We start from the raw sequence: 57671 nt of genomic DNA on the forward strand, positions 1-57671 counted from the left end.
TTGCTGTTTCTATGTTATAAATCAATTGGTACTTTTACAGATAACTTAAAGGTAACTTTTTGGTATCCTCCACTTTTATTAAGGGATTCTCAACTTAACTCCGTTGCCTTGTTTTCATCACCTTTTTGTTGTTTATTTTCAATTGATAGGAGCACACCCATCGGTAGATACGTAATAAAAAATACAATCAATGCAGCGATTTCAAGATTAATGTAATACATAATCCCGCTGCCGAAAAAGGTTAGTATCGTTTTAGCTTCCGTTGGACTCGCTAAATAGAAAAAGTTCGTGCCAAGTAAAAGATTTAAGAAATAGATTGGGACAGCGATAAGATTGACTGTTACGAAGCTAAAGAAAATCGCATGCTTGGGAACCCTATACCCTTCATAAAGGATAAAGTAAAAGGAGGCTAATGGAATAACAGAATGGTGAAGGAAATATTCGATAAAGCGAAAATGAGGGAATGTGTAGGCCATTTCTGGTGTAACCATTGCTAAAATGGGAGGAAGAATACCGATAAAATATAACAAATAAAACACCTTGTTATTCTTTTTCAGGAATAAAAGCATCGCCAAAAAAGAACTGAGTGAACAAAGTTGTAAAGGAAGATTACTCGCCTCCCATTGTTTGGTTAGGATTAACCATAACTGGAGGGAGATCTCACATGCCGGCAGAAGGAGGAACAGAGTCCATTTAAGGGTCCGTTGGTATTTCTCTCGGTTTTTTCTTAATAACACGAGTACAAAACATGCAGCAAAGAATAGCACTAGCCATCCTATATGGGCTGTAGAAAACAACTCGAAATTCTGCATTCCTGTAACAGAAAACATGATGTATCACCACCTCTCGCTGTACATTGAAATGCCGCTATTCTTAATTGTATTCAACTCCAAAAAAATCTGACACGATATATTAAGTTATCCAACATCACCTTTTATCGACCATAGTACTTCAATATAAAAAATAAACCTGCCTCAAATGAAGCAGGGAGGATCAAATTATTGTTTTTATCGGTCTAATCATCATCAGCCATAATTATTTTAAGTAAGTTTTTTTGACATTTTATCATGATAAATTTAAAAGGGGGTTTATTATTCATATTCTTATGCGGCTCTACAATTTCTGAAGATTCTACCAGTCCGTATTTTCCAAATTCTTGGTTAATCGAGTCAGTATCATAAAAGAACATTTTCATTCCTTCCATGATCTCGAAATAGTCTTTACCCAGTTGTTTGCCTTTTCCAAACATGGGGGCTTCTTTAGAAATAGTGGTAAAAATCATATATCCGTTTGGCTTTAACTGATGAAAGCAATCTTTGATAAACTTATCTCTTTCACGTTGATTCAATAAATGAATCAGTGCATAACAAAATATACCATCATAAAGCTTATTATCAAAAGGCATAACGGTGACTGAACCATGAAATATATCCATATTCAACCCATTTTGCCTTGCCAAGCCAATCGCTGTTTTTGAAATCTCAATACCTGTAACATTCATTCCGTTGTCAATAAAAACCTTTGCATTTCTACCATATCCAATACCAGGAATCAATAAATCCTTAACTTTCTTTTCAAGGAAAAAGTCTTTTGCCAAGATGGCAGAGTCTGAAGGTTCAAATCCCCACATCATTTGATTTTCGATAAAACTTGATTCCCATATTTCTGTCATACCTTAAGTCTCCTTACAAATATTAGCTCTATTCATTTCTTATGAAAGATGCTTCATTTTTTCTTGAATCGGTGTTCTTTCTTTCGGTTGATTGATTTCTGCTGGATACCCAATCCCAAATACGCCGATTACGTCATAGCCATCTGGAACACCTAATATTTCACGGTTTTTTGGAGCACCTCCCATTGATGACCAGAAGGTGCCAACTCCCTCAGCCCAAGCAGCTAAATTCATATTTTGCACAAAGCAAGCAGTCGCAAGTGCGTTTTCGGTCGTTTCAATTTCTGTAGCGCCATGTTTGGATAAAATAGCAAGGACAACAGGAGCTTGACAGAAGTTCGTTTTGTGGTTTAGCTTTGCTCTTGTTTCCGCACCAACTACATACACTTCCCATGGTTGAGTCAATCGATGATTAGGAGCCATTGTTCCAGCTTGCAGCCATTTAGTGATTTGCTCCAGACTGACCGGATCAGCTTTGAATTTTTTAATATTACGTCGAGAATAAATGACCTCTAAAATTTCCATAATTGTTCCTCCTACAATTCGATAATTTTCCATAGCCTATTCTATTTCAAGTAGTCGCAAAAAATTTCCTAATTTTTTAGTCGTTTGAAAGGTTTTGCTGCTTCTGGTTTGACCACTGAACAAGCTGATCCCTTCCACTTTTAATGATTTCGACTAATTCCAGTGCAAGTGATGGATCATGCAAGACCGTATTTACAGCGTATTGAAACTCTAATTGGAATTGATCCATCTCTTCCCGCAGTAACAAAGCTTCCTTCGATTGCTTCCACGTTAAATGAAGCCGCCATTCCCTCCAAAAGACCTCATCCTCGTCATGAACTTTCTCCTTCAGAAATGCAAAGCCGTTAGGTGTTAACGTGTATACTTTTTTATCCGATTGTTCATCAATGGAAATCAATCCTCGTTCTAATAAATCCTGCAAAGCTGGATAGATCGTTCCAGAACTTGGAGAATAGACCCCCTCACTCCGCTCTTCCAACAGCTTCATCACTTCATAGCCATGCCGGGGCTCTTCTTTCAGCAGCTGAATGACGGCAATTTGGATTAGCCCCCTCCGTTTCGCCGGCTTCTTTTTCCCATCCTTCCGATGATGGGCTTTTTTATCGAAAGTCAATATAAACCCTCCTTTCTACTTATTACGATAAATTTTAATCGATATAATAGATCAAAGCAATAGATATATCGATTATTTTTTTCGATATAAAAATACTCTCCAAAAAACAAGCTACAGAACCATAATCCAACCCAATAGACATGAAAAAAGTCCCTATGCGTATTTACAAAAGGACTTTAAATATATTTATTAGTGATTTTACTTAAACACTGTAACTCCCACATAAACTCCAGCTAAGAAAATGGTGGATATAACTATTATATGAAACACAATCCAAGCCCATTTACCATATCTAAAAAATTCGCCATTTATAGGTTTTCTTAAATGTTCGGGAACAATTTTTCCCCCTAACAGTTCAAATAACAAATAGTTCAGCCACCATAATGTGTAACTGTCCCACAAATCCCATTCAGGCTCAAAAGTAAAAACCGTTGTGCTTTTTAATATCACTTCGCCCAATACTCCTAAATGAACAATCGCCCAATAAAAAGGGATTTTCCATATCCATTGTTTAGGACTATATCGAATCCCGAATAATGTTATAAACGGAAAAAGAGTTGAAACTAATTTATAAGGAATCAAAAAATGGTTATGTAATATTTTATCCGGAAATGAGTAAAATCCAATAAAAGTAAATATATAACATACTACATTTGATGAAAAGGCACTGATTATATATAATGCACCGTACCGTTTCCAATCCAATCGAATGAAGTATAAACATCCTAATCCTGTGAAAATAATAATTATTAATATGCTAATTTCTATATAGTTCATTGGCCTCATCATTTCTATTTCTTCTTTAGCAGTGGTCAACCTTTGATTGAACATTATTGATAGTATTTATTTATGGAAGCAATATCATTCCTAACTTTATATGAAAAAAACCAACGGCAAACTTATGTTTTGACTGTTGGTTTTTTTCTAATTAGCTTTCGTTACTTTTGCAAATTTAATCTCTAATTGACAAAGATACTCATTCCTTAATTCACTTCATTTCAAAATAGTCTGAGGTTACTTTATCCAATAATAATCGAGCCGGGGAATCCCCATATAAATACAATCGATGCATCGGTCTAGTCATCGCCACATACAACAATTTAATATCTACTTCTTCTTCCGAATACGTTTCTTCTAATGTAACAATTAGAACAGCGTCAAACTCCAATCCTTTTGAAAGATAAGACGGCAAGATGACCACACTGCCCTTTTGCATATCCTGCTTTTCTTCTAATAGCTGAATTGGCAGATTGCTATTTTCTAGCATTTGATGAATTCTAATGCACTCACTATCGGTTCTCCCAATGATCGCAATCGAATTCAATTCATCTTTTTTGAGTGAGTGGATATCTCGTTCAATCACATTTCTTACTTCAGCTAAATTTGCCGGATCAATTTTCGTATACGCTGGTTTGTCACCATGGCGAATGACAGGTTGTACTTTTGGCATGTCTTTATTCATAATTGAAAGGATCTCATTGGCTAAATGCATAATTTCGACCGTTGTTCGATAGCTCTTTTGCAGCGTTTTGTAATTCGCATCAGGGAAAATATCGTGAACCAATGGAGCCCAGCTGTTTAATCCTCGATAAGAATGAATTCCTTGGGCTAAATCGCCCACAATCGTAAACAAATCGGTTTCGAACCCTGCTTTTAGGGAGGCAAATTGAAAATAGCTAAAGTCTTGGGCCTCATCAATGAAAACACTTTTCATTTTATAAGGTTCTTCGATTCCCTCTAGCTTGGCCTTCATATAGAATAACGGGGCAAAATCCTCAAGTTCGAGCGCATTTTTAGCAAAAATCCTCTGACTATAGGCACTTAACTTTTGACACTCCATTTCTGATAAGGCAGGTGCATACCGCTGGAGAAGTTCAGTAGATGTCATCAGTTCCTTATATAGCGTAAAAATATCTTTTTTAACAAAGGCATCCATATATTTTTTGACAGCTGCCTTCGACTCTTTTTCTACATTAAGTAGTCTTTCTTCTTTCGTATCCATAAACGAGACCACTTTTTCTCTTCGTTTTTCTGGATCCATTTTGCTTTTAAACAAGGCTTTTTCCAAGGCTTCTTCATACTTACTGTTAATTTTCGTTAGAATAATGGATTTTTTAATTCTTAAGTCATTGGCTAAGATATTTTTAATCTTTTCCAATCGTTTATAAATCGGTAAGTATTGAAATTCCCTTAAATACAGCCTTTTGATTTTTTTCCCCTTCATCAACAGGTATTTTTCCACGTTAAAATCCTCTGAAGGGGCCAAAGTTAATTCAATTTCCTTTAAATATCCATCGATTAACTCCTTAAAATCGAGGGAGCCTTTATAACTCGAGATCCACTGGATCCATCTGGTTTTCACTTCCCCTTTAATTAGGGCCATTAATTTCGAATTCGGAGAGATTAATTTAATTTTCTTCCCTAAGCACTCTCTCATAAAATCAATATAGGTCGTTTGTTTGATTTTATTGACGCCTAAATCAGGCAGTACCGCGGAAATATAATCGATGAACAATCGATTGGGTGCGAGAATCATTAATTTTTCGGGTGGGAATCGATAGCCGGATGAGTAAAGAAAATAAGAAATGCGATGGAGCGCAATCGTTGTTTTTCCACTTCCGGCCGCTCCTTGAACGATGATGGGGTGTTTAAGAGAAGCTCTGATCACTTCATTTTGCTCATTTTGAATGGTCGCGACAATTTCGGTTAAGCGATTATCCGCTTTTCCTGCTAAGGATTTTTGCAATAATTCATCATGCGTGGTTAAATCAATATCTCTAATCTCTTTTAAGATTCCGTCCTCTATCTCATACTGTCTCTTTAGAGATAAGTAGCCGCTTTGCGTTTCACCATAGGCTTCGTAAGTAACATCACCCAAACGACCATCATAATACACATTTGCAATCGGCGAGCGCCAATCGACAATAATCGGAATCTGATTCACACGGTCAAACAAGGAGGCCTTCCCGATATATAAAATCTCTTCCTCGCTTTCCCCGCTGCTGGTGAAGTTAATTCTCGAAAAATACGGTTTACCGATGATGCTCGTTAACCTCTCTAGTTCCGTTTCAGCTAGTTCTAAGTATTGAGCATTGGTGAGCAGGGTCATATAGCTTAAACTACTATCTGACGTATCAAGGTCCGCAAAGGCTTCTTTCAGATTCTCAACAAATTGTTCTTTATTTCCCTCTGAAATTTCCAAGACGCTTTTAATATATTCCTTCGTAAACTCTAAGCGTTCCACTTCTGCTTGATAATCCTTATGATAAAGAACTGATTTTCCTTTTTTCTGGCTCATTCTCTTAATCAGTCTCCTCTCAAACTGCCTCATAACCTTTTAAACAGGCTTCAAAAACGTATTAGAAAATTCCAGACAAAAAGAAACATCTACAAATTCATGCAGATGCTTTCTTTCACAATGAAGTTATATTTTACCATCTGATAAATGAGAATACAATACTTGGTGTCAGTAATATAGATGGCGACAGAACGATCTTGAACGGAAGAACCAATGATAGTTAAATTAGTGAAAACGTTCACAAATTAGTTATAGAAATCGCTTACATTTTCCTATATAATTATATTAAAATTACAACTTGAGAGGTGAAGCAGCATGAAAGAATATATTTTTATCTTAGAAGAACCGGTAGGTACAAGAGAAATTAAGATTATCGCATCAGGAATGATGGAAGCGTTCAAGAAAGCAAAAGAATTTCGAAAAAATATTGTCAAAGATACAAAGGTTAAGGTTGATATGATCTTAAAGGGTGTTAGATATACTGATTAACTTAGATAGAATATGATGAAAGGAAAATCCTAACTTTTATGTTCTTAATGAGATTAATAGTAGACAAATAAAGGAGAACACATTCGCTGGTTATCGAAATGTGTTCTCCTTTATTTTTTTTACTAAAAAGAATGTAGCCATTTATCCCCCACTGTGATTCCCAGGGACTAATTAAAAAGTTCTAATCATATTCTTATAAAAACAAAAACATAAGAACGGGGTGTAAAGTTAATTGAAAAAAGTTAAGGTCAGTTTACGGCCGATTGTAAATAGGATCAATTTACCCACTGTTTTGAAAACCACGATCCTTCCAGGTGACTCCATTGAACGATTATTTATTGCAACCCAGATGGGAGAGATCTTTTACATAGGAAATGGAGCTATAAGGAACTTTTTAGATATTCGCCACCGAATCATCAAACTAGGTGGTTCTGGTGGTGGATATGATGAACGGGGATTGCTAGGGCTCGCGTTTCATCCCAAATTTTATTACAACGGTTTATTTTACCTTCATTATTCACTTGCAGGAACACAAGGACCAGGTGGCCTTTCTGAAGGTTTTCAACCTAACCCATGTGATCCCAAAACCTTAAACCTAAGGTGGATAAATAGAGAGGCTCAATTTGACCACATTGATACAGTTGAAGAATGGATTTTACAATCGAATGGTCAACCCCAGAAACGGCGGACATTACTTAACATAAGAAGGCCATTTATGAATCATAATGGTATCAATAGCCTTAACTTTTCACCTGAAACAGGTAAACTTGTTTTAACCACCGGAGATGGCGGATCAGGCTATGATCCCTTTAATTTAAGCCAGGATAATATGGAAATAGCCGGTAAAATCATTGAAATTGACGTAGATAAGAATACCTTTATCGCTAGTCCACCCGTAGTCACACGATTTAATGAACTTCCCGCACCACTTCAGGAATCACTTACGGTAATAGCCAAAGGCGTTCGCAATATACCAGGTATTTCATTTCAAAGGGTTAATAATCAGTTTATTAAATATGTGGGATTTGTTGGTCAAGACCTCATCGAGTCCATTTTTTCATTCGTTCGATTTAAGCCACTACCAGTTACGCAGCTTGTTCAAGACTTCTTAATAAAAACTGTACATGACCAAGAAGGGATAATAAATTTTGGTTGGCGAGGCTGGGAAGGTCCCTTTCCTACTTCGATTGTAAGGGCCTGCTCTAATAATCCCCAATTGGATGAGAAGACAATTGCTTATTTCGATGAAGCGGTCAACACGTCTGTAATGCGTATCCAGCCGATAACAAGTTATTATCATAAAGATCAAAGACCCGGTAAGTTTGAAGGAACAGCTCTGACAGGAGTCCAGACATATATGGGGAATGGGATTCCCGATTTAACTGGGAGCATTTTGTTTACCGATCTTGCCCGAAAAGAAGAATCGCAACTTGTTCGAGGAGTGCTAGCTTATACCAGGGTAAGAACAGATAGTAAACTAAATGATTATAGTGTGATTCAAACGGATAATCATTTTGGAGCCCAAAACGCCTATTATGTTGGTTTGGGAACGAATCTGGATCAAACGAGAGTATATTTAGGGAGTTATAGCTCAATGAAAGTGACTGATTATCACCAAGGTACGGTTTTTGAAATAGTTCCATGATGAAGCAGGGCCAAAATCACCCTGCTTCTTATTTAACGATTAGTTTTCCAACCATTCCTTCTTGGAAATGGTAACGACATATGAATTCATATGTACCGGGTCTATCCGGCTTCACGGTAATGGTCTTCTCTTGTCCAGGCTGGACTTCAGCATCAATTCTAAGCTTTTCCACTGTGAACGTGTGCTTTTTCTTACCTGTGTTTTTCAAAATCAACGTGGTCGTTTTTCCATTTGGAATAGTGATTTCTTTTGGATTAAAGGAATCATCGTACATCTTGACCTCGACAGCAGACCCATTAGTCTGTGTGTCGACACCAGATTCAGCAAATACACTGAGTGGGCTTAGAGCTATCACAACTAAGGTACTTGCAAGTATAATCTTCAATCCATTGAACCAATTTTTCATAGACATTTGTACTCCCTCCTTCCTAAGCTACTATTTTGCCCTGTTCAGCAAGTATTATTACGAAAAATTAATAGCTGGTAATGGACAACTGAATTCATTAATGAGTGATTAAATTTTTATTTCCATGGCATAAAAAAGAAGCAGTTATCGGAAACTGCTTCATTCGAATAAATCCCTATTCTATTTATCATAAGAATACCGACGAAAAACGACTTTATGGATCATCTTAAAAGCATGGATACTCAATTTCAGCCAGATCCAACTGTACAAGAAGGAAAAGGCAAAAATGCTTAAGATGACAAAAATGCTAAAATGAGAGGATACAGATGGCCCTAGAATCGGGAATTTTAATCCATATAATAGCAAGCAGATTCCAAGGGTTAAAGAAACGGATGAAAATGCCACAATAAGAAGAGTCCTTTTAAAATAAGTAAGACCGATGCCTAAGCTTAGACCTAATAATCCGGTCGTAAACGGAAATACCAGCAATTCACTCGGCTGAACGATCGCCAATAGGATAATCGTAACCAAAAAGGTCAAACCGCCAATTCTGGCCGACAGCAGCGTTGCCAGGACAATCGGACCTGTTGTCATCATACTTAAGATGTAACCCACACCTGTAAAAATGCCGGCAGATTGAAAAATCACAGCGATTGAACCTAACAGAGCACCGATAACAAGCCGGGTTGTTTTGGGATAATCGCTAATATTCGTTAGCAACACAGGGCCCAAGATTCTCGATGTTACTCTATTTATGAATGTCCTCATTTGACACCCCCCTTATAGGTAAATGCGCTAAATCAAAGGATTATGCCAAATTCTATTCCTGTAACTTTGTCTTTTTTTAAACATTCTCTTGGTATAGGATTGAGACCGGTGCCATTTCAAGCATATATTCTTGTAAAAGTAACTGGTGCATCGTTTTTTCATGAACCACTGGAAAGGCAATGTTGACGACTTCTTTCATGCCAATCGATAAACCTAATTGTTCGGCCACGGCAAACGCACCCATTGCTTGATGGTTCATGAGCAATAACTGGTGAATTCCCTTCCATGATCCAACTGCTCCTCCCAGCAATTCCTGAAATGAAAAAAGTCCGGTCTGCACTGCAGTATTTATGTTAGCAAGGGCACGATCTTTGGCCGCATCTGCAGAGCGATGGATCGCCTTAAATAAATCTTCCGCTGCTGAGGAATGCGCTCTTGCAGCATCTTGAATCTTTAGGAAAGCTTCTTTAATATGGGGTTCTGTAATGATAGGGATCGTTTTTTGCAAGCTATTTTCTAAGGACATTTGAGTAGTCAACACATGTTCAAACCACTTCTCCATCTGGTTCAAATGCTTGGAACGGGTTTGTTCATCCAGTTCGATTAAAATGGTGGCCATGGTTCTCACCCCTTCTTTGTTATTTTCCATAAAACACCGGTATGAGCGTAGGCTTGAATATAGCCTTCCGTGACAGGCGAATAGCCAAAGTCTAACACGTACAAACTCTTTCCATCTGGATGGAATTTGCAGTCAACAGGTCGCTCAATTCCGCCACTTTGCTGAGAAGAAGCCGCACCTGCCTGTTTATTTTTTAGAAAAACCTCTGAAGTTCCCTTCTCTACATCTACTCTGACAACACTAAATCCATTGTTGAGATCCTTTTCATGTGGAGAATTTAAGGGTGCATATGTCCCCCATTCCGTCACGAATAGCTCACCTCTATGGCCAAAGAAATCCGTCCGACAAAAATCCATCTGCGTCATTGCAGAATGAGGCTTTTCGAGATAGACAGGTGGCCCAGCCCACTCAGGTGGATTTTCAATCAGTTTTTCGGCAGCCTTCCCTTTTGCCGGCTTACATCTCTCATCCCAAACAGGAACCCCATCTGCCCGCATCTCCGGAAAACCATACCAGTCAGGCTTTTGGATACTGCCATGAGGAGTTTTCGCCTTACGAATATGCCAAATCCGATCAGGATCACCTGCAACCGCACGTTCGCCTTTTTCCTCTAAACAATTATCGGAAGCAAATAACTCTCCATCCTCATTAAAAGCTAAACCATAAGGGTTACGGAGCCCCCAGGCAACAAGTTCAACGTCTGTTCCATCTGGCTTTGAACGCCATAGTCCCGTTGAACACCATAGCTCCCCTTTGATCACTTCCCCTTTTTTAGCTGGATTTCCAAAAGGTTTGAATGGTCCTGTCTCTGTTAAGAACGGAAAGGGCATGAGTGGATTCCTGGATGTGACATTGTTTCCGGTTAACGTAATGTCTGCTCCGGGAATATCATGGGCATGAGGATGTTTGGCTAAATCGACGGTAAATCCTGAAGGTAAACAAACACCGTTTTGAGAAACAGAGCCATTAGCAAAATACATCAGACCATCCAATGGGCTAAATACCGGGCCACCAGGCTCATGCCAGCCCCCACTTGGAATCGTTTCAATTAACACCTGTCTTTCTTTGGTTTTTACATCGTAACGTACAATCCGAGCGAGATAACCGCCCTTACAACTAACATAAATATATCCATCACGGTAACTAATTCCTCGTGGCCCACCTAAAGTTTCCACAGCAAATACTTCTAACTCACCTGATGGATGTAAACGTAAAATCCGTGGCGGCATAGCAGGTCTGGTCGGCCAAGTACTGCCGCCTTCTAGAATATATAGGGAACCATCATCAGCAAACCCCATACCAGTAGGAAAGGAAAGGCCCGCTGCGACAACTTCAACTTCATACCCTTCTGGGACCCAAACATCATCTGGATTAATAAGCGGCCGAGCACTAGTCGGTAAATGAATGATTCGTTCATTCGTTTGGGAAGTGGCAATCTTCATCAATTTTCCTCCAATTTGAACAGTTTCAATTACAGTATTAGCTAGGTAATAATTTCCTATTCCATCCTAGCAGCCCACCTGTTACAGCCCAGTTTACTAGTGGACAATCACCTAGGGAGGTGAACCATGAATATACTATATGAGCCCTTGGGAGGTGATTGACATAGACGCTTTATTTTTAAACAATCCTTCAAATAAAGAACAATTACTACATTGGCAAAGATGTGCATTAGAAAAGTTTGAAGCAAAAATGAAAGATAATGAGCATCCATTTCCATGTATACCTGCTACTCAAGGATTCGGCTTGAACCAGCTTCGTTATGGTTTTCTTGGAGATCCCCGTTCTGAATCCTCGATCATGGAGCTCGGACAACTTTTAACCACCTATACGAACCACTCGAAAGAGTTTGGTAATTATACCTCGCTCATCGTATTTTTCGACACGCCTAGTGACCTAAAACAGGTGTATACAGTGGAACAATTTGAACAGATTTTTTGGGAACATCTTAGTGGCTTGGCCGAACTAGATCAAGTAGAATGGCCTAATCACATTCCAGTTGATCCGCATAACCCGCTATGGGAGTTTTGTTATCATGGGGAACAATATTTTATGTACTGTGCTACCCCTTCACACAAAAATAGAAAAAGTAGACATTTTAATGTGTATATGCTAGCCATTACGCCCAGATGGGTATTAACGGAATTTGGCAAATCAGAAGACTATGCTAAAAAGATTCGCAAACAGGTCCGAAAAAGACTTGAAAACTATGACTCCATTGACATTCATCCCGATTTGAATACGTATGGGAAGGCTGATAATTATGAATGGAAGCAATATTTTCTTCATGATGATGACACAGCGATATCCAAATGCCCATTCCATCGAATGGTAGAGGAAGAAAAAAAACATTCCAAATAAAATAGCGCTGGAGATGCCAGCGCTGTTTAACTTTGATTTTGTTGGGGTTGTTTTTTTAGTTGCTGCAACTGGGTCAATACTTCTTGTGTAGTAACAATCGTTGCAAATTCTTTATGTAAAGCCGCCACTTCAAACTTTTGGACATCCTCAGGGTGATGGTACGTTCCATTTTGGTCTGTAATCTCGTAAGCAGCAATCGCATCTTCAACTAGAAAGGTATCAAACCCTAAATTTCCACTCATCCTAGTAGTGGTCGATACACAATGCTGGGAAGACAACCCTGTTATCACCACAGTTGTCACTTGCTTTTCCTTCAGGTGAGTTTCTAATTTAGTCCCAATAAATGCACTGTTTACATTTTTTTGAAAGACAAGCTCATTGGGTAAGGGTTTAATGATCTCCTTAAACTCAATTCCTAGTTTATTTTGATAGTTTAGTGGGGAGTTGGGAAGCAGTGATAGATGCTGAGAATAAATAATCTCCCATCCTCGCTCGCGCCATTCGGTTAACAGTTTTAAGATATTTTCCTCTGCTTGGGGATTGTTCCGTTTCCCCCAGGATGGGTCGTCAAACCCTTTTTGCACGTCTAGGACTAATAAAGCCGGTGGATTCATAATAGTTTTCATCAAATTGCTCCTATCCTGTTAGAATCTTTCTATAGGATATGTAAAAAGATGCCCCCTATCCAAAATGCCTTATATGTGTGTGTTCAGAGGAATGAATAATTTTCACATAAGTAATACAAATTTTCCCTATTGTGTGTTAACTTATTTATAGCTAGAGGTAAAAAATATGGATGGTGAAAATAATGCAGATTTTAATATTTACTTGCAGTTTAGTGTTTATTTATTTTAATCGTGCTATGACTAAGAAATTACTTAAATCTAATCAAAAAAAGGACAAAATAAATAACCGTTTTTTTAAGCTTTTAACGTTGGTGAAATTTGCTCCCATTCTTGCCTTTCTCATTTTATTAGGTCTAGTTTTACTTTATTTCCATTCAAAGGCAGAGATTAGGCTATCACACGCTTGGTATGATTCGCAATTTTGGGCTTATTCTACTCTTTTGTATTTCTTCTATAAAATAACGAAAAACAAACTTAGTCTTATTTTTGGCGTCCTATCCATTTTTATTGCCATTTACAATACACCATTATTTCATTATGAACGTTTATTTATCGGTAGAGGGATCATTGTTTCTGACATTTTTGGAATATTGATGTTTCTTTCGATGTGGTTGACCATTTCTAAAATTAATACCAGTTACAGCACTAAAAGAGCTTGAATCACTTCAAGCTCTTTTCTATTTTTTATAACTATTTATCTTTTCCTCTTGCATCAATTTCCCCTGCGTGTAAAAGATAGAGCCAGGAGATCCGCACTTTTACTTAGTTTAATAAAATTGTAAACTCTTCAATTTCTACTGTCCTTTTAAAATAGTCCATAAACGCATGGGAGTCGTATCCCCTTTTATTCACCTACTAAGCCATCACCATCTCGATCATCCATATATTTATAGAGCCATGAATCGCGCGTAATTGGCATTTGAAAGCCCGCTGCTTTGGCTTCAGCGATCGTAACACTTCCGTTATGATCGGTATCCACTTTACTGACATCTTCATTACTATTTCCCGTTTCGTTTTCAGGTACATTGTCTGTTTTCGGCGGTGTACTGCTAGTACCCGTCGTTTTCCCTAAATTTTTGTTCACTTCATCTGGGTTTACATTGTCAAATTCATCTGTAATGGATCTGCCCTGAAGTTTGTATGTGAATTTATAATGGTTAGGAATTTGCGTCTGAGTATTTGGATATTGAATCACTGCTACAAAATCAGTACAACCTCCTGCATCTCGAATCCCTTTTTCCATATAAGCTTGATCGCCGTGTCGATTGAGAATGCTGTCCTGAGGTGTAATGTTATATGCGTTTGATACTCCCCCAAGCGAGTCAGCAATCACATGCCCTTTATCCAAGGTTGGACTCTCTGTACCAGGAACATTTGCTTCATCAGAGTAATATCTACCAGACGACAAAACATGTTCCGTATTCGGATTTTGAAGTGTTATTTTTTTCGCCTCAACACGAATTAGCTGACCGTATTCATTTGTATACGCCCAATACTCCCGTTCTCCAAATCCAACATCTACTTTGACATTCGGCTGTCTATCTCCTGTCATTGCCCCACCGTTTACGACAATTAGGGTATATTTGCTGTAATCAAATCCGTCCGTTTTATCTGTTTCCTTTAAAGTGCCAGATGCAGGAACACTTTTGTTGTCTTCAACAGTCTTAGAAGCCGTGCTCGTTGATGATTGCACTTTTTTTGACGAAGTTTGTTCAGTGATTTGTCCGCAACCCACAAATACAGACATTACAATCACAGTAAATAAAATCAAAAATATTCTTTTGTTCACACTTCTGCACTCCTTTTTCATGTTTATACCCCTGACAAATTATATTTAAACAATATCACATTTTTTGATCTTTTGTTGGAATACCTATTTTTAGTAATGAATCCTTAATTATCTAAACTGGCCGGTACTTCAATTGACCCCAATCAAGAAAAAATAAGTAAGATGCAGATATTATTATCCCAAATATATCCCTGTTAATATCCTCAACAGCAGTTCTAAAACGCTCCAACTCTTCGTTATTATCTTTATTCTCTACGACAGTAAAAGAAACCTGGTCCGTTACTTCAATAAGGAAAAAGCGACCCTTCGTTATTGAAGAATCGCCTCTATAGGTCAATAACAATATTAAAGTTTTACGTTTTCAAAATGTTCAACGGTTGGAAATGGGTCATAAAAATGATGTAATTGCTTTTTCCACTCTTGATACTCGTTAGATTGTCTAAATCCAACTGTATGATCTTCTAGTGTTTCCCACTTTACCAGTAGTAAATATTTCCCTTCAACTTCAATACAACGCTTTAATTCGTGGGATATGTAACCTTTCATAGAGGATATAATTTTTGATGCAACACGGAATGCTTCTTCATATTCTACTTCCATTCCTTTCTTAACTTGGAGTAATACAGCTTCCAATATCAACGAAATTCCCCCTTTTTGAAAGTATAACATTACTACGGTATTAATTGGCTTTTTGTTAAACTATCCTGCCCGTTAGTGATGTAGCTAGAGGAAAAAATGTTACCACAACCATATCAGTTGAAGAGCAAAATTTGGTGGAAAATAGTTCAGCTTTACAAGGGTCTGTTCTACAAGATCATGGGTTAGGTTTCTTTTTTGCTAAAATTAAATGAAAATAAATTTATAAATCGCTACTTTCACTAACGCGGAGCAAGGTGGAAGAACATGGAAGAGAAAGGATTAAGAAAAAAAAGCCTAATTCCTTTGTTTTTTTGCGAGGAATTAGGCTTTTAATTATCTATAACCGTGCCCTTTAATGGAGTCAGTTAGTCGGGACTTTTAAAGGACCAGAATTATTCTACTTCTCGATAAAGGTTGATTTCTGTACTTTCTCGAAGCTTTCTATGCTCTGGAACAATTTTCATAACATGTTTACTTTTATTATGTAGATTTAAAGCCTCTTCATCCACCCATTCTTCGAGCATGGTAAGGATAGTCGGATTCATTGATATCTTCATGAAGGGTGTACTTGATAAATCCTTTTTCTTTCCTGGTTTCTGAAATAACCTCTCTAGCTAATTGTAGATATTCTTCCATTTTTACACCTGGTTTTAGTTTTGCTTTTTATCATTTATTTTATAGACTCCTTCTCTTTTTTACATGCCCCATTTTTGATAATTACTGCGAGGCTAGGTTTCATTTCAGTGGTTATCTATCACTAAGTTTAACTCAAAACCATTTATGATTGCCTTTAAAAATCAAAAACAACGAGATGAGTAATAAGACTAAACCTGTGATCCGGTATCCATCAATGGGAATCGGGTGTTTGATGAAGATCCCAAAGTGATCAAGCGTCACACTGATTAATAACTGTCCAACAATGACAGCTGTAATTGCTGAAGCCACGCCAATTCTTGGTACGACCGCGACCATAATCGTAACATACCCAGCTCCAAGGACTCCACCAAATAACTGCCATTTCGGAACGGTAGTTACTTTTAATAAATCTCCTTTGCCCATAAAGATGGCCAGCAATAAGAGAATGATAGTTCCGATAAAAAAAGAAACAAAACTACCTTCAATCACGCCAATCTTTTTTCCTAATACACCATTAATCCCGGCTTGTGTTCCAATTAAAGTGCCGCCGATGATGGCTAAAAGTAAATAAAAAAACATATACATCATAAAACCACCTTATTGGTTATTACTTAAAATGTTTAGAGGATTAAATTTATTTAAAACTCTTCTTCCGATTATATCAAATTCATCCCCATTAAAAGGGAATCCTGCAAAAATTGCCTTCAGGAAAGTAACCTCTCAGAGACACCTTTTTTAGCATTCTGTTGGCATTAAGCTTTCGATTTTTCTCAATTCCCGCCCCAACTACAAAAAAAGAAGGAAACTATGTTCCCTCTTCAGAGCTTCCTTTTACAAATAATACTCAAATATTTTTGCAATCTTTTCTTTCATTTTTTCTTTAAGAGATAATTGATTGACGTCAGAGGATGTTACTCGCTTTGAATTTTGGAAGTCTTTATTGATGGCTGGCTTAATTTTAGAAATATAGACCGGGTCATGGATATAACAGTTCATTTCTTCATTTAAATGAAACGAGCGCGAATCAAAATTTACGGTCCCAACCATCAATACGTTTTTATCAATCAAGAGTACTTTACCGTGTATCACTCCCTTTTTATAACCGTATACTTCTATTCCCTGTTTTAATGCTTTTCGGATATAGGGATACGCTGCTTCTTTCACTAACAGTGCATCCGAATGAGGGGAGAAGAGAATTTTGACACGAACTCCTCTTTTTCTTGCATCCACTAATGCGTTCCAAATTGTTCTGTCGTTTGGTATAAAATAAGGTGTAACAATGATGATGGACTCTTTAGCTTGTTGAAAAAGCCTGGCATAATCCTGACCTAGTTTTTCTCCACTATAATAGGCAGTAAATTGATGCGAGGTAGTTCCCTTTTCGTTTGTCGTGTTGTGTACAGGAATGGGTTGGTCTGTGTTTTTCTTCCAGTCTAACAGATATTGACGCTCTAGATCTTGCACTCCTTCTCCACGTATTTGGAGGTGATAATCTCTCCAATGACCAAGTTTTACTTTTTCACCAATATACTTCTTACCGATGTTAAATCCACCAATGTATCCTATCCTTCCATCAATAACGGAAATACGGCGATGATTCCGATGATCCACAGTAGAAAAAAGATATGGAAAAGCAGGCTTATTGTAATATGAAAAATGCACTCCTGCTTTAACCAATGATCCTCTTTCCTTTTTCTTAAGTAAAATTCCACCCATCCTGTCCACTGAATAATATACGTCTACACCTTCCTGGCTTTTTTGCCTCAATAAATCTAGAAACTGATGACTTACTTTATCATCCGCAATAGAGAAAAAGTTGATATACACGTAATGTTTTGCTGTTCTTATATCGGAGAATAATTGATTATTTAACTGTTTCCCGTCCGTGTACAAAGTAATATTACTTTTACGAATCGGGTAGTGGATAGGCTGCTTGTCAAATACCATCCTTTTTTCAGCTGATGTTTTGTCAATTCTACCCAAAACAAGCAAACCAAAACAGGTGACGATAAATACGATTAGGAGTACTTGAATGATTTGCCGTATCTTTTTCAGCATATTTGATCTCCTTTTTATATTATCGATTTCATTCTGTTAGTTTTTGTTATCTTGACAATACTATTCCATTAGCCCTCCAAAAGCTTTATCTCGTCCGGTTTCTTACGAGCAAAATCTGTTCAGCTAGTGGGTTAATTTTTTTATATATAAGCACCTGAACTAACCAGCAATTTTTGCTATTTCTTCAATTTTGACTCCTTTCTTGAATAGTTTTCTAATAAAATATGAAACGGGTATATCAACTACGTATAATTTACAGTCATTTATAAAAAATCCATTGATAAAACAGGAAAAGACGTATGCCAGTTCATACGTCTTTTCTTGTGTTGATTATAAAAAGCACCTTAAAACGGAAGTCCATCAATTTCTACTGATCAGTTTTTTCTCCAAGCGATTCGTTCATGAATGTGGTTAAATAATCGACATTGGTTATTTTTTTGTTACATTCTGTGCTATCAAAGCAAATATAATTTCCGATTGCTTTGTAGTAATCAGGATTTTTTGCCTTTTTCGCTTTGGTAACGGTGGAGATAAAGGCAACCTGGCCAAATCGATGACAGAAAGAACAGATATTATCCTTTTGAAGCACAGTGTATTTGCATTCAATTCCAACGATTTTCTCATCTAATTCATACACGATAAACTTCTTATTTGTGCTGATATCTACCCAACTTAAATACGTTAGCTGATGTAAATTCATGTTGTCTAAATCTGGCAGCTTTAATTTCTTATTTTTGGGAAACATCTTTTTCAATTGTGCATCAGAGATTTTTGGAAATGGTAACCGATAGCCTTGAAGCTGCTGTAGGTATTTATCAAATTCCTGGTCGGATTTAAGCGCAGAAAGGTCTAACATTTCCTTATGCTCGTCCGTTGCATTTGGAAATAGTTCGCTGATTTTCGTGTTCGCTAAATCCTTTACGGCCTGGATTACATTTGGGGCTGCATTCTTTTTGTAGCTATCTTTAATCAGGGCCACCTGATTTTGAATAAAATTAAAATCCACGTTCTTAATATATTTTTCGGTCATACGTTCACGCTCCTTCCACTTATTTTAACGGATTAACGATAGATGGGAATATGTAAAATTTGATTAAGAAATATTTTATACATAAAAAAGCACGGAAAAATCACCCGTGCTTTGTGTACACAATTTTTTTGATTGTTTCGATTGAAAGGAAATGTTCATCCGCTAAATTCTGTATACTCGTTCCGCTCATGAAGGCGCTTTTTATAGTGGAATTACGCTGATTAAGAAGCTTTCTTCCCCCGCTAAGTGTGCCCCATTTACGAAAAGTCGTTTCAGGCCTCGGGATATAAATCGTTTCCCCTTGTACATATTTTTGGATTTCTCTAATAAGATTCTCAGGTAAAATGTTACATGCATTTACATATTTCAAGACTGCCAGCTCCTTATTTTTTATCGATTAAATAAGGTGCAAAGCCAAGTGATGAAATAGGCGATAGGAATGTTAATTTAGTTTTGCCCCACGCAAAGTATCGCCATTTCCTTATTAGGCTTTGCATGAGTGGCAGAAGTACCAGACAATCTTGAAGGATTCTCCAACGTGTAGCACCCCCTTCTTGACACCATTATAACAATACCATCGGCCTGAGAGCGACTACTTTTGTGAAGTGAGACGTGATATTTTTTTTGTTTGTATGTCTTTTTGTTTCATGCACAAACTAAAAAACAGATCTAATAATAAGGAAAACCACTAAATGAAATGTCATTTTAGTAATAAGACGGGTTGATATTTTGAATGAAAATCTAAGAGCAGCATTAAAAATGCATGAACTACATCACAAAATGGTTGAAAGGGACATTAATCATTGGCTGGAATATGAATTACTTTCTTGGAATTGGTGGATTCTCTTTGGATTTGCCATTATCCCATGGATAATATGGCTTAAATTTAGCGATCGAAAAAGAAGATTGGAAATTATTTTGATTGGTACACTTGCAACGATTCCTACCACTTATTTAGATGCTCTTGGTGTTGATTTAAGTTTTTGGATTTATCCAGTACAACTTATCCCTATTGCTCCAAGAGCAATGGCATTTGATATGTCAATGGTGTCCGTTACTTATATGTTGATTTATCAATTCTTTTTTAAATGGAAGTCTTACATAATAGCCTTATTAATTATGTCATTATTATTTGCATTTATCGGCGAACCAGTAAGTAAGGCAATGAATTTGACCTTTTATATAAGATGGAAATATTGGTACTCTTTCCTTTACTACATTGCACTTGGTATAACCATTAAATTTATAGTTGAAAAATGTAAAGGTACATACAGGAAAGAAGTTTAATTGAAATAATAAGCCAGTAACCTGTAATTAAGATCGATTGCTCTTCTATTTATCAAAGGTTATTTAATAGGAACATAAAAAAGCTCAAAGTTGTTTATGGATAGCACGGACTATACGAACCTAATATTAGATGGGTTTAGATATGAGGATTAACTTTAGAAAATAAATATGAGGGTAGGAACCATCTAAGCCCTTATGCTCTCATGTAGAGAAATAAAGAAGAACACATTCTCTAGATACCAGAAATGTGTTCTTCTTTTAGTTTATATTTTAGATACGGATCTCTTTATTGAACACTGCTCATTAGACGTACTGATCCGCAGTGTCCCTTTTCGTACGAACACAAAATGGGAAAAGAACGCCAGAATACTTGTGGCGAAGATGATGACTCCCATAGGAAGGCCGGAATTTGGCCCTGCAATGCCAACAAGTGGCGCTGATATGGAACCTAGGACAAACGGTAATAAACCTAATAAAGCAGAGGCACTGCCCGCAATATGTCCTTGCGTTTCAATCGCTAATGCAAAAGATGTGGTACCAATAATACTAATCGAAGCAATAAAAAAGAAGAACGGGATCGCGACGGCGAACAGTGGAGCTTTCAATAACAGAGCAATGAGTAAAATTGCACCCGATAAATTAGCGGTGACTAAGCCTATTTTTAAGAAAGTCCGCTCGGAAATGACATCTGCGAAACGGCCGACCAACTGACTTCCTATAATTAAGGCTAATCCATTTGTTCCAAATAATAGACTAAATTGCTGCGGTGTAACGCCGTAAATATTCTGATAGACAAATGGAATACCAGATACATAGGCGAAGATTCCCGCAGTCGTAAATCCTTGAGTTAGGGCGTAGCCCATAAACGTTCGATCTTTGAAAAGAGAACCAAAATTATTCATGATTTGTGGTAAATTACTTGGAACACGATTTTCGGCCGGAAGAGTTTCTTCTAATTTTAAAGCAACCGTAACGAGCAACACCGCACCTATAATAGCCAAAGCGAGGAAAACCCCATGCCAATTAGTAAAAGCAAGAATCCCCCCTCCAGCAATCGGTGCCACAATCGGCCCAAGGTTACCGACTAACACCATCATCGTAAAGAACTTGGTTAGCTCTCTTCCACTAAATAGATCTCGAACAATTGCTCTTGAAATCACAAGACCTCCTGCTGCAGCAAAGCCCTGAACTAATCGTGCGATAATTAGGAAATAGATATTGGGCGCCAACGCACATGTTATCGAAGCAAGTAAGTACAAGCTGATAAAGATGAGCAAGGGTTGCCGACGTCCCTTCACATCACTCAAAGGACCAATAAACAATTGCCCTAATCCGAGACCCAATAAACATGAGGTTAAGCTGATTTGAACGAGTGAAGCCGTGGTATGAAAATCATTTACAATCGTTGGAAAGGACGGTAAATACGTATCGATCGTAAAAGGTCCTAACAGTCCAAGTGATCCCAGAAGTATAGCAAGCTGTATTCGTTTCTTACCAGTTGGTTTATTCAATGTTCATCGCCTTTCTAAAAAAGAAGTATTTTTTCTTGGTGCATTTATTTCGAAATCCAAAATAATAAATTTTATTATAACCTGAGCCTTGCTTAAGGGTAAACAATTATATTTTATGGAAACGTATCCAATTTTCGAGCATTGGTGAAATGGAAACAGGGGGACGGTTCTTCTACCCCGTCCCCCCTTCCAATTCTGTAAAGCCATGTTTGTAGAGATGAATCAGTTTCCACTATCTTCATGTACTTTTCATTGCTATAATAAGTCATATCATGGTAAATTTTTTACGAATCTTCTGCTGCTTGCATGTGAGTCTTTTTTAATAATGTTGCAAGGAAATAATTTATGAGTTTAACAGTATAGAAGGATCGAAAAAAAGATAATGGCAATCATAAATAAAAAACAAAAGGAAGTAGTGACGATGCATACGAATTCTTATAAAAAATTTCTCTTTACCATTTTAGCTTTAGTCCTCTTTATGGATACGTGGTGGCCCGGTATCGTCACTCACGCTGAGTCTGATACGAACCCGCCTACTTTAAATGCCCTTAGCCTCTCTCAAAATACGATAGAAGCGGGTCAAAGTGTTCAGGTAACTGCTGATGTCAGCGATGACGTATCAGGAGTAAAAACCGTTTCGATTTATTTTAAACCACCAGCTGGCAACGCAAATAAATACATTTCATTAAAACTTAATGCTGCAACAGGAAAATATGAGGGAGTTTTCCAAACTGGTCAAAACGATGCCCAAGGAAATTGGAGTATTAGTCAAATTTATTTAGTGGATAACGTAGGGAACAATATAACGATCTTAAATGGAACACGGACGACAACAATTCCTTATTGGGTATATCAAGATTTGAGCCAATATGATATCAATGTTACCGCCCCAACGGACCATCTTAGCCCGGTCACCCAAATATCTCTCCAGCCAACATCGCCATACAATGGATGGTTTCGAAATAACATCACCGTCAAATTAAACGCAACGGATGATTTTTCTGGCGTGGCTCAAACCGTTTATCAAATGAATAATGGAGATTGGCAAACGTATACGGGGCCGTTCATGATTAGTGATGAAGGGGTTTATACCATCAATTACAAAAGTACAGACAATATCGGACAGGAAGAGACCGTAAAGAGTGCTTCAATAAAGCTGGATAAGACAGCTCCAATAACCACTCCTGCTGAAGTAACGAATGGTTGGTACAATGCAACTGGTATTGTTTTATCAGCGTCGGATAGTTTATCTAGTATTAATTATACAGATTATAATATTCCACAATATGACTCTAGCTATTCACAGAGGTGGTATAGATACACAGAACCTATTCACTTTTCTAAAAGCGGGCAATACACTCTAAAATTTTATAGTGTAAATGCAGCCGGAATAACTGAACCAACGCAAACCATAACAGTAAATTATGATAATAAAGCACCCACGATTACCACAGGGCTCGATGCTGAATGGTATGGCGATTTAAGCCTTTATCTTTCAACAACAGATGACTATTCGGGTGTAGCCAAAACAGAATATCGATTGAACAACGGGGACTGGAAGCCTTATACTGAGATGATTTCAATCACAAATGAGGGAACCAATCAATTTGATATAACGAGTACAGATAATGCTGGAAACGTCGCAACCGTTAGCAAAGTCATTAATATTGACCATACCCCGCCGAAAACAGGTGTGGACCAAACAAATACCGAGTGGACGAAGGATACGGTGACTCTTCATCTAAACGCATCAGATAATTTATCTGGAGTATCGAAAACGGAATATCGTTTGAACAATGGGGATTGGCAAACCTATGATACTTCTATCACTGTTTCTTCTAGCGGGAAAAATCAACTGGAATATCGCAGTATAGATACTGCTGGAAACATGGAAGAAACACAAACTCTACCCATCAATATAGATAAAACCGCACCTACTACGACCATAACTCCAGTAAAAAATATGTGGGTGAACGGAAATATTGTATTCAATTTAGTAGGAAATGACCCGTTTTCCGGAGTCTCAAAAACAGAGTATCAAATTAATAATGGAGCTTGGCAAAAATACATCGCACCTGTTATTTTGTCCAATCAAGGACAATATCAAATCCATTTCCGAAGTACCGACAAATTAGGAAATGTGGAAACAACCAAAACAGCTTCATACAAAATTGATAAACTAGCACCAAATACCACCGCTAGTCCTGTAAAATCAACCTGGTACCGTTCAAATGTGACAATTAACCTGCAAGCAAAAGATAATTTATCTGGCGTGTTAAGAAAAGAGTATCGAATGAACAAAGGATCGTGGACAAAATATTACAACCCAATTACTGTCTCTACGGAAGGAACTAACACGGTTGAGTATCGAAGTATTGATCATGCCGGAAATGTGGAAGGCTCCAAAAAATTAACCGTTAGAATTGATAAAACAAAGCCATCTTTATCCTTTTCGTTTAATCATTCTACTCTATCCGGGAAAAGTCATAAAATGACACTCATAAAGGTGAAACTATCTGCTAAAGACTCTTTATCCGGAGTATCCACCTATAAATTATTATCGATCTCAAGTAATCAGGTTGATAAGGTGAAAGGAAAAGTGCAGCCTGTGTACACTGGTGCAAAATTTGGGACAGCCGACACGTCCTTTTACGTCAAAGCTCAAAGAACAGGCTCTCACAATCGAACATACAAGGTAACTTATCAAGTCATAGATAAAGCTGGGAACACATCTACAAAAAGTGGTGTAATAACTGTTAAAAAGTAAATTGAAATAAACTGTTGGGTTTATAATAAAAAGAGGCCCAACTCATAGAAGTGCCACCCGTCAATTAAACAGCGGAAATAAATATGTGACAATAAACGGTTTGAGCCATGTATTCCAAGGGGCTTAGGCCGTTTAGTCTTTATAGTAAGAAATAATCAAATTAAACCGTATTTCTGTATTTTCCAATACAATAAATCTCAAAGGGTACATAGTCGAATTTACTATCCACTATCATTTCATAAAAGTAAAGGTTGACAAATAAATAAAAGTCGATCCTCAACTTACTAATAAAATTATCCCAAATTGTAAAAAAAAAACGCTAAACTCCAACAAAAATGGAGTTTAGCGTTTTAAGCTTTATAGGACTATGTAATTGCCCACACAATTTCACCAGTTATGGCTGCTGCGTTCCCGCCCTGACCAGTTTCCTAGCGTCTTTGTTGGACAAAACTCCGCAGGTAGGACTCGAACCTACGACCGATCGGTTAACCGCCGAATGGACTGCCACTTTACTACTGCGATATAAAAAAAAATTAGTGGAAATGACGGGAGTTGAACCCGTGTGCAAAGACCTTGGCACTTATACTTCTACGAGTGTAGTCAGTAAAATTAGTTTTCGTCCACTTCTTTAGCCTACTGACAGGCGTTGAAGCAGCTAGTCTGGTTATTCTCTTCCTTCATCCTCAGACGGTGGAATCCGGCGTAGTCCACTCGGAATGAGTCCCTTACCCTACCACATGGACGATGGAGGGAGGAACCGCTATCGACTGTTATTAAGCAGCGAAAGCGAAGTTATTGTTTTGTTTGCCAGTTATAGGCTTTATCGTTTTAACGAGGTCGAATCCCTCGACTCGCCATATAAGCTCAAACGATCCCTGTCGATACCAAGACATCCCCATAATAAATGGCAGAGAAGAAGGGATTTGAACCCTCGCGCCGGTTACCCGACCTACACCCTTAGCAGGGGCGCCTCTTCAGCCTCTTGAGTACTTCTCTGTATTAAAACCTTATCGCGAAGATCCGATAAGAACTTACAAGAGAAATATAACATCTATTTAAATTGGAAGATAGCTGTAAATTTTGGTAGTTCAAAAGTCCTGATTTTAATTCTTTCCAGACCAGGACATGCATTTGATTTGAATTAACAACAAAAAGACAATCTTCTTTCGACTGTTATTTAAACTTCATTTTATATTCAGCTAGAAATGTTTCTCCTGCTTCAAGCTTATTCACTCCCATCTTCTCCTTCATGTTCCCAGATGTCTTATACGTATCGGCAATGCCATACCAAGGCTCTATGCAAACAAATGGTGCTATAGTGCCAGTCGTGTTCATATATTTCGACCAAATTCCAACAAACGGGAATTTTTCGAGCAATACTTCTATTCCATGACCTGTTTTATTAGATTCCAGTGTAATTTGATCGATATTGCTGTAGACAAGAGCATCATGTGCAAATAGAGTGTACTTGAGCTGGATCGTTGAAGTATCATTTGCAATGCCCCTCTCATGGATGAGAGATTCCTTTAGCTCATATTCCATTACATTTTTATTTACTGCAGGAGTAAAGTTTAAACTGTAGTCCTCAAGAGTTTCATTTTCTACAAGAGGAATCCTAAATGCAGGATGGGCACCAATTGAAAAATACATTTCTACCTTGTTTTTATTTACTATTTCCCACTGAACCATTAGGGAGTCCTCTTTAAGTAAATAACGAATTAACGCTTTAAACTCGTAAGGATAAACATGATTGAAGCGTCCAGCAGACTCAAACACAAAAGAAGCAGTTGTTGCTGTCTGCTCTTCTATATCGAATACAACGTCACGCAAAAAGCCATGTTGTGACATCTTGTAGGTCTGATTATCCAGTTGATATCGATCTCCCTTTAACCGTCCAACAATCGGAAATAAGACCGGCGAGACTCGTCCCCAGTAGGCGTTATCCCCTGTCCACATATAGTCTAGCCCATTTTTCTTATGCTTCACTTCTCGTACTTCAGCACCGTTTCTTACTATACCTACCTTTAACCAATCATTTTCAATTACAAGCATCATATTTCCCTCAACTCTCATGTTTAAGATGAATCATAGTGTAAAAGTACCCTTCTTAATCTCAAGGGGAAAATCTCAAATATCTGCCTTGTACAATTTTATAAAATAAAATGACGTCTGTTGTTTATGTGGAAAATTTTGAATTAAATTTAAAATTGACTATTGGAGAAATTAACCTAAGAATGCCCAACTTAATTGGAAACATTGGAATAAAACTACTAAGGATTTATCTCGGTATCCTTGATATAGTATGTGTTGTCAGTTCTGAACGAATTCATAAACATGAAATGGTGAGTAGTCGCGGTTCCTTTATAGGAGCTGAGGAAAGTCCAGGCTCGCACAGTGCTGAGATGCCTGTAGTGTTCGTGCCATCTGCAAAGGTGGGCAGCCGATTAAACGTTTCGGCTGACGGCGGTGAAATCATGCTACGTCCTTTTGGATATGCTGAAAATAACCTGAAAGTGCCACAGTGACGAGCTTTTCTGGAAACGGAAAAGGTGGAACGGGTAAACCCCACGAGCGAGCAACCCAAATTAAGGTAGGGGCATCATCCTGCGGAAAATGAACCTAACGGATGAATCGGCCATTGGCCGATAGATAGATGACTACACTTCTAGTACGAGGCTTGCTGCCGATTGAAGTACAGAAGAACAGAACCTGGCTTACAGCCATTTCATAAGCAATTGATCGTTCAAAGCTACAATATTATGAGTTGGAAGAGCTATATATGCTTTTGTCTTCGCCCCATGGATAAATCCAGGGGATTCTTTTTTAAATGGTAAGATAGGTTAAATTTCGTGGCATTCTCTCATAAAAAAACAACACCCATTCTCACACTTCCTCTTCCGTCACATCACTTTTCTATGGAAAAAATTCATAAATTTCTAGTTTAAGATTTTTTTTATTTATCGGGTATGTTTCTATGTTAATTGGTAAAAGCTGATCCAAATATTATATTTGATGAGGAGCAAAGGAAATGAATCATTGGATGGCCATTTCCCCCGAAGGAACGACTACTTCACCAAATGAAATGATTTATGATAACTTTCAAGTATTAGGTTTTGTTTATGCGGAATCAGAGGCAGCTGCTTTTGAGAAACTTAAAGAGGAATATCATTATTTAAATGGCAGTGGATTTGATGAGGTATGGTTTTATCAAATAATAAATAGAAAACCCTATATTAATTATCTAGGAAAAGAATTTTCCTTACCTGAAAATGAGATAGAGGATATAACGGAACAAGAAATGGTAAATAAGGTTACCAATATACTTGCAGATAACGGGTATTCTGATATTGTCTTTGATTACCGCTCGGATGATTCGTATTACTTTGAAGCATATACAGATGCAATTCAAGAAATACGTGTTGATTCTGATGGAGAGACAATTAAAGTATATGACAGATATATAGGGGAGAAACATTTTGTTCATTTAGGAAATTTCAATGTCTAAAAGATTGTGCCAAAAATCCGGAGCCTATAAAAATATAGGCTCCGTCTATTATTTCTATTTTTTAAAACAGATGAGTTAATAATTATTAACTTTAATGTGGTCGATTTAAAAATTCAATTGCACTCCTTTTGTCATGTCTACAAATACTTCTATGTCCCAAACTTCCATTCAATATTTAAACCGCGACTTAGCACTCTACTAATTCGCTTTAATGGGATAAATATCCTGTTAAATGTGACAGATCAGCAAATTAAATATTGCCATCCTGTCATTTAGGCGTTTCATTCATATATATTCTACAACCTGACTAGATTTAATCGTATATTTTTTCTCTATTATCCTTGGTCATCTTTATTTTTTAATTTTTAAATAAACCCAATATTTAGTGCTAGGCCACCGAAAAAGTGATGGTGTCTGGCCCTGAAATTTTACTTTCATGGACTAAATCTTGGGAGTCCATATTTCAGAATATCCATTATAAATAGAATAGCTATATAGTTGAATTAATTTTTCTTCTCTATAATTTGTAATTAAATTGCTTTCTTTTTCAATTTCTCTAGATAACTCTTGATTTCTAATCAAAAGGTTATCTAAATATTTTTCTTCGGCAATATTATCACTCTTTTGAGTATTACATTTTTGACATGCAATAACTAAATTCCAAAGATTGTCATTTTGTATGAAACTCCATGGAATAAAATGGTCAACATCGTTATTTCTCTTCTCTTTATTAATAACCTTCCCACAATAAAAACAATTTTCTTTATCATACCTTGTCAATATGTTTAAAAAAGTAGCAAGGGAATTTCTTTTTGAGACGGTCTCAACTTTACCTAATATGTAATTAATATTAGGAACCTTGTTAATACTCTCAAGGAACTTTGCAAGGTGATAGTTTGTTAATTAGGTTAGCATCCTTTGGTGCTTCTGCAAAAATCTATATACAGGCAAATTTAATTTTAGATATTCATGTTTAAGATCAAACTCATAAAAAAAGGAGTTTGTATCGATATAAAAAGCCCCTATAACATATTTTTTTCCATTCTTTTTTACTGACGCTATAACTTTATTTTGTAAATAATCTGGAAGTTTATCGAACGTCCACTCAGAAGGAATTGAATAATATTGACAAAAATCTTCTAGTGACCTTTGAATACTAGAGCGTTGATTTTTAGAATTTGACTGCCAGAGCTGATGATGAATAACTAAATTCCAATAAATCTGGGTAAAGGAGTAAAATAAATCGTCAAACCGCAATTCTAGGCGTTCATTTACATTATATAAATTTTCGATTAGTGACTTTAGTAAACCAAACTTATATGACATTGTCTTACTTCCATGGGTATAAAATTTGTTTAAAGCTTTCCAAATATCATCATCTGTAACATAGGATTGTTTAATTTCTCCAACTTTCAAGTCCCAACCTGCCATTGTTCTAACACCACCTCACTCCATATTATACCAAATAATACAAATTGGAGAATACGAGTGAGTAGATTATTAAATACACAAAAAAAGACTCATGTAATTTGAGCCATTTTTAAATACTTTTCGCCATTATTTTCTTCGTTAAACTAAGAGATGAGAAATGTCTGCAAACCAAGCCAGCTCCTTAATATCATCTAACAATTTTGGTACAAGGGAAAAGATCATTTCTTCCCTTGTCTGAGGTGGAAATTCACTTCCAAAATATATAAAATAATCTGTTTGAGTGTATAATAAAATAATGTCTTTTAAAGGTAAATTATTTAAGGACGAATATACCTGTTCTTTAATGTCCTTAAAAAAAATATCTAGTAAATAGCCCTTGTCCTCTTCCATGATAACGTAGTAACAAAATTCATCCCAAAAATTATTATATTTCATCAAATTATCATCTTCTTCAACAAGAGGTCCTGTGTACAAGAATTTACTAATATCTTCTCTTAATTGTTTCAGAAATATATCCAATATAGTACCAGCATCAGTTAATTGGTGCTCAATTGTTTCTTCAATTAAATGTATTATCTCATTTGAAATATATTCAACTTTTGATTTTATATTTAAAGGGAACCTTAAATCATAGTACTGGTGATAATTAATAAATTTATCCAAACATTTTAAAAATAAAAACTCAATTTCATTAATACTTAATTTTGAGATTTTACTAAATGTTAATCCCTTTACCTCTTCGATTACATCATAATTATGTTCATTTTCAAATAGATTTACAAAAATTAATTTATCCAAAATCGTATTAAATTCCATTTTACATAAATTTACATCATTTTGACTATCTTTTATCTGTTCAGAAAGTACTTCTGAATAATAATTTTCGTACTTCTCATTCAAATAGTTGTCAATATAAACAAAGGTTTCTTTAAACATAAATATACCGCCACTTTTCAATAATAGTTATAAGGAATTACCTTTATTTGATTCAATATTCTAGTGATTAAATGTTTGGTAACCTTAATTATATCAATTGTTCATAATAAAGAATGTCTTTTGGTGTCATGCAGAAATAATTGTTTTTATAATATTTGTTAAATAATTTGTTAAATATGGTAAACTTTTAGTTGAAGGTGTCGAAAAAATTAACATTACTGAAACGGATGTAGGTGATATAAATGAAGGAAATAAAAAGAAGAGAGTTAGAACTACTAGCTGATGTTTGTAACAAAAATGATGTTCCGCTCAAGCTTGCTAAAGACTTAATCAAAGCATCTGAAAAGTTTACTTATGAAAATGTTTCTCCAGGAGCAAGAATCAAAGAATATCAAGATTTAATTGACTTTCACATAAAAATTAACCAGTAAGGTGATAACTAATGCTTTTAAAGAAGCTTGTATTTGATAATTACAAAACCTATTACGGTCATCAAGAAATTGACCTCTATATTCCAGAAGATGTTAGAAATGAAAAAAAGCAAAATATTATACTACTTGGTGGTCTAAATGGGGCTGGTAAAACTACTATTCTAAAAGCGATCCTTTATATTCTGTTTGGTAAGAGAGGAATGGCTGAATCTGAGTATAAAAGATTATTTTCAAATGTTATTAATAATACATTTTTCGATGAAGGTGGCCGTGAGTGTTCAGTTTCACTATCATTGGAAACAGATATTGGTGAAGAATGGACCTTAAAAGTTAAATGGTACTTTGATAAGGTAAAGCGAGTTTCCCATGAACAAAGAGCACTGGAAGTAAGAGGGGCAAAATCAAAACACGCAAAGCATGCTAGGATTGACAATATTGAAGTATATAATAAATTTATCGATAGAATCATTCCTTATAATGCTGCACCTTTTTTCATATTTGATGGAGAAGAGATTAAGGATATTGTACTAAGACAAAATAGCCATGAAATGAAAGAAGCAATCCATAAAATTACCGGTATGGAATCATATAAACTTTTATTAAAAGATCTACGCGCTCTAAAAAGTTCATTAGAAAATAAACTAGCTAGGTCAGTATCTCAAATTAAGCTAACAAATATTCAAACAGAACTTAACGATATTAATGAAACGATCACAACACTTGAAACTAGAAGAAATAAATACTTAGCCGAGATTCGAAACTATGAAAAATTGATCAATGAAGCAAAAACGGAACGAAACAATAAACTTTCACATAATTCTAAATCACGAGAGGCAATTATTAAACAACAGACTCGAATTGATACAGAATTAAAGCTAGCGAAAGATGATTTGAACACGTTCCTAAAACAAAATATGATCAATATCATTTTAAGAAATAAAATTTCAAACTTAAAGAGACAACTTAAACTGGAAAATGAAGTAAGTCACAAAAGGATATTACAAGACGTATCTTTAACCCCTTACAGAAAGTTTATGGATCAATTATTGAGCAAGAGTATTACTCCCCCATTAACGAATGAGCAATTGTTACAAATAAAAAAGCTCGGTGAGGAAGTATGGATTAAAGAAAATGATGTTAGGCATGCTGCTGTACCTTCAGAAATTAAAGAAATACATGATATAACTACCAACGATTACAGTTACATTCAAAGCATAATTATTAAAGATAAAAAACAAGCTACCCAATCCATTAATAAAATTGAAAAATTACAGCAGGAATTAAATTCTCTTGAAGTTGAAATTCGCAATGCTCCAGAAGCTGTCAATATTGAAGAGGAAAATAACAAAATTGATTTACTTACATCCAAGCTTGGTGAGGTCAAATTAAAGTTTAATAATATAACTAAAAAATTAAGCAAGGCGAATGAAGAAAAAGCCAACTTAAATAATAAATTAACCCGATTATCAGGACAGAATGAAAGTTTAGAGGAGTTACAAACTAGAAATGTTCAAGTTGAACGAATCATTAAAGCAATTGAGCAATATGTTACAGAAGTAACAACTATGAAAGCAAACTTTATAAAGGATGAGTTTTCAAAAATGCTCAAAAAGCTCTTTAGAAAACAAGAAGAATTCGGTAAGATCGAATTTGATATTCATACCTATGCAATTCGCTTGTATAACGATCGCATGCAAGAGATCAGTATTCAAGATAGGTCCGCTGGAGAAATGCAAATGATTTCATCAGCTTTAATTTGGGCTCTAACAAAAGCATCGGATTTATCATTACCTATGGTAATTGATACTCCACTTGGACGACTAGATAGTTATCATAGAAACCATTTAATCAATCACTACTATAAAGAATTAAGTGAACAAGTAATAATACTTTCAACTGATACAGAAATAACACAAGATTATGTTAATCTTATGAAGAACAATTCATACAAACAATATATGTTAGACTATAACGAAAGCAAGAAATATACCATTATTCGAGATGGATATTTTAAATTTGTTAGAGGGTGAATAAATGTCTAATCGAAGAATGACGCTATCTGAAAGAGGGAAAAAAATTTTAGATACTATTGCTGATACATTAGAAGTTGAAAGACCGATGGCGGTTAAAATCGCACTTGCTAAAGGTATTTCTGTATCCAATGGAGCAGTCACAGAAGTATTTGAAAGTGGTAAAGATAAGTGGACAATTCCTGATAATATAATTAAAGACAAAGAGTTTGTAATGTTCAAACATCTTTTAATAAACGAAGTGAACTCTTCTCTTGATGATTCTGAGTTACACAAACATATGTTGGCTTACATTGAAAAAGGTTTAAGAACTTTAAATGAGGATTTAAAAAACAAAACCTCAATGGAAGATTTTAGATTAATGATTTTATAAAAAAATCCCACCATTTGGTGGGATTTTTTTTATATTCTCTCTGACAAAGGTAAGATATTTACTACTGTAGCAACTGGATTAGACAAATCATTATTGTCTTTTAATACTGGTCCATGAACTATACATTGACCCTTCTTTAGAGATGCAAGCTTATTTTCCCAATATTTTTTTTCCTGGTTATCCTTTGATAGACTGGCTGCTATAGTGGATAACTCTTGTTCTGGTGGAGAAAAGTAAATTTTTTGAGATGCATTCTGTAACCTTGCTAACTCGTCTGCATCTAGTTGTGATTTGAGAAATTGAGTAGCGTACCATGCTGACCATCCAAACTTTCTTCCCTCGGTTAAGATCCTGGCAGATGGAGATTTTTCAGTATGATCAAGATTTTGAGCTTCGTCCATAATAACCGGCATTGGTTTATTTTTATTACCGTATCTCACCGAGAAATTCCATAGATCCCATAGTATGAATTCTGTAATCATTAATTGAACATCCCTTGGAAACCCAGTCAGTTGAATTATATAAACCTCTCCATTACTTTCAACAACATCATTCCACTTTATCTCATTTTCATTACTAAATGGATTTCGATCTATAAGCGGCCGAATTTGGGATAACGCTGTTTTCGAATAAGACGAGCCATCCTCTTCAAGGATTGCCTTTAATTTAAGTAAACTCATATTGCTATCATACTTATCTAAGCCAAGTAATATAGCTTCGTATATTGCATTTTGTTGTTGAATGCCTAGTGATTTATAAACTGCAGCAAATACACTTTTGATCCGTTCTGCTACATCTGTATTGGATTCAGGTAATTGAATTCCGCCGATATCCCGAATATTCTTTTGAAATGGGTTAATCGGAAGTTTTTCACTATATACAATTTTCTGTTTAAGTTTATCTCCTAAATACTCAACAAACTCAGGCTCTAACTGATTTGGTAAAAAACCTTCCGTATAGTCTATTACAATGCTAGGAATCCCTAGTTTAGACTTCTCTAATAACAAACATTGCATAAAGTAGGTTTTTCCTTGTCCAGACTTACCAGAAATAAGCAAATGTCGATTTGCTAATCCTCTATTGCCATATTCCCAAAAGATATCACGGGTAGAATTTTCTGCTTTACCAATCTTTAGTCTTACCGATTCTAATACATGCTGCCCTCCAATAGCTTCTTGTTCTTCTGGAACTCCTAGTTCCACTTTTTCATCTGTTTCCGCTTTTTCTTCTTCTGCAACATCATCATGGGATATGATATCCGTTTTTATTTCATTATTTATAGTTGTATTTTCAATTTCGTCGTAGTTTACTAATTTCTGATCATCATTGTTTTCATAATTTCCGTTTGAATTATCTTCATTAGTAGGTAAGGTATTTGAAAGAATATCGGTGTCCTCAGAATAATTCTGTGTTGAATGTCCACCAATTTGATACTTATATGAGAGCATCTCTTCTTTTACAAAATCATTTTCTTTTTCTTGAATCCAATGTCTCATATCTTTAATGGGAATAACTAAACCATCAAATCCATCTTTTTCTGTTAAGTTTAATAATAGTACATCTTCCTCTAATACAGCACTTCGATGGTAGGCACCCTTTTGGAAAGATAGGATTGCACCATCCCCAATCATATTCTGTAAGTGATTCGAAACTTTGAATTGATCCTTTAAAAGTTTTTCAATTACTTCATCTGTCAGATTATAATTTTTTTCATCCCAAAAATCACTTTGATCTAACTTTTTCGCATTGGCAATTAGTAATTGAACAAAGAAATTACGATAAAATCTCCCTGAAAATAATTCCCCTGCTTCTCCGGTCAAAGCATCGTAAATTAATTTTTTGGTTTTGTTCACTTGGTGTCTAGCCTTATCTAATATATCACCTTTGTTAAATCCAATTTTTACTTCAATTGGGTAAAAGTGAAGTAAGAGATCTCCTTTACGATCCTCTAATCCAATTAGCAGCAAGTCGTCACTATGGCTCCCTTTAACACCGAGATTTTTTGCGGTAAAAACACCTTCAGATTTGTTTAAGCTTACAGCACCAGCAACTCTTAATACCTCTTCTAGTGAAATAGGTATCCATAAAATATTGGGGTGATCAAAATATGATACGGAATATTTAATAGCAGAAATAATACTTAACTTCTCCCTATCATAATGACCTTTGCTACCAATGATTCTTAATAGCCATTCACCATTAAAGGTATTGAACGATCTTATTGTATTTAGGACATTTTCTTCTGTCCCTTCAACTTCTTTTTGTTTAAGAAATTCCTTTATTACCGCAAAGTATTGTTCTGATTTATCAGTTACGGTTATGGCATCATAACGACTTGATGAAGAATACTGGTCACTATAATGGATTACGACCAAATTACCATCATACTTATTGAAAAACTCAAGATCAATGGATGGATCGACAAAAGTCACCCAATAGGACGATTTGAATACTTTCTCTAATGTTTTCTCATCTGTCGTGGTGGTACGAGAAAATATCGCTTCACCCTTTCTATAGCTGTCATTACCACCATTTCTTAAATTTGCCGCCAATTCATTTACGTAATATACAGTGCTTGTTAAAACATTTTCCTTTTCAACACCATAAGCTTTTGTCCCAAACCCACTCTTATAGTTTTCTTCATCTTTCATAGAGGGGACACTTGAATACAGTCCATCAATTGCAATACCAGAAATCATTTCTTTAATTGGTTGAACTGCATGGTGTTCCTGTGCATGCATTTTGTAGAAAGAAATATGTGCGTATCTAAAATCTGAATTAGGATCCTGTTTATAAAAGAGTAACTTTTGTCTTATTGTACGTAAAATATCATCAGGATCAGTATCCTTAATATTTAATTTTACATCAAAAGTCTGTTCAAAGTCCTCCACCGACTCAGTTATCGCATATAAATCAAAAGAGCTTTCAGATATTTCCTCTTTGTAAAGAGTCACTTCAATTGGTTTTAATCGCTCTAACCCTTCTTTTTTAATTTCATCTACCATCCATTGAAAAATTCCTCGGATGACTTCCTTATCATTCGAAATATTGATTATGTTAATTTGAAGTGGAGCTTGAGATTTTTGAATAAATAGGTATGAAAAATGATCTTTAAATTGTGAGATTTTGTCATTTACCACTTTTGCTAAGTAATGATTTGCATCTGAAACTGACACTTTACTTACTGGCTTGAATCTTAACCATTCTAATGCAACCTGTTGATGATCTGGCTTATATAATGTCTCATTCCCGTCATAAATAAATGGTAATAACGCATCTGGACTTAATCGGTTTAAGATACTATTGTCCACTTCTTCTGAACCTAATAACTCATAAAGTTTGAGTTTAAATGCTAACATTACAGGATGAAATGGAGTGAAATAAAACATACCATTAGAATGAATGGTGCCTAATTTAAATAAATCTCTTCCTTTAGTCCCAGCTGGTGTTCCGTTCTTAAAATTCTCTATTTCTTTTATATATATTTGAATAAACTCAATGGCACGTTGCTTTAGTTCATCTGTGACGGTACTTAAACTAGGAATGGAATTTCTTATCTTAAAATAGGTAATAAATCTACTATAGGCCTCTCTAATATCTTCATTTAATTTAAGGTCAATTGGAAGTAATTGGTCCGATTCGAATCTTGCGCATCTTAAACCATTTTCTATCCAATAATCTTCCCATTCAAAAAACACCCGATATTCTGAATGAAAATAAAACTCCCTATTCTCCAAAACTAAACGATTATTTTCCTTTATCCAATTAATATCTTTTCCTGTTTCCCTCACTAGCTTCCATATACGCTGCCCATTAATAGGCATTGATTCAGGGAGTTCATTTTTTAACAAGAATGGAATTTCTGATTGGTCAAATTTTATAGAAATCATTAACTCATCATTATCATTAAATGCTTCTGGTATAGGTATTATGGTGGTTTTATCGTCCTCTGAAACGGAAACTACCTGTTTTTGGTCTGTGATCTGAACCTTTTTTTGTTCTAAACCACTACCAAATGTTAAATAATCTTCCTCATAATTGAGTTCAATCAATCCTTTTCCTGGTTCTATTGAATACTTTGATTTATAAGTATCCAAATAAAGTGGATCAATAGGCAGGACAGCAATCAAAAAATCAGCACCTAAGGAAACCTTCTTATCATGCTTATAGGAGAACCTTACAAAGGTTGCTTTATCTTTCTTACATGGTATGGAAGCAATAATATTTTTACTTTTCACTTCCACCTTAGTTTGTGTTTTAAGATAATCATGTACAGTTAAAAAATCAGTTGATAAACTTTTTACATTTCCACTAAATGAAAAAGATAATTGTAATTCTACTTGTTCTTTGTTATCAGGATTAAAAACGATAATATTCCTTTTTCTCTTACCAGCTGAGGATTCACTGCTAGGTTTATCCCACCACTTTAATTTATCTAAAACTTTGAGGGAATCATAGTCAACCCTTTTCTTTTTTGTGTTTTTCTTAAAATCCTCATGATATTTAAGGATTTTCGAGAATGGAACTTCCTTCCATTCATCATCTTTTATCTCACGGGTATGCTCGGGTAAGAATTTTTTCTCAAACTCTTCATCGCCTAAACCAAAATCGTGTACCTTCTTAACAAACTCAAATAACTCCCTATTTTCGAATAGTCGTTTTTCTTGTTCTTTGCCTTTGAATTTATCTAATTCAGGGTCTTTAAACATCCCAAATTTATGATAATCACTATCCTCAATTGCCCCTTTTTGCAAAGTTATGAATATATCTTCGAACTCAAAAAATGTGATATGTTGAAATGCTTGTTCCTTCATTAGATTTTTTAAGTTATCAATCAAAATAATTTTATCAACTTTCGGAACTTGACTATCTTCAATATCGTTTTTCAGATTTTCAAAGAGTGAATTAGGATGTAATGGCATACCTTCTTTTTGGAGATCACTGCTGCCACCTTGTATGGAATCTAACTGATCAGATACAACACTAATTAATGCGGTATTTTCCCATACACCTTTTTGTTCTCCAATTAGATTTCTTAATGTAACAAGAAAATCAGGTTTAACATTTTCAGAGGTATTTGCCACTACTAATTGTATATTATTAATATTTATGGAGAAGGTCTGGTATTCTTCTCCCAACTCATGCTTATATTTAAAAATATTAACATCATTTATTTCCTTTAACGCAGCTACAAGTGAATTTACATCTGCTTGACTATCTAATTGCAAGTAAAAGCGATCACCTGGTTTAATTCCAATCGACCTAAAATGATCCACAAGCAAAGTGGTTATATAATTATAAAATTGCTTTGACATATTGAGCATCCCCACTATCACTTTTTTTATCAAGAATATTTAGATTGTCGAGTAGAGTAATAATCTCTTTTTTAGAGTATCGATCAAAAGCGATTCCCCTTTTCTCAAATTCAATAAATAAGTCATTTAGAGGAATCCTTTTATCTTTTACAGATACTGCTGTTAGTAAAAGAAGAAAATCATGTTTAATATTTAACACTTGTCCAATACTTCCTCGGCCTTTTAAAAATTGATTTGCTCCTAGTGCTTCGATATTTTTTCCATATCTTTCAGCAACTTCGGAGTTTGTCCCTTTCTTTACAGATTGGAATAACACCTTGAAGGCTGTTGGGAGGTCTGTTGAATTATCCTCTAACTCCTTATTCGCCCATTTTAAATAATCTTTAATCCATAGTTTTAACTCAAGAAGGAACCTTTGCTCGAATTCTTCCCCTTGAATTGAAATTTTTTGATAAAGGGTACTATAAGGTATAAATTTCACTCTATCCCCACTGGTCTTATTTAAACTGTTGTGACTTATTTGTGATATAGCATGAATATGTGGGAAAAGATTTTTTGATTTTTCCTTAATAAATTTAAAGCCTTCTAGCTCATCAGCAGCCTTTCTCCTTTGGGTTATGGACTCCCATTCAAGTGCAAAATATATAGGGTGTAAAGAATCAAAATCTGCATCAATAAACTGTTCAAACTTTAAAGTTATTTGACATACATACATAAAAACATAAAAATGTGTTAATAAAGGAAATGATGTTAAAAAGTAATCCTTATATTTACTTAAAAATACAAGATCTTCTTGATAAAGTTTTGTTATTGGACTTAATAATGGTTCATATTCCACATTTAATGGCTTAGCTTCTGTTAGTGCATCCAAATTACTAATGATTAGTTCCGTTAATATATCATCCGTTTCTTTAGAAGAGAAGATTTCTTTAACTTCATTATTTTTCAATGCTAGAATATCTCTAATAAAATGCGCATATTTACTAAGCTCATTCTCATTTTTATTTTTCTTTTTTACCTGCATGTAATTGAACAAAAAGGGATGGATCGGTTTAATTTCTTCCTGATTAAAAAGATATTGGTCTAGGAATCGAATGAAATCATATTTATCATCTTCTTGATCTTCATCAAATTCAATTGTCTTCGCAATTTGTTCACTTAAAGGGTTTTCTTGTGTAGATGTATATAATTCAGTTTGTTTAAATTGTTTTTCTTCTAATTTCAGCTCACAAACATTACGAACATAGTCCCCAAGCACTTTATTAAATTGTCCTTTGATTGGACTGGTTTTCTTTGTTGAAAATGGCAACACGGTCATTGCCTTCCCTTTATCATGTCTTTGTAATTTAGTTAAATGTGAAATTAGATAATCTCTTTCAATAAGTTGAGTCATATAAGTTACTCCCTTTCAAAAACAAAAGCATCAAAAGCACCACGTTTTATTGCATAAAAACGCTCATCACTAGGAAAATGTACCAGTAATTCAGATTTCTTTTCTCCAAAGGACATGATCTTCTCGATAAATTCAACAAATTTTATTGCATCTTCTTCGTCCTTTTTATTCGGCCTATAGCCTTCTTTCACTTTGGATAAAAGCGCGAACAAAGGAAAATCTATTTCTAGGTAAATTAGCTCCTCTGGACTTTTTCCCATGTATGCAAGTAATATTGTGGATTTAAAAGATTCCAATACATTCTCTGAACTTGGTTTAAGGTGTTTCATAGTTGGATTTAAATTTAATTTTTGTGCTAAACGATATTTTTCAGTGGGTTTATTAAAATAAATATAATCTTTTTTTGGACTGCCTTTCCATTTAAATATCGCTTTTCTAATTTCCTCATAAAAGCCGGCTATGCCTTTTTTATGTCCCTTATTAAAAAAGTAAAGACTTCTCAAGAATTCCAAATAACTAGACTCACTAATTTTTCCAAAAAACTGATCATTTGTTAAAAATGTGATTCTGATAAATGATTCAAAGAAAAGATTAAATGAATGTTCTTGTAAATTATTTTTAGAAATAAAAGGCTTGAGCCATTCTTTAGCACTTTCGTCCTTTATATTTTCTTCAATAATATGGTGCCAATCATTTAGAGTATTTAGCTGAATGACTAATTGATCGATATTAACCGACCTGCGGTGAATAGGATCTAATTGACTCATAGCATTTAATATGGCGGATCTTTCTTTTCTGTTAAAAAGAAGATTTGGTAAAGCTGATTCCAATACATCAAATTGCGGCATCATATGAGTGTTCTGAATTTCATCAGGAATTAAGATGTCCGCAATAAAATTTAAAAATGCCCGAGCAGAAATGACCAATTTTTTCTTAACCATGGTTTGAATGATTAATTGGACAACATGATCTTGTACAACATTATTTTGTAGAAGCTTATAATTTTGGTGCACCATGGTATTGATCTTTTCTTTCTGATCTTCCTCATATGCCAAATAGAATGGATTATCATTTGAATCAGCGAAAACCTTTTTAACTAAAGATGAATAAAAGGTCGATATTACTCCTTTGTCTGTTAACTCAAATGAGTGATAATCACCAAAACTTAGTAAATCAAAATTCTCTCCACTAAAGAATGTGGTAATATTAGGAGAAAATAGATCACTCTGTTCAACAAATTGTTTTAAGGTTTCGTATGAATATTCTTTATGCTTTGTGTTAATAAAATTGTGCAACACACCCATATTGATAGCTAAAATTACTTTTTCTTCTGAACCTTTGATATTTTGATCTGAAAAACTATTCAACACTTCTTCCAAAGTTTCCATGGCATTTTTATTTGGTGAGAAGCTTTCAGTTGCATCATTATATATATGATAGTTCTTTAATAAATCAGGTTTATTCTCTTTTAAATATGCCAGAAGATGGGATTTACCATCTCCAACACTACCGCATAATAAAATTAAATTCCCATTACTTCTGTCTTTGTTATTCTTTAGAATATTTTCTAAGTCTAATTGAATCTTCCGGTCAACGTGCATGTAATTCTTGAAAGAACTAAATTGGTTTGCATTTTCAATCGCTTCTTGAGATGAGTCCATAAGGCGTCTTAATTCTCGGATGAGATAACTCTCTCCTACTCCTAAGTCCTTATTCAATATCCCATAATTTTTCCCGCTAGCTAACGTCACTTCGGACGCTGCACTAGAATCCTTATATTCTTCTTGTTTACCAATTTTTGTGGCTACCTCTACTCTAGGTATTTCAATTTGCTCATGATCCGCTTCTTGTTCAACTACGGGAATATGTAGTTCAGTACTTTCTATTTTGTCCTGTAAGATTGATTGAAGACCGTTAGTACCTAAAAGTTCAAGTATTTGTCTATTTACAAGTTCCTTAATATCTTCCTTCTGACGAGGTTTCGGAACTTCATATATTGGAATCTTAATTTGCTCTAAAGAATATACCTCGGAGAACCAAACTCCCAATTTGTACATTTCTTTATGTAATTTAAATGCCTCAGTAATATCATTAAATTCACTATTGTGCGCAGCTTTATTACCAGTAAGTCTAATGTTATCAAGTGCTTGTTGTACTTCTCGCTTTATATAACCTTCTCTAGTCAGATAGGAGATTTTATCATACAAAGTAGATAAATAAGGTGCATCAATATCTTCTTGTTTAAAGACTTCATTCAGTATTTCCTCTGCAAAAAGTCTTGCTTTTACAATGGAACTACCAGGATCTTCAAACAATAGTTCCTCCATTTTCTTGGCACTTTGGGCTGCTCCAGGAGCAATATTCTCCAAGAATTTCAAAGTATAGAATCCTTGTATCATCATTAATTATCATCTCCGCAGGGTGAAAATCGTTTTCATACTTAATCTTATCATATTATTTCCATCTTTTTTAGTAATCTAGACCTTTTTTAGAATAATATCCCTTATACCCAAACCAAAAATCCGAATAAAGGTTCGGCATTTTAGTTGTATGTTTGTCCATATCCGTTTATAATCAAATTATAAATTACGTACGTAATATGGAGGTTTGTTATGGACGCGACGTTTAGTTACAATTTCCCTGCGATTAGAGGAGTACAAGCTGGAAAATCATATTTTGTTGCAATGTGTCCCTTACGTATTATTCCAAGAATCTTTCTTTTTGATGAAGAAGAGATTCCACCTGAACACCGAGCTCAAAGAATATTAAATAAAGCAAGAATCCCTGAAATGACGAATTATATCGTTGAAAATCAAAATGATTATGTATTTTCATCGATTACCGCTTCTGTTGATGGAGAAGTGGAGTTTCTTCCTTTTAATAATGAACCTTCGTCTAGAGATTTAGGTCAATTAAGAATTGCATTAGATGCCAGATTTTTAATTAATGATGGTCAACATCGACGCGCAGCAATTGAGGAAGCTTTAAAAATATCACCTGAACTTGGAAACGAAACAATTTCTGTGGTATTTTTCCATGATGAAGGGTTAAGGAAATCCCAACAGATTTTCTCGGATTTAAATAGGCATGCGGTGAATACTACTTCCTCAATCGGAATTCTATATGACCACCGCGACCGTTTATCCATGATTACAAAAGATATTATTACTTCCACACCTTTACTAAGTAGATATACAGATAAAGAAAGAGTTTCTCTATCAAAAAACTCACCTAAAATTTTAGCCTTAAATCATATTTTTAATACTAATTTAAGATTACTTGGAAAATCAAAAGGTGACGAAATTACTCATGAGGAGGAAGAATTTTTAAGACAGTTTTGGTCCGTTTTATGTGATTCTATTGTAGAATGGAACTTGGTCTTTAAAAAGGAATTGAATCCACGTGAACTAAGAGCAAATTATATTGTTGGGCACGGTGTATTTTTAGAGGCTGTTGGGATCGTAGGAAACTACCTCAGAAATTATCATGATCATGATTGGAATCCATACATTAAAAGTCTTTCAAAAATAGATTGGCACAGAAATAATACAAATGATTGGCTTGGTCGTGCATTCAACCAAAATGGAAGGATTCAAAAGACTTCCTATACTATTCAATTAACTGCAATAAAAATCAAGCAATTTATTAATCTTCCATTAACAGAAAGTGAACAGACTTTAGAAAATAAATTTTTTCAAGGAGTAGTATAAATATGACTTTCGGCATTATTAGTAACGCAATATCAGGTCAAATGCCTTTTGTAGATGAAGCAAAGGAGAACATTAAGAAGGCATACAAAGAAGATGATCGCCCATGGGTTGTCGGTTATAGTGGTGGAAAAGATTCTACCGTTGTTGTCCAGTTAGTATTTGAAGCATTAGATGAGATGCCGAAAGAGGAATTACATAAGAAAGTATATGTGATTTCTTCCGACACACTAGTAGAAACTCCATTAATTATAAATTCCATCAATCAAACTCTCAGAAGAATACAAGATGAAGCATTAAAAAGGAATTTACCAATCGAAACCCATAAAGTAAAACCTGCCATACAACAATCATTCTGGGTAAACATTATTGGGAAAGGTTATCCAACCCCTAATCAACAATTTAGATGGTGTACCGATCGATTAAAAATTGAGCCAGCAAATCAATTCATAATGGATAAGGTCTCTTCCTTTGGGGAAGTCATTATGGTTCTGGGAGTTCGTGAGGATGAAAGTCAAACACGTGGAAATGTAATTCGTTCCCACACTGTTGATGGAAAAACCTTCATGAAGCACTCCACTCTATCGAATGCATATGTATATGCTCCAATTAGAAGCTTTTCACTTGATGATGTATGGGACTACCTCCTTAACCACCCTTCTCCATGGGGCGATGATAACAAAGAACTTCATAGACTGTATCAAGATTCTAATAGCGGTGAATGCCCTCTAGTTATAGATAAGAATATTAAAGAAAGTGCTGGCTCATGTGGTAACAGCCGATTTGGATGTTGGGTTTGTACAGTTGTAAATGAAGATAAGGCTCTCACCGGTTTTATTCAAAGCGGTCACGATTGGATGAAACCGTTACTAGATTTTAGAAACTGGCTTTATACCATCCGAGACGACAGAACGAAAAGGATGAAATACAGAAAGCATGGTCAAATCTACTACAAAGATGTACGGGTTGAGGAAATTGACGATGTTAAATATGTATTGATTCCCAAAAAGTCTGGCCGTGCCAAACAGTTAATTAAATTTGATGAGTATACGGTTCTAAGAAAAGAAGAACTAAAGGATTACGTTGAAAAAAATAATATAGACTTAAGTTCTCCTGAGGATTACAAAATCTTGGTGAACTATGAAGAAGAAACATTAGATGGACAGATTGTTTCAAAATTTGCTCAGTTAGGACTTGGACCATTTACAATGGAAGCACGTGCTGAGATTTTAGCGGAGCTTTTAAAAGTTCAAAAAGACCTAGTCCACCCAGAAGATCCTCATTATGAATTGATAAGTGTAGATGAATTGAAAGCTATTCGTAAAATTTGGTTTAAAACGGGAGACTGGGAAGATCAGGTTCCTGCTATTTATCAAGAAATTATGGGCCATTCAATCGATTGGGAAATTGATGACCGCCCACTTTTCGATAAAGAACAAATTTCAGACCTCGAATTACTTGCTGATCAGTTTAAAGTGGATATAAAAGTAATAAAAAAATTAATATCCATCGAAAAAGATTTTTCCGGCTATAAGGTCCGAAGAGGATTAATGGACGAGATTGGTAAAGCATTAAAACAAGACTATTTACATTTATAATAGTAGAAAATGAGGTTTTATTAATGATTATAAATGAAATCCAATTAACGAATATTGGTGCATATAGAGGGAGTAATACTTTTGATTTTCGTCCAGTTGAGAACCGAAATGTAATATTAATCGGTGGAGAAAATGGTGCAGGGAAAACTACATTACTGAACGCGATAAAACTTGGATTATTTGGTTCTTATGGTTATGGCTTTAAGACTGAGAGTGCTGAATATTATAAAAGGGTCCAAAGTATGCTTAACCATAATGCTAAACGGATTGGGGAAAACCATTTTAGAATTAAATTAGAGTTCTCTTTAGTAGATGATTTTGAAAAAACTGATTATGTATTGTATCGATACTGGACATATACTAACAAAAGTTTAAAAGAGTCCTTTGAATTATTAGCAAATGGAAAGCATCTTTCAGATTATGATAAAGATCTTTTTCAGTCGAAATTAAAAGAAGTTATGCCCCCTCAATTGCTTGATCTGTGCCTTTTTGATGGTGAAGAGATATCAAGAATTGTTAACAAAGATCTTCTCTCAGATTATTTAAAGAATCTATCCAGAGTAGTTTTTAATCTCGATCTATTTGAAAAACTTGAAGATGACCTTGAAAACTATTCAAGTCAATCTCTAGATTTTGAAAAGATGGAGACTCTTGAAAAAGAGCTCTACCAGTTAAATCTACGTGAAAAAGACCTTAGAACAAAAATTGTGGCCGGAATTGCAAGGGAAAATGAATTAATATTACAAAGGGAAACACTGCAAGACGATTACCAAAGGCTTAAGTATGATTTTGAAAATTATGGTGGTCTTGTGAAAGCTGAAAGAGACGAAATCATTAAGCAGATGAACAATATTGAATCTGAAAGAAAACACAATATGGAAAAGATTCGAGATTTTGTTTCCAATCTTCTGCCCTTCTATTTATCAAAGGATCTTCTCTCTCAAACTAGAGAACAAATACAAAACGAGGAATCACTGCAACTTTTTAAACAACTCAATACGAAGCTTACAAATGATAAGATGAATCATATTCTTCGATCTATTTCTGATTCATACGAAGCAAATGCTGGGCAAGTTTTAAAAGAACAAGTACTAAATTTAATGAAACCTGAAAAAGAAATTCATCAAATACATGGCTCCTCCTTTTCTGAGAGCAGTTTAATCGAAAATGTTTTTCTTATGGTTGCTGGGGATTCTAAGGATCTTTGTTTAAGCATTATAGAAGAAAACAGGACAAAACTTGTCTTACATCAGGAATTACGTGGAAAACTTTCAATCAATGATTCTACTAATGAATTTAGCAGCATGCTTCAGCAGATGGAGCAAATTCAACAATCTCTACTAATACTAGATCAAGAAATAAACGAACATACCAAACAACTAGAGGAGTGGAAAATGGATGTAGATGTCGTTATTGCTGCAATTAATAAAATTCAGCATTCACTGAGAGATAATGATAAAACAAAAAGCTCATTTCTTGAGTCACAGAAAATTATTACGTTAAGTCGTCGATTCCGAGAAATTCAAATGAAGAAAAAGTTGCAACAAGTTCAAATTGAAGCAACTTCCATGCTTAAGAAAATATTTAGGAAACATAATTATGTTTCGGCTATTTTCATTGATCACGAAACGTACGATGTGAAATTGTTTGATTCACATAAAGAACTGATTGAAAAATCCACACTTTCTGCCGGAGAAAAGGAAATCTTATTAATCTCTATTATTTGGGCGATTTTTAAATGCTCCGGAAGAAAAGTACCTTTTATATTTGATACTTTACTTGGCAGACTGGATAAAACCCACAAAGCTGCAGTGCTATCCGAATTTATCCCAAACTGTGGCCGACAAGCGATCATTTTATCAACAGATTCCGAAATTGATCAGCACAATTACATGATTCTGGAAAATAATGTAGCTAAGGAATATATGTTAGATTTTAATGTTGAAAAACAAGAGACACATATAATCAACCGCTATTTTCCTTTTAAACAAATGGAGTTGGGAATATGAATTTTCGATTAAAAACTTCCAAAGAAACTGGTGAGAAATTAATTAGCCTTCAGGCTGCGACAGGCTTAACCTGGAACATTTTATCTAGAATAGCCGTATCGCTCTCATTAAAAGAACCTTCCACCCCTGAAATAGTAGTAAATAAAGCTGGGGTGGATATTCACCGGAATGCGATGACTGGTGAAAATGACTATATATACAAAGCGCTGATCCGACAACATGCAAATCGAAATATTTCTGATGAAGAATATTTTCCTGATTTGTTTAATGCCCATTTGGAAAGAGGAATCGTTTTACTTGATAATGAATACAAACATGCTGGTAATTATGAAAAATTACTCTTAAACCTATTAAAAATGGAAAACTAGGTGAAAATATATGCTTTATTTAGATAATAGTGCTACAACGCAAGTCCATCCTGAGGTAAAAGATGTTATGCTCCCCTATCTAATGGAGCAATTCGGTAATCCATCTAGTAAATATTACTCTTATGCTGAGAATGCTAAAAATGCTGTAAAGGATGCAAGAAAGTCTCTTGCTTCTTTACTAGGCTGTACAGACTCAGAGATTATTTTTACTAGTGGTTCTACTGAAAGTAATAATATGATTATCAAAGGTGTTGCAGATTACTACTTTTCACATGGTAATCACATCATTACCTCGAAAGTTGAGCATCCCTCCGTCTTAGAAACCTGCAAATACTTGGAAACTAAAGGCTTTGAAATTAGTTATTTGGACGTGGACCAATTTGGGAGAATTGATACTGAAGCTTTAATAAATGAAATTAGAGAGACAACTATACTCGTCTCTTTAATTTGGGGAAATAATGAACTTGGTTCTTTTAACAATATGGAAGCAATTTCTGCTATATGTTTAAAGAAAAATGTATTTTTGCATACGGATGCTACTCAGGTGATTAGTAAGGTTGAAATTGATTTATCTAATTATCCTGGTCTAACGTTTTTATCATTCTCTGGCCATAAGTTTCATGGTCCTAAAGGAATTGGTGGTGCCTTTATACGAAAAGATCGATATGATCTTTTAACCAAGATCACTCCCCTATTACACGGAGGTGGTCAAGAACAAGGTATAAGAAGTGGCACCCTCCCAGTTCATAATATTGTGGGTATAGGGAAAGCAGCTGAAATAGCGGATAATCATATTTCTAATAATATAAATAAATTAATAGAATTAGAAAACTATTTAACAGATTTATTAAAGGAAAAATTTAAAGGACATATTATATTTAACAACGACAATCAAAAGAAGATACCTGGAATTATTAGTGTACAATTTAAAGGTGTAAATAATGAGATGCTAGTGAAAAAACTTTCTCCTATTATTGCCGCTTCAACTGGTTCAGCATGTAGCTCTAGTAAACCTTCCCATGTTCTGGCTGCCATTGGATTATCCATTGATCAAGTTCGATCTACTATTCGATTCTCAATGTCTAGCTTTTTAAGAAAAGAAGATTTGGATGTTTTTAAACAATTATAGGAGGATTAACACCCCTCCTATTTTTTGCTATAAAATATATGATCTAGGAGTGTTAATAATGGATATTTTAGATATGCTAAATGACTATCTAAAAACCAATAAAACAGATGAACAACTTGCTAGTGAATTTGTTACTCAATTAAATAAAGGCCAGACAATTGATAGGGTAGCAAAATTATACGGCTATTCTTCTGTTAAGGTGAGAGAAATTCTAAAAAATACTGGATACACTTATTATAGTTTCTCTCAAAAATGGAAACGAAGTAATGCTCATCAACCAACTGAACCCCTCCAAAAAGAAACTAAGATAGCTGAAAAACTTGCGGCTGAATTCGTTGCATTGTTAAATTCAAATAAAGGACAATCCATTGAAAAGGTTGCTGATATTGTCAAATATCCACCAGAAATGATTACTGAGATACTAAATAATACCGGGTATAAATATTATGGCTTCTCTCGTAAATGGAAAAGAACGAATCCTCCTAAAAACACAAAAGAAATAATAGCTAGTAAAGTGATAAGTAATTCTAACAATACTAGTAAAGAAACCGGAGTAGTCAAAACATATTATCAAAACGAAATTGTTTTAGAACATATACCTGAAATTATCAATAAGTTAAATAATGGTATTTCTATCCTAGAGGTAGCCGTATGGTATAAAGTAACAGAAGGAAAGTTGAGACAATTTCTAAAAAGTCATAAATATCGTTATGATCGTATTTTCAAAGTTTGGACAAATCTTCCAAGAAAAGAATTTCTAAAACAACTGGCCAATGACCTATATAATGGAAGGATATCACTAAATGATATTAATAAAAATGGAGTAAACATCAATGTGGTAGAAATGGAACTAATAAATAGTGGCTTTGCGTATAAAAATCATCCTACAAATATCGGTCACAATTTACCAAAATCGAATCATATCAATTCCAATCCAAATGTTAAAAAGCATTGCTCAGAAACTAATCAAATACACCCTTTAATTACGGAGGAACTGTTACTAAAGGAAGAAATGGATGAAAGTTTAGATTTCCTACTTGAAGAAGGTAAAAATGTACATTCATCATCAATAATCGAGCAAACAAATAACTCTGATTCTGTTTCTGAACTTTTAACTAAAGAAGAAATAGCCAATCTAAAAGAGATGATTAATCTCTGGAAGAGTGAGAATAACGAAATATCATCAGAAACAAATTCCAAAGTAGAAATTACTATATATGTTAATCAAGATTTATTATATGAATTAACTATGACATCTGAACGAGAAGGGTTGAGCCGTTCACTTATAATTGAGAAGGCTCTAAAATCGTATCTTAAAAACTAAAATGAGGTGCTAATCTCCCTTACCTTTAAAAATGTTAATAGCTTCGCAAATAATTAAAATTCTTAAGGTATATTGGTATAAAAAGGAGTGTGTTAGAACTTGGATATTTTAGGAATGGTAAATGATTATATAAAAAACAATAAATCTGATGATCAATTAGCTCATGAATTTAAAAGCTTATTTAATAAAGGCAATTCTATAGAAAAAATCGCTAAACAATATGACTACTCCCCAGAAAAAGTCAGGACAATAATTGATCAATCTGAATTGTCAAAATCAAACTCTGAATTAAAAAGTGGAATTGAACCAAAAATTAGTACTTCTAGTAGTAAAAAGGAAGAATCCATTATTGATAAAAAAAAAGAGCTAAAAATTAGTATCGATATAGTGGTAGATGTCCTAAACGATGGTGTGGATTTAGATGAAGTAGCGAAACAATATAATATTACTGGAACACAATTAAAACAACAAATTTTATTAGATGGATATCGGTACAATAGCTTCATGAACTATTGGACAAAGATGAATCAAGAAGAATTAGTTGACTACCTTGTCCGGGAAGTTAATCAGGGATATACTCTTTATGATTTATCTGCAAAATATGTCAAAACTAACAAAGATAGATTATCTTTTGTTTATAAAGTGGAAAGTTATTTAAAAAAGTACAAATATCAATATAACCTAACTAAAAAGAAATGGACTCGTGGGGATCAGCCTACACCAACTGGAGGACATTCCAAACTCGACTCTAAACCAGTTCCTACAACAAATCTTAAGAAGATTGTAATGGAATTAAATAAAGGAATTCCGATGAAAGATGTTGTTGAAAGTTTAAAGATTACCACAAATAGCTTGCGTCAAGATCTAAAGAAGAATGGTTACCGCTTTGATCGTGTTTTTGATGTTTGGACACAAGAAAAAAGAAGCGAATTAGTAAAAAAATTAGATGATGATTTGAGTAAAGGTATTGTTACAATAGAAGATCTTAAGAACAGAGGTCTGAATACCAAAATACTAGAGGTCGAACTTAAGTTTGCAGGTTTTGATGATAATTTAATTAGGCATGTTCAAAAAAATAAAACCCCAAAAAGTTTTGTAGAAAATACAAAAGTTGAAAAAAAAGCGCTAGTAAATAAGTTAACCAGTAAAGTTGATACAGCAAAAATCCAATTACATTCAGAACTATCAACTCAATCTAAATACAAACCATCCACAAATACTGAATTATTTAGTAAAGAAGAGGTCGCAGACCTTAAAGAGATGATTAATATTTGGCAACAAAAGAAAAAGGAATCTCGACTAGTTAAAGACGCAAAAGAAATTAATATTTATATAGAGGAAGATTTGTTAATGCAACTAACGAATGCTTCAGAATTATCAGGGATCAGTCGTTCTCTTGTTATCGCTAACGCACTTAAAGAATATCTAAAAAAATAAAGGCGGGAACTCCCGCCTTTAAAATGTTAATAAATCAGCTATTTCACGTAGATTTCTTTCTTTCGCACTCGTTTCTGCTTCCATAGACATAATAAACTCAATATAAACATTCAGCGCCTTCTTAGGATCTTCCATTGCCTTTTTATATAACATCTCAACTCCCCCAGCTGCATATTCTTCAAAAATTTGTATTTTTGTTTCAAAAGTGTCTTCATCTGTATTAACAAGTTTAGGATCAGTACTTTCACTTATAGCTACAGCATTAATGACCGTCTCATCTGTATCAAGATTAAAGATATTCCAACTAATTCCTTCCAATGAAGTTGTGAACTCTCTTCTCTTTTTTTCCATAAATCCTAACACACCTGCCGCCATGAACACATCTTTATAGGTTGAAAATATACCAAATTCACTTTGGTCTGTTAATTTGGTATAATATTCTTCTTGGTCTTTGGGCCTCCGAATTCTTCTATACAATCTATATCACCTCTATTGCTTCAGTATATTCATACGGTTGATCTTTATTAATTCTAGGATCATTGTATTTTAAATGATATTCTTTGCCAATCAATTCTTTCATTTGACCCTCTACTTCTCCCCGCCATTGGGAAGTTGAAACAATAACGATAACTTGATCAGATAACTTATGAATGCCCTTGGCAATTCTTTCACGATGATCGGAATCTAATGCACCAAATGGTGAATCCATTACTAACGGATAGATTCCGCCTTCTTCAAAAGCACTCTTAATTTCCTTTTTATACTGTTCTCTTGCAAGATCGACTATTGCACCAATAAACGATAAACTAGTAATTTGTCTCTCACCTTGAGACATTCCCACTTTATTATTGTTTTGGTTAACAACATTCAGCTCATATTTTTCAGACAAGGTGATTTCGTAACCTTTTCTTAAAAACTGTCTGTATACATTGGTAATTCTTTCTTGCAATTCTAACCTGACTAAACTCTCACGGATATTATAAATTTCCTCCATTGCTTGAATTAATGTTTGACAAGCATCAATCCTTTTTTGAGCCATTTGAGCCTTGCTAGCAATGGAACTAACTTTTTTCTGTTCTTTTTCTTTGTCACTTAGTTGTGAGGTTAGTTGCTTAATTTCTTGGTCAATTCCACCTATTTCTCTTTCAATTTGACTCTGAGTACCCTCTAATTTTTCTAATTTTGAGACTAAACTAGATATTTCTTCAGAATCCTTTTCATTAAGCTTCGATTTAATTTCGTTGATCTCTTCTTTCAGTCTTCTTTCAACCGTTTGAGATTTTATTTCTTTTTGCTTCAAATCCTTTAACTGCTCATAAAATTTTTGTCGAGCATCCTTGACAATCTTAATACCAGTCTTAAAGTTTATGATGGCACTATCTAAGCTTTGTGGTGGGAGAAATTCCTTGATTTTTAATAAATGCTCATAGTGAGATGAATTTTCTTTAATCTCAACCCCACATATACACACGCCTCTTTGGATTAAGTCATCAATAAATGAAGAAGAACGAATGCCGGGAATGCCAAATCCCTCGCTTTCTTTTTCATTAATAATTTTTTCAGATTGATTAACGGCTGTATAACTGAAGGCTAAATAACCGTATTTACTAACGGTTTCCATAATTTCTTTTTGTAACTTTTTCAAATCTGATTGTATCTCAGCGAGCTCATCATCCTTCTGTTCTTTTTCTTGTTGCAACTGTTGTGACCCTTCTATAAATTTTAGCTTACTTTCTGTTTCTTTCATTTGCTTTTTTGTAGCGTCTAAGTTTTTTACCAATAGTTCTCTTCTACTTTTTAACTCTCCTACTTGTCTCTCTAATTTTTCGATTTCTTCGATTAAGTTGATCGTCTTTGGATCACCGTAATTCTTTAATTCACTTCTAAACCTTGTGCTTGCATCTCCAGTATGTTTTACTGCACGTTCTAATATTTCTAATCCCATAATACTTTTAATTGCATTTTTTATTTCACCAGAACTATTATCTTTGGACAAGTTATCAATTCTTTCACCATCAAAAAAGAAATATGTCCTTAAATTTTCTGGAAGGATTCTGTTGATCTCATCGGTTGGATTAGAAATTGTCTCTATATTTCCATTCCTTTTAAAGGTTAACAACACCTCTGGTTCTCCATAGTAAACAGTATCATTTCCACCTTTTCGAGCAATAACTCTTCTCCTTAATGTATACATTTTCTCATGATCACTAAATTTAATGGTTACTGAACACTCTACCTCTACATTTGGTCTTGCTACCCTTACCGCATGTTCATTGATAATTTCCTTTGCATTTGGCAAGTCTAGTTTCCCATAAAAACACCAACTAAATGCATTTAGTAAGGCTGTCTTTCCAGAGCCGTTTTCACCATGAATCACGGTTACATTTCGATTAGATGATCGAGAAAAATCAATCGTTTGCTCTAAATAATACTGCCGAAAGTTTTTGAGTTTTATTTCGTGAAGTAACATAATTTATTTCACCCGTTCTTTCACAATATCCACAATTGTTCCTGTAATGTTTGTTCCCTGCAAGTTTTTCCGATGTAGTATTTCTTTTTCTGCTTCCAATATCTCTTTTAAAATAAATGCATATTCTTCTGGAAGCTTAGCAAGAATACTTTGCACTCTTTCTTTTTCCATACCCATTAAGTATCTACTCCTTTATATATCAAGTAATTGGTATGCTTGTTTTAATTGATTTAACTTTTCGTGTGCTAGAGGTCCATTTATTGCTAAATCAGCAAATTCAATAAACCTTACCAGCTCTCTCTTAATTAAGTTCCTCTCCGTGTTAAACAATGCAGTCTCTACATTATCTATTTCATCAAGAGGTCTTGGAACAACAATAAAATCATGTATGTAAGAATATTTTTTGTTCTTATGTTTTCTAAGTACCCGACCACGCCTTTGAATGAACTCTCTTGGGTTTGTGCTGCTTGCTAGGATATATGCTGTTTGAGTTGCAGGTACGTCAACTCCTTCATCTAGACATTTTATCGCGACTAACACCTGCAAATCACCATCTTCAAACATCTTTAAAAGCTCTTGTCTTTTTTCCTTATCCTCCCTTGATGTAAAAGTATGTACATTCATATCTAAATCATATCCTAACATTTTTACCACGGAATCAATTTGTTTCTCACCATCAATTTTACTATCACCACAATATACTATGTTGTACTTTGAATCTGTTCGATCCATCATCAATTCCTTAAGAACGACAATTTTATTCCGTGCCCTCCCAATAATTCTGGCTCTCTCAATCAAAAGAGATTGTAAGGACTCGTTTTCATCTATTGATTCTTTTAGGAATGACATTCTTGCTATTTTTTTGGTGACTTCATAATAGTATTCGCTTTCATCTTCATCCAGATAAACAATATGGGGAAAATAATAGTACTCGGTTAAGAATTCACCTATAGCTTTCTCTAACCCATACTGAAAAACAATAGAATTCCCAAAGTACTCGATTAGTTCATCTGTACCTTCCTCATCATGCCACCGATTCGGTGTTGCTGAAAGTGCTAAGCGATACGGAATCGATGGGATTAAACATTCTCTATTCCGTTTGGCTCCTAAGTGATGTGCTTCATCTGCAATATACACCACATCATTACTAAGATACTTTAAAATGTTTTGCATACTATCTGAGGTAAAAGTTGAGATTGTAGTAATCAAACAAAAATGATTCGTAAGACCTGATTGAAAAGCGCTCACCTCATTATAAAGTGATTCTTCCCATAGTTTTCGTGACTGGTATGCTACGATTGGCGACATATTAAAAAGTCTTATATCCTTTACCCATTGGTCCACCAAATGGATGTATGGGCAAACGATGATAACTCCAAGACGTTTCGTTACTTCATAAAGTTTTGACGCAGCACTAAGTGCTGTAATTGTCTTTCCCGTACCAGTAGCCATTTCCAATAATCCCTGACAGTTATTACGAAACCAATTTCGGATCGCTTCTTGTTGATATTCCCTTAATTGAATTATAGGTGGTATTTTAGGAAATAGTAAGTTTGTACCCATCTAATTGCCTCCTAGTAGTATTTCAGGTTCCATCATTTTAGGGAAAGTCATTCCATAACTCTAATTATATAAAAAGTTATAATATTTAAGTTGAGAATCTTAAAAAAAATTATATATTTTGCCTCGCTATATAAATTACTGGTTAAAAATAATGGGAGAAGAAATTGGTAACCTGATTCATTTAGGTTAACTTTATCTTCACCTGGTTGAGCACGCAAAGCAAAAATACTGTCATTATACTAATCTAAAAAGTTTTGGTTTGGTCTTATTTCCTTAAAAGGAGATGAATCATTCCCCTTTAAATCTTCAATGATCCTAATACTTTGTCTATCGGTATCATCGAACTTTGGTGATACCATAATTTGTAATCTCTTGGGTCACACATTCATTACCCTGCTGTCAGTAGTTGTAACAACCACTTTCTCCTAAACTGGTGGTGCTACTGGTTTTTCCTCATCAAGTTTATCTCCAATAGTGGTATATCTTTTTAAACAACAGTTTCTTCTTTAACCGGTACTTTATTAACTGTAGAATCTTCTTATCGACCGAATGCTAAAAACATAATTGATAACAATGGGCCAACTGGGTTCTAAAACCTTCAATAGAGATTTTTTTTACTAAAAGGAATAATGACTGGAGGCTATAAAAAAATCTTTTGACCTTTTTCTAAAAGAAATTTTTCATAGTGAACTTCTGTACTTCAATCATAGCGTTCTACTAAATCCATTATTTTTTCAAGTATTTGATTTTTATTCGGTTCATTATTAGCTACACATCTATTCCTTATTCCCCAGGGGTTCCCAACAAAAAAGTCCACCATATACGAAAGACCGATTCAAATAATTCAATAAATATAGAATATTATGATATAATAATTAATTGTAAACCTAATAGATTAAATAAATAATTGGAGTGTTTTTATGCCTATCCAACGTAGTGGTCCTGTTCCTCCTTTTTTTGAATACGTAACAAGCAAATCACTAGTCCCACATACTAATGGTAACACAACAAGTATTATTTCAAACTTAGGTGTCCATGAGTGGGTTGAAATCCCAAGATATCAACGAGGCATCTCATGGGAGATGGAAAATGTTGAGGAGTTTTTAAGTTCCCCTTCTATTTTATTGGGAAATGTTATATTGGCTCAGTTTCAACATAATGGGCAGTTTCCCAACTTACAATCTGGTAATTATCTTATATTAGTAGATGGCCTTCAAAGGTTTTCAGTCGGTACAATGTTATTAGCAATACTACACAATAAAGTATTCTATGCCAATGCACCATATCATTCCTCTAATTCAGATTTCTTTAATAATCTAATAGCAAGAGTTTTTCCTCTTTCACCGGTTTACTTACATAACGATTACGAGTTTCTTAATCACCCAAGGAAGGCAATAGCAAATCAATATAAACGACTAAGAGATGTAGTAGAGAATTATGTTGAAAGGATGTTAAGTGGGGGAAATGGATTACGATTGTCACAATCCATCCAACAAACATTTCTTAATAGACAAGTGGCCGTAGATATTTATTTTAATTTTAATGGACCTATTGAAATTATGAATACATTTTTAGGAATTAATACCATAAGGGTTGACTTAGGTCCTGTTGATTTACTAAGAGCCCTAATTGTCGAAAAAGGTTCTACATCTGGTTGGACGCCAATTCAAATAGATGATATTGAAAATGACTTTACAGCTATATTTACAAACAACGATAAACCGGATTCCAGTTTACTACCTTTTGTTAATGTTCTTCTTAGAACATTGCGTTCTAACGCAATCAGAGTATTCCCATCTTGGAGCGGAAATTTGCAGATAGCAGAAGTAGATGACTTTCTAGATTTTATTCAGGCCTTTAAGAATCAAGCACAGAATGGATATTTCCAAGAAATAAAAGAATGTGGTGCTATC

49 protein-coding genes, 2 tRNA genes and 3 other RNA genes (1 of these 54 running past the window's edge) are annotated in these 57671 nt (G+C 34.7%); 19 read left to right on the forward strand and 35 right to left on the reverse strand.

What is annotated here, in order from left to right:
- Positions 1 to 89: 89 nt before the first annotated feature.
- The 6 genes from V7121_RS21940 to helD all read right to left on the reverse strand — a co-directional run bounded on the left by V7121_RS21940 (position 90) and on the right by helD (position 6108).
- Positions 90 to 830 carry a YwaF family protein gene (locus tag V7121_RS21940; protein ID WP_335496000.1) on the reverse strand — a complete coding sequence of 247 codons (741 nt, stop codon included), beginning with the start codon at positions 828 to 830 and terminating at the stop codon, positions 90 to 92.
- Between the two features lie 185 nt (positions 831 to 1015).
- Complete coding sequence (locus V7121_RS21945) at positions 1016 to 1672, reverse strand: class I SAM-dependent methyltransferase (RefSeq protein ID WP_335547800.1); 657 nt, start codon at positions 1670 to 1672, stop codon at positions 1016 to 1018.
- Positions 1673 to 1711: 39 nt separating this feature from the next.
- Positions 1712 to 2197 (reverse strand): nitroreductase family protein, encoded by a 486-nt coding sequence (locus V7121_RS21950; RefSeq protein WP_335495997.1) that lies wholly within the window; start codon positions 2195 to 2197, stop codon positions 1712 to 1714.
- Positions 2198 to 2273: 76 nt separating this feature from the next.
- Entirely contained in the window at positions 2274 to 2810 is a 537-nt protein-coding gene (locus tag V7121_RS21955; RefSeq protein ID WP_335547803.1) for a PadR family transcriptional regulator, read from the reverse strand.
- Positions 2811 to 3008: 198 nt separating this feature from the next.
- Entirely contained in the window at positions 3009 to 3599 is a 591-nt protein-coding gene (locus tag V7121_RS21960) for a CBO0543 family protein (RefSeq protein WP_335547804.1), read from the reverse strand.
- A 199-nt stretch (positions 3600 to 3798) separates the two neighbouring features.
- Complete coding sequence (gene helD / locus V7121_RS21965) at positions 3799 to 6108, reverse strand: RNA polymerase recycling motor HelD (protein WP_335547806.1); 2310 nt, start codon at positions 6106 to 6108, stop codon at positions 3799 to 3801.
- A 315-nt stretch (positions 6109 to 6423) separates the two neighbouring features.
- Here helD and V7121_RS21970 point away from each other — a divergent pair, with 315 nt between their 5' ends.
- Together V7121_RS21970 and V7121_RS21975 are read left to right on the forward strand one after the other, a co-directional pair.
- Positions 6424 to 6597, forward strand: coding sequence for a hypothetical protein (locus V7121_RS21970; RefSeq protein ID WP_335495990.1), 174 nt, complete (start codon positions 6424 to 6426; stop codon positions 6595 to 6597).
- Between the two features lie 232 nt (positions 6598 to 6829).
- Positions 6830 to 8242: a PQQ-dependent sugar dehydrogenase gene (locus V7121_RS21975; protein ID WP_335547809.1), complete on the forward strand. Its 1413-nt coding sequence runs from the start codon at positions 6830 to 6832 to the stop codon at positions 8240 to 8242.
- Between the two features lie 28 nt (positions 8243 to 8270).
- Here V7121_RS21975 and V7121_RS21980 read toward each other — a convergent pair whose 3' ends face one another.
- From V7121_RS21980 to V7121_RS21995, 4 genes are all read right to left on the reverse strand, one after another.
- A complete protein-coding gene (locus V7121_RS21980; RefSeq protein ID WP_335547811.1) occupies positions 8271 to 8654 on the reverse strand; it encodes a cupredoxin domain-containing protein in 384 nt (127 codons plus the stop codon).
- 174 nt (positions 8655 to 8828) lie between these two features.
- Positions 8829 to 9416 (reverse strand): hypothetical protein, encoded by a 588-nt coding sequence (locus V7121_RS21985; protein ID WP_335547813.1) that lies wholly within the window; start codon positions 9414 to 9416, stop codon positions 8829 to 8831.
- 76 nt (positions 9417 to 9492) lie between these two features.
- Positions 9493 to 10035, reverse strand: a complete 543-nt coding sequence (locus tag V7121_RS21990) for a hypothetical protein (protein WP_335547814.1) — start codon at positions 10033 to 10035, stop codon at positions 9493 to 9495.
- Between the two features lie 5 nt (positions 10036 to 10040).
- Positions 10041 to 11477, reverse strand: coding sequence for a PQQ-dependent sugar dehydrogenase (locus V7121_RS21995; protein WP_335547816.1), 1437 nt, complete (start codon positions 11475 to 11477; stop codon positions 10041 to 10043).
- 154 nt (positions 11478 to 11631) lie between these two features.
- Between V7121_RS21995 and V7121_RS22000 the strand changes: the two genes are divergently transcribed.
- Complete coding sequence (locus V7121_RS22000; RefSeq protein WP_335547818.1) at positions 11632 to 12396, forward strand: YqcI/YcgG family protein; 765 nt, start codon at positions 11632 to 11634, stop codon at positions 12394 to 12396.
- Positions 12397 to 12422: 26 nt separating this feature from the next.
- Here the strand turns inward: V7121_RS22000 and V7121_RS22005 are convergent, their stop codons facing one another.
- The gene (locus V7121_RS22005) at positions 12423 to 13022 is read right to left on the reverse strand and encodes a cysteine hydrolase family protein (protein WP_335547820.1); all 600 of its coding nucleotides are present in this window, start codon (positions 13020 to 13022) and stop codon (positions 12423 to 12425) included.
- Between the two features lie 182 nt (positions 13023 to 13204).
- On the opposite strand from V7121_RS22005, the gene V7121_RS22010 reads away from it, so the two are divergent.
- On the forward strand, positions 13205 to 13681 hold the full coding sequence (locus V7121_RS22010; RefSeq protein WP_335547822.1) for a hypothetical protein: 477 nt from the start codon (positions 13205 to 13207) through the stop codon (positions 13679 to 13681).
- A gap of 185 nt (positions 13682 to 13866) precedes the next feature.
- Here V7121_RS22010 and V7121_RS22015 read toward each other — a convergent pair whose 3' ends face one another.
- The 8 genes from V7121_RS22015 to V7121_RS22050 all read right to left on the reverse strand — a co-directional run bounded on the left by V7121_RS22015 (position 13867) and on the right by V7121_RS22050 (position 19544).
- Complete coding sequence (locus V7121_RS22015) at positions 13867 to 14832, reverse strand: DNA/RNA non-specific endonuclease (RefSeq protein ID WP_420490739.1); 966 nt, start codon at positions 14830 to 14832, stop codon at positions 13867 to 13869.
- A gap of 324 nt (positions 14833 to 15156) precedes the next feature.
- Positions 15157 to 15450 carry an antibiotic biosynthesis monooxygenase family protein gene (locus tag V7121_RS22020; protein ID WP_335496032.1) on the reverse strand — a complete coding sequence of 98 codons (294 nt, stop codon included), beginning with the start codon at positions 15448 to 15450 and terminating at the stop codon, positions 15157 to 15159.
- Positions 15451 to 15842: 392 nt separating this feature from the next.
- Positions 15843 to 15995, reverse strand: a complete 153-nt coding sequence (locus V7121_RS22025) for a hypothetical protein (RefSeq protein ID WP_335547826.1) — start codon at positions 15993 to 15995, stop codon at positions 15843 to 15845.
- Positions 15952 to 16086, reverse strand: a complete 135-nt coding sequence (locus tag V7121_RS22030) for a hypothetical protein (protein WP_335547828.1) — start codon at positions 16084 to 16086, stop codon at positions 15952 to 15954. Before V7121_RS22030 ends, V7121_RS22025 begins: the two co-directional genes overlap by 44 nt.
- 132 nt (positions 16087 to 16218) lie before the next feature.
- Positions 16219 to 16674 carry a DMT family transporter gene (locus tag V7121_RS22035; RefSeq protein WP_335495973.1) on the reverse strand — a complete coding sequence of 152 codons (456 nt, stop codon included), beginning with the start codon at positions 16672 to 16674 and terminating at the stop codon, positions 16219 to 16221.
- 243 nt (positions 16675 to 16917) lie between these two features.
- Positions 16918 to 18144, reverse strand: a complete 1227-nt coding sequence (locus tag V7121_RS22040) for a phospholipase D-like domain-containing protein (RefSeq protein WP_335495970.1) — start codon at positions 18142 to 18144, stop codon at positions 16918 to 16920.
- Between the two features lie 367 nt (positions 18145 to 18511).
- On the reverse strand, positions 18512 to 19174 hold the full coding sequence (locus tag V7121_RS22045) for a FusB/FusC family EF-G-binding protein (RefSeq protein WP_335495968.1): 663 nt from the start codon (positions 19172 to 19174) through the stop codon (positions 18512 to 18514).
- A 100-nt stretch (positions 19175 to 19274) separates the two neighbouring features.
- Complete coding sequence (locus V7121_RS22050) at positions 19275 to 19544, reverse strand: CD3324 family protein (protein ID WP_335495967.1); 270 nt, start codon at positions 19542 to 19544, stop codon at positions 19275 to 19277.
- A 359-nt stretch (positions 19545 to 19903) separates the two neighbouring features.
- Here V7121_RS22050 and V7121_RS22055 point away from each other — a divergent pair, with 359 nt between their 5' ends.
- Positions 19904 to 20461, forward strand: coding sequence for a CBO0543 family protein (locus V7121_RS22055; RefSeq protein ID WP_335495965.1), 558 nt, complete (start codon positions 19904 to 19906; stop codon positions 20459 to 20461).
- Between the two features lie 263 nt (positions 20462 to 20724).
- On the opposite strand, the gene V7121_RS22060 is transcribed toward V7121_RS22055, so the two are convergent.
- Positions 20725 to 21972 (reverse strand): multidrug effflux MFS transporter, encoded by a 1248-nt coding sequence (locus tag V7121_RS22060; RefSeq protein ID WP_335547830.1) that lies wholly within the window; start codon positions 21970 to 21972, stop codon positions 20725 to 20727.
- A 421-nt stretch (positions 21973 to 22393) separates the two neighbouring features.
- Between V7121_RS22060 and V7121_RS22065 the strand changes: the two genes are divergently transcribed.
- Positions 22394 to 24739 carry an OmpL47-type beta-barrel domain-containing protein gene (locus V7121_RS22065; protein ID WP_335547832.1) on the forward strand — a complete coding sequence of 782 codons (2346 nt, stop codon included), beginning with the start codon at positions 22394 to 22396 and terminating at the stop codon, positions 24737 to 24739.
- Between the two features lie 367 nt (positions 24740 to 25106).
- On the opposite strand, the gene ffs is transcribed toward V7121_RS22065, so the two are convergent.
- From ffs to V7121_RS22090, 5 genes are all read right to left on the reverse strand, one after another.
- Positions 25107 to 25190, reverse strand: an RNA gene (gene ffs, locus V7121_RS22070) — signal recognition particle sRNA small type.
- Positions 25191 to 25192: 2 nt separating this feature from the next.
- Positions 25193 to 25261: transfer RNA gene (locus V7121_RS22075), tRNA-Asn, on the reverse strand.
- Between the two features lie 12 nt (positions 25262 to 25273).
- Positions 25274 to 25636, reverse strand: a transfer-messenger RNA (tmRNA) gene (gene ssrA, locus V7121_RS22080).
- Positions 25637 to 25644: 8 nt separating this feature from the next.
- A tRNA-Ser gene (locus tag V7121_RS22085) sits at positions 25645 to 25735 on the reverse strand.
- 177 nt (positions 25736 to 25912) lie between these two features.
- The gene (locus V7121_RS22090; protein WP_335547834.1) at positions 25913 to 26794 is read right to left on the reverse strand and encodes an aldose 1-epimerase family protein; all 882 of its coding nucleotides are present in this window, start codon (positions 26792 to 26794) and stop codon (positions 25913 to 25915) included.
- 283 nt (positions 26795 to 27077) lie between these two features.
- Here V7121_RS22090 and rnpB point away from each other — a divergent pair.
- Positions 27078 to 27461: RNase P RNA component class B (rnpB, locus tag V7121_RS22095), an RNA gene on the forward strand.
- 306 nt (positions 27462 to 27767) lie between these two features.
- Positions 27768 to 28244, forward strand: a complete 477-nt coding sequence (locus V7121_RS22100; protein ID WP_335495959.1) for a hypothetical protein — start codon at positions 27768 to 27770, stop codon at positions 28242 to 28244.
- 441 nt (positions 28245 to 28685) lie between these two features.
- Here the strand turns inward: V7121_RS22100 and V7121_RS24980 are convergent, their stop codons facing one another.
- The 3 genes from V7121_RS24980 to V7121_RS22110 all read right to left on the reverse strand — a co-directional run bounded on the left by V7121_RS24980 (position 28686) and on the right by V7121_RS22110 (position 30611).
- The gene (locus tag V7121_RS24980) at positions 28686 to 29024 is read right to left on the reverse strand and encodes an HNH endonuclease domain-containing protein (RefSeq protein ID WP_420490740.1); all 339 of its coding nucleotides are present in this window, start codon (positions 29022 to 29024) and stop codon (positions 28686 to 28688) included.
- Between the two features lie 123 nt (positions 29025 to 29147).
- Positions 29148 to 29675 (reverse strand): hypothetical protein, encoded by a 528-nt coding sequence (locus tag V7121_RS22105; protein WP_335547837.1) that lies wholly within the window; start codon positions 29673 to 29675, stop codon positions 29148 to 29150.
- 138 nt (positions 29676 to 29813) lie between these two features.
- Positions 29814 to 30611 (reverse strand): hypothetical protein, encoded by a 798-nt coding sequence (locus V7121_RS22110; RefSeq protein WP_335547839.1) that lies wholly within the window; start codon positions 30609 to 30611, stop codon positions 29814 to 29816.
- A 242-nt stretch (positions 30612 to 30853) separates the two neighbouring features.
- Between V7121_RS22110 and V7121_RS22115 the strand changes: the two genes are divergently transcribed.
- Genes V7121_RS22115 through V7121_RS22125 form a run of 3 tightly spaced genes read left to right on the forward strand, consistent with a single transcriptional unit; the run spans position 30854 to position 33445 of the window.
- Positions 30854 to 31042, forward strand: a complete 189-nt coding sequence (locus tag V7121_RS22115) for a DNA modification system-associated small protein (protein WP_335547841.1) — start codon at positions 30854 to 30856, stop codon at positions 31040 to 31042.
- An 11-nt stretch (positions 31043 to 31053) separates the two neighbouring features.
- A complete protein-coding gene (gene dndD / locus V7121_RS22120) occupies positions 31054 to 33072 on the forward strand; it encodes a DNA sulfur modification protein DndD (RefSeq protein WP_335547844.1) in 2019 nt (672 codons plus the stop codon).
- Between the two features lie 4 nt (positions 33073 to 33076).
- The gene (locus V7121_RS22125) at positions 33077 to 33445 is read left to right on the forward strand and encodes a hypothetical protein (protein WP_335547845.1); all 369 of its coding nucleotides are present in this window, start codon (positions 33077 to 33079) and stop codon (positions 33443 to 33445) included.
- Between the two features lie 29 nt (positions 33446 to 33474).
- On the opposite strand, the gene dptH is transcribed toward V7121_RS22125, so the two are convergent.
- From dptH to dptF, 3 genes are read right to left on the reverse strand one after another with little or no spacing between them, the layout of a single operon-like run.
- Entirely contained in the window at positions 33475 to 38760 is a 5286-nt protein-coding gene (dptH, locus tag V7121_RS22130; RefSeq protein WP_335547847.1) for a DNA phosphorothioation-dependent restriction protein DptH, read from the reverse strand.
- Positions 38741 to 40153 (reverse strand): DNA phosphorothioation-dependent restriction protein DptG, encoded by a 1413-nt coding sequence (dptG, locus tag V7121_RS22135; protein WP_335547848.1) that lies wholly within the window; start codon positions 40151 to 40153, stop codon positions 38741 to 38743. Before dptG ends, dptH begins: the two co-directional genes overlap by 20 nt.
- 5 nt (positions 40154 to 40158) lie before the next feature.
- On the reverse strand, positions 40159 to 42555 hold the full coding sequence (gene dptF / locus V7121_RS22140; RefSeq protein WP_335547851.1) for a DNA phosphorothioation-dependent restriction protein DptF: 2397 nt from the start codon (positions 42553 to 42555) through the stop codon (positions 40159 to 40161).
- Positions 42556 to 42765: 210 nt separating this feature from the next.
- Here dptF and dndB point away from each other — a divergent pair, with 210 nt between their 5' ends.
- The 7 genes from dndB to V7121_RS22175 all read left to right on the forward strand — a co-directional run bounded on the left by dndB (position 42766) and on the right by V7121_RS22175 (position 51725).
- Positions 42766 to 43863 carry a DNA sulfur modification protein DndB gene (dndB, locus tag V7121_RS22145; protein ID WP_335547853.1) on the forward strand — a complete coding sequence of 366 codons (1098 nt, stop codon included), beginning with the start codon at positions 42766 to 42768 and terminating at the stop codon, positions 43861 to 43863.
- Between the two features lie 2 nt (positions 43864 to 43865).
- Complete coding sequence (gene dndC / locus V7121_RS22150) at positions 43866 to 45458, forward strand: DNA phosphorothioation system sulfurtransferase DndC (protein ID WP_335547855.1); 1593 nt, start codon at positions 43866 to 43868, stop codon at positions 45456 to 45458.
- A 23-nt stretch (positions 45459 to 45481) separates the two neighbouring features.
- Positions 45482 to 47467: a DNA sulfur modification protein DndD gene (gene dndD, locus V7121_RS22155; RefSeq protein WP_335547857.1), complete on the forward strand. Its 1986-nt coding sequence runs from the start codon at positions 45482 to 45484 to the stop codon at positions 47465 to 47467.
- Positions 47464 to 47835: a DNA sulfur modification protein DndE gene (gene dndE, locus V7121_RS22160; RefSeq protein ID WP_335547859.1), complete on the forward strand. Its 372-nt coding sequence runs from the start codon at positions 47464 to 47466 to the stop codon at positions 47833 to 47835. The genes dndD (V7121_RS22155) and dndE overlap by 4 nt, the downstream gene beginning before the upstream one ends.
- Before the next feature lie 10 nt (positions 47836 to 47845).
- Positions 47846 to 48964 carry a cysteine desulfurase family protein gene (locus V7121_RS22165; protein ID WP_335547861.1) on the forward strand — a complete coding sequence of 373 codons (1119 nt, stop codon included), beginning with the start codon at positions 47846 to 47848 and terminating at the stop codon, positions 48962 to 48964.
- Between the two features lie 58 nt (positions 48965 to 49022).
- Entirely contained in the window at positions 49023 to 50288 is a 1266-nt protein-coding gene (locus tag V7121_RS22170) for a CopG family transcriptional regulator (protein WP_335547863.1), read from the forward strand.
- Between the two features lie 99 nt (positions 50289 to 50387).
- Positions 50388 to 51725: a hypothetical protein gene (locus V7121_RS22175; RefSeq protein WP_335547864.1), complete on the forward strand. Its 1338-nt coding sequence runs from the start codon at positions 50388 to 50390 to the stop codon at positions 51723 to 51725.
- An 18-nt stretch (positions 51726 to 51743) separates the two neighbouring features.
- Here V7121_RS22175 and V7121_RS22180 read toward each other — a convergent pair whose 3' ends face one another.
- Genes V7121_RS22180 through V7121_RS22195 form a run of 4 tightly spaced genes read right to left on the reverse strand, consistent with a single transcriptional unit; the run spans position 51744 to position 55758 of the window.
- Positions 51744 to 52202, reverse strand: coding sequence for a DNA phosphorothioation-associated protein 4 (locus V7121_RS22180; RefSeq protein ID WP_335547866.1), 459 nt, complete (start codon positions 52200 to 52202; stop codon positions 51744 to 51746).
- A gap of 1 nt (position 52203) precedes the next feature.
- The gene (locus V7121_RS22185; protein WP_335547868.1) at positions 52204 to 54195 is read right to left on the reverse strand and encodes an AAA family ATPase; all 1992 of its coding nucleotides are present in this window, start codon (positions 54193 to 54195) and stop codon (positions 52204 to 52206) included.
- Between the two features lie 3 nt (positions 54196 to 54198).
- Positions 54199 to 54372 (reverse strand): hypothetical protein, encoded by a 174-nt coding sequence (locus tag V7121_RS22190; protein WP_335547870.1) that lies wholly within the window; start codon positions 54370 to 54372, stop codon positions 54199 to 54201.
- A gap of 15 nt (positions 54373 to 54387) precedes the next feature.
- Complete coding sequence (locus V7121_RS22195) at positions 54388 to 55758, reverse strand: DEAD/DEAH box helicase family protein (RefSeq protein ID WP_335547871.1); 1371 nt, start codon at positions 55756 to 55758, stop codon at positions 54388 to 54390.
- A 920-nt stretch (positions 55759 to 56678) separates the two neighbouring features.
- Here V7121_RS22195 and V7121_RS22200 point away from each other — a divergent pair.
- On the forward strand, positions 56679 to 57671 hold the 5' portion of the coding sequence (locus V7121_RS22200) for a DUF262 domain-containing protein (RefSeq protein WP_335547874.1). The gene runs 750 nt beyond the window's last position; 993 of the gene's 1743 nt are visible here — the first part of the coding sequence; its start codon is at positions 56679 to 56681; the stop codon falls past the right edge of the window.

The sequence above is a fragment of the Neobacillus drentensis genome (assembly GCF_036962125.1).
Lineage (GTDB): Bacteria > Bacillota > Bacilli > Bacillales > Cytobacillaceae > Neobacillus > Neobacillus drentensis_B.

What these genes read in the sequence shown, in the direction of transcription:
- V7121_RS22195 (WP_335547871.1), bottom strand. Translation starts at nt 55,758, where the DNA reads ATGGGTACAAACTTACTATTTCCTAAAATACCACCTATAATTCAATTA.
- V7121_RS22090 (WP_335547834.1), bottom strand. Translation starts at nt 26,794, where the DNA reads ATGATGCTTGTAATTGAAAATGATTGGTTAAAGGTAGGTATAGTAAGA.
- V7121_RS22040 (WP_335495970.1), bottom strand. Translation starts at nt 18,144, where the DNA reads ATGCTGAAAAAGATACGGCAAATCATTCAAGTACTCCTAATCGTATTT.
- V7121_RS22105 (WP_335547837.1), bottom strand. Translation starts at nt 29,675, where the DNA reads ATGGCAGGTTGGGACTTGAAAGTTGGAGAAATTAAACAATCCTATGTT.
- V7121_RS22065 (WP_335547832.1), top strand. Translation starts at nt 22,394, where the DNA reads ATGCATACGAATTCTTATAAAAAATTTCTCTTTACCATTTTAGCTTTA.
- dndD (WP_335547844.1), top strand. Translation starts at nt 31,054, where the DNA reads ATGCTTTTAAAGAAGCTTGTATTTGATAATTACAAAACCTATTACGGT.
- V7121_RS22045 (WP_335495968.1), bottom strand. Translation starts at nt 19,174, where the DNA reads ATGACCGAAAAATATATTAAGAACGTGGATTTTAATTTTATTCAAAAT.
- V7121_RS22185 (WP_335547868.1), bottom strand. Translation starts at nt 54,195, where the DNA reads ATGTTACTTCACGAAATAAAACTCAAAAACTTTCGGCAGTATTATTTA.
- V7121_RS22125 (WP_335547845.1), top strand. Translation starts at nt 33,077, where the DNA reads ATGTCTAATCGAAGAATGACGCTATCTGAAAGAGGGAAAAAAATTTTA.
- V7121_RS21970 (WP_335495990.1), top strand. Translation starts at nt 6,424, where the DNA reads ATGAAAGAATATATTTTTATCTTAGAAGAACCGGTAGGTACAAGAGAA.
- dptH (WP_335547847.1), bottom strand. Translation starts at nt 38,760, where the DNA reads ATGTCAAAGCAATTTTATAATTATATAACCACTTTGCTTGTGGATCAT.
- V7121_RS21960 (WP_335547804.1), bottom strand. Translation starts at nt 3,599, where the DNA reads ATGATGAGGCCAATGAACTATATAGAAATTAGCATATTAATAATTATT.
- V7121_RS22030 (WP_335547828.1), bottom strand. Translation starts at nt 16,086, where the DNA reads ATGGAAGAATATCTACAATTAGCTAGAGAGGTTATTTCAGAAACCAGG.
- V7121_RS22010 (WP_335547822.1), top strand. Translation starts at nt 13,205, where the DNA reads ATGCAGATTTTAATATTTACTTGCAGTTTAGTGTTTATTTATTTTAAT.
- dndB (WP_335547853.1), top strand. Translation starts at nt 42,766, where the DNA reads ATGGACGCGACGTTTAGTTACAATTTCCCTGCGATTAGAGGAGTACAA.
- V7121_RS21980 (WP_335547811.1), bottom strand. Translation starts at nt 8,654, where the DNA reads ATGTCTATGAAAAATTGGTTCAATGGATTGAAGATTATACTTGCAAGT.
- V7121_RS22115 (WP_335547841.1), top strand. Translation starts at nt 30,854, where the DNA reads ATGAAGGAAATAAAAAGAAGAGAGTTAGAACTACTAGCTGATGTTTGT.
- V7121_RS22165 (WP_335547861.1), top strand. Translation starts at nt 47,846, where the DNA reads ATGCTTTATTTAGATAATAGTGCTACAACGCAAGTCCATCCTGAGGTA.
- V7121_RS21945 (WP_335547800.1), bottom strand. Translation starts at nt 1,672, where the DNA reads ATGACAGAAATATGGGAATCAAGTTTTATCGAAAATCAAATGATGTGG.
- V7121_RS22025 (WP_335547826.1), bottom strand. Translation starts at nt 15,995, where the DNA reads ATGAATCCGACTATCCTTACCATGCTCGAAGAATGGGTGGATGAAGAG.
- dndC (WP_335547855.1), top strand. Translation starts at nt 43,866, where the DNA reads ATGACTTTCGGCATTATTAGTAACGCAATATCAGGTCAAATGCCTTTT.
- V7121_RS21985 (WP_335547813.1), bottom strand. Translation starts at nt 9,416, where the DNA reads ATGAGGACATTCATAAATAGAGTAACATCGAGAATCTTGGGCCCTGTG.
- V7121_RS22190 (WP_335547870.1), bottom strand. Translation starts at nt 54,372, where the DNA reads ATGGGTATGGAAAAAGAAAGAGTGCAAAGTATTCTTGCTAAGCTTCCA.
- V7121_RS22015 (WP_420490739.1), bottom strand. Translation starts at nt 14,832, where the DNA reads ATGAAAAAGGAGTGCAGAAGTGTGAACAAAAGAATATTTTTGATTTTA.
- V7121_RS21990 (WP_335547814.1), bottom strand. Translation starts at nt 10,035, where the DNA reads ATGGCCACCATTTTAATCGAACTGGATGAACAAACCCGTTCCAAGCAT.
- dptG (WP_335547848.1), bottom strand. Translation starts at nt 40,153, where the DNA reads ATGACTCAACTTATTGAAAGAGATTATCTAATTTCACATTTAACTAAA.
- V7121_RS22005 (WP_335547820.1), bottom strand. Translation starts at nt 13,022, where the DNA reads ATGAAAACTATTATGAATCCACCGGCTTTATTAGTCCTAGACGTGCAA.
- V7121_RS22110 (WP_335547839.1), bottom strand. Translation starts at nt 30,611, where the DNA reads ATGTTTAAAGAAACCTTTGTTTATATTGACAACTATTTGAATGAGAAG.
- V7121_RS22170 (WP_335547863.1), top strand. Translation starts at nt 49,023, where the DNA reads ATGGATATTTTAGATATGCTAAATGACTATCTAAAAACCAATAAAACA.
- V7121_RS22100 (WP_335495959.1), top strand. Translation starts at nt 27,768, where the DNA reads ATGAATCATTGGATGGCCATTTCCCCCGAAGGAACGACTACTTCACCA.
- helD (WP_335547806.1), bottom strand. Translation starts at nt 6,108, where the DNA reads ATGAGCCAGAAAAAAGGAAAATCAGTTCTTTATCATAAGGATTATCAA.
- dndD (WP_335547857.1), top strand. Translation starts at nt 45,482, where the DNA reads ATGATTATAAATGAAATCCAATTAACGAATATTGGTGCATATAGAGGG.
- dptF (WP_335547851.1), bottom strand. Translation starts at nt 42,555, where the DNA reads ATGATGATACAAGGATTCTATACTTTGAAATTCTTGGAGAATATTGCT.
- V7121_RS21950 (WP_335495997.1), bottom strand. Translation starts at nt 2,197, where the DNA reads ATGGAAATTTTAGAGGTCATTTATTCTCGACGTAATATTAAAAAATTC.
- dndE (WP_335547859.1), top strand. Translation starts at nt 47,464, where the DNA reads ATGAATTTTCGATTAAAAACTTCCAAAGAAACTGGTGAGAAATTAATT.
- V7121_RS21995 (WP_335547816.1), bottom strand. Translation starts at nt 11,477, where the DNA reads ATGAAGATTGCCACTTCCCAAACGAATGAACGAATCATTCATTTACCG.
- V7121_RS22035 (WP_335495973.1), bottom strand. Translation starts at nt 16,674, where the DNA reads ATGATGTATATGTTTTTTTATTTACTTTTAGCCATCATCGGCGGCACT.
- V7121_RS21940 (WP_335496000.1), bottom strand. Translation starts at nt 830, where the DNA reads ATGTTTTCTGTTACAGGAATGCAGAATTTCGAGTTGTTTTCTACAGCC.